Origin of the sequence: Providencia rettgeri (assembly GCF_023205015.1) — a bacterium.
Classification (GTDB): domain Bacteria; phylum Pseudomonadota; class Gammaproteobacteria; order Enterobacterales; family Enterobacteriaceae; genus Providencia; species Providencia rettgeri_E.
Genome location: NZ_CP096258.1, coordinates 2,652,888 through 2,710,558 on the forward strand (window position 1 = coordinate 2,652,888; position 57,671 = coordinate 2,710,558).

General features: G+C 41.2%; 42 protein-coding genes, 2 tRNA genes and 1 pseudogene (1 of these 45 only partly in view). 13 read left to right on the top strand and 32 right to left on the bottom strand.

Translation table 11 applies throughout. The annotated features are described in order from the left end of the window. The 5 genes in view from M0M83_RS12175 to M0M83_RS12195 are tightly spaced (at most 14 nt apart) and all read right to left on the bottom strand, a layout consistent with a single transcriptional unit that may run on beyond the window. Positions 1–488, bottom strand: partial view of an acetyl/propionyl/methylcrotonyl-CoA carboxylase subunit alpha gene (locus tag M0M83_RS12175; RefSeq protein ID WP_248466645.1) — the start only. The gene continues 1,252 nt to the left of window position 1, outside the view; the window shows 488 of its 1,740 coding nt (coding positions 1–488); the start codon lies at positions 486–488; the stop codon falls past the left edge of the window. Further along, complete coding sequence (locus M0M83_RS12180; RefSeq protein ID WP_248466646.1) at positions 475–2,079, bottom strand: urea amidolyase family protein; 1,605 nt, start codon at positions 2,077–2,079, stop codon at positions 475–477. Before M0M83_RS12180 ends, M0M83_RS12175 begins: the two co-directional genes overlap by 14 nt. A 9-nt stretch (positions 2,080–2,088) precedes the next feature. Further along, positions 2,089–2,895, bottom strand: coding sequence for a putative hydro-lyase (locus M0M83_RS12185; protein ID WP_248466647.1), 807 nt, complete (start codon positions 2,893–2,895; stop codon positions 2,089–2,091). Further along, on the bottom strand, positions 2,892–3,671 hold the full coding sequence (locus M0M83_RS12190) for a LamB/YcsF family protein (RefSeq protein ID WP_125891259.1): 780 nt from the start codon (positions 3,669–3,671) through the stop codon (positions 2,892–2,894). Before M0M83_RS12190 ends, M0M83_RS12185 begins: the two co-directional genes overlap by 4 nt. Before the next feature lie 14 nt (positions 3,672–3,685). Next, the gene (locus tag M0M83_RS12195; protein ID WP_125891260.1) at positions 3,686–4,927 is read right to left on the bottom strand and encodes an NRAMP family divalent metal transporter; all 1,242 of its coding nucleotides are present in this window, start codon (positions 4,925–4,927) and stop codon (positions 3,686–3,688) included. Between the two features lie 403 nt (positions 4,928–5,330). Between M0M83_RS12195 and M0M83_RS12200 the strand changes: the two genes are divergently transcribed. Together M0M83_RS12200 and gltP are read left to right on the top strand one after the other, a co-directional pair. Further along, a complete protein-coding gene (locus M0M83_RS12200) occupies positions 5,331–5,993 on the top strand; it encodes a GntR family transcriptional regulator (protein WP_125891261.1) in 663 nt (220 codons plus the stop codon). A gap of 534 nt (positions 5,994–6,527) precedes the next feature. Further along, entirely contained in the window at positions 6,528–7,835 is a 1,308-nt protein-coding gene (gene gltP / locus M0M83_RS12205; RefSeq protein ID WP_125891262.1) for a glutamate/aspartate:proton symporter GltP, read from the top strand. A gap of 537 nt (positions 7,836–8,372) precedes the next feature. On the opposite strand, the gene lpxL is transcribed toward gltP, so the two are convergent. The 4 genes from lpxL to M0M83_RS12225 form a co-directional block, all read right to left on the bottom strand. Next, positions 8,373–9,296, bottom strand: coding sequence for an LpxL/LpxP family Kdo(2)-lipid IV(A) lauroyl/palmitoleoyl acyltransferase (lpxL, locus tag M0M83_RS12210; RefSeq protein ID WP_125891263.1), 924 nt, complete (start codon positions 9,294–9,296; stop codon positions 8,373–8,375). Between the two features lie 569 nt (positions 9,297–9,865). Beyond that, on the bottom strand, positions 9,866–10,255 hold the full coding sequence (locus M0M83_RS12215) for a hypothetical protein (RefSeq protein ID WP_125891264.1): 390 nt from the start codon (positions 10,253–10,255) through the stop codon (positions 9,866–9,868). A gap of 159 nt (positions 10,256–10,414) precedes the next feature. Beyond that, positions 10,415–10,490, bottom strand: a tRNA-Thr gene (locus tag M0M83_RS12220). Between the two features lie 5 nt (positions 10,491–10,495). Next, a tRNA-Ser gene (locus tag M0M83_RS12225) sits at positions 10,496–10,583 on the bottom strand. A 212-nt stretch (positions 10,584–10,795) separates the two neighbouring features. Here M0M83_RS12225 and rcsD point away from each other — a divergent pair. Next, on the top strand, positions 10,796–13,495 hold the full coding sequence (gene rcsD, locus M0M83_RS12230; protein WP_125891265.1) for a phosphotransferase RcsD: 2,700 nt from the start codon (positions 10,796–10,798) through the stop codon (positions 13,493–13,495). Position 13,496: 1 nt separating this feature from the next. Continuing rightward, the gene (rcsB, locus tag M0M83_RS12235; protein WP_004259923.1) at positions 13,497–14,147 is read left to right on the top strand and encodes a response regulator transcription factor RcsB; all 651 of its coding nucleotides are present in this window, start codon (positions 13,497–13,499) and stop codon (positions 14,145–14,147) included. A gap of 78 nt (positions 14,148–14,225) precedes the next feature. Here the strand turns inward: rcsB and rcsC are convergent, their stop codons facing one another. Together rcsC and gyrA are read right to left on the bottom strand one after the other, a co-directional pair. Further along, positions 14,226–17,012 carry a two-component system sensor histidine kinase RcsC gene (gene rcsC, locus M0M83_RS12240; protein WP_248468452.1) on the bottom strand — a complete coding sequence of 929 codons (2,787 nt, stop codon included), beginning with the start codon at positions 17,010–17,012 and terminating at the stop codon, positions 14,226–14,228. Positions 17,013–17,226: 214 nt separating this feature from the next. Continuing rightward, complete coding sequence (gyrA, locus tag M0M83_RS12245; RefSeq protein ID WP_125891267.1) at positions 17,227–19,857, bottom strand: DNA topoisomerase (ATP-hydrolyzing) subunit A; 2,631 nt, start codon at positions 19,855–19,857, stop codon at positions 17,227–17,229. Positions 19,858–20,165: 308 nt separating this feature from the next. On the opposite strand from gyrA, the gene ubiG reads away from it, so the two are divergent. The 4 genes from ubiG (at position 20,166) to yfaE (ending at position 24,952) form a co-directional block, all read left to right on the top strand. Further along, positions 20,166–20,888 (top strand): bifunctional 2-polyprenyl-6-hydroxyphenol methylase/3-demethylubiquinol 3-O-methyltransferase UbiG, encoded by a 723-nt coding sequence (gene ubiG, locus M0M83_RS12250; RefSeq protein WP_125891268.1) that lies wholly within the window; start codon positions 20,166–20,168, stop codon positions 20,886–20,888. 358 nt (positions 20,889–21,246) lie between these two features. After that, entirely contained in the window at positions 21,247–23,538 is a 2,292-nt protein-coding gene (nrdA, locus tag M0M83_RS12255) for a class 1a ribonucleoside-diphosphate reductase subunit alpha (protein ID WP_125891269.1), read from the top strand. 11 nt (positions 23,539–23,549) lie between these two features. Further along, positions 23,550–24,686 carry a class Ia ribonucleoside-diphosphate reductase subunit beta gene (gene nrdB, locus M0M83_RS12260; RefSeq protein ID WP_004259897.1) on the top strand — a complete coding sequence of 379 codons (1,137 nt, stop codon included), beginning with the start codon at positions 23,550–23,552 and terminating at the stop codon, positions 24,684–24,686. A 2-nt stretch (positions 24,687–24,688) separates the two neighbouring features. Beyond that, complete coding sequence (yfaE, locus tag M0M83_RS12265; protein WP_125891270.1) at positions 24,689–24,952, top strand: class I ribonucleotide reductase maintenance protein YfaE; 264 nt, start codon at positions 24,689–24,691, stop codon at positions 24,950–24,952. Between the two features lie 71 nt (positions 24,953–25,023). Here yfaE and M0M83_RS12270 read toward each other — a convergent pair whose 3' ends face one another. Then, positions 25,024–26,364, bottom strand: a complete 1,341-nt coding sequence (locus M0M83_RS12270) for an anaerobic C4-dicarboxylate transporter (RefSeq protein ID WP_125891271.1) — start codon at positions 26,362–26,364, stop codon at positions 25,024–25,026. Between the two features lie 417 nt (positions 26,365–26,781). Here M0M83_RS12270 and tyrP point away from each other — a divergent pair, with 417 nt between their 5' ends. Together tyrP and M0M83_RS12280 are read left to right on the top strand one after the other, a co-directional pair. Then, on the top strand, positions 26,782–27,990 hold the full coding sequence (tyrP, locus tag M0M83_RS12275; protein ID WP_213912544.1) for a tyrosine transporter TyrP: 1,209 nt from the start codon (positions 26,782–26,784) through the stop codon (positions 27,988–27,990). Between the two features lie 228 nt (positions 27,991–28,218). Further along, a pseudogene (locus M0M83_RS12280) lies at positions 28,219–29,171 on the top strand (Rpn family recombination-promoting nuclease/putative transposase). Between the two features lie 103 nt (positions 29,172–29,274). On the opposite strand, the gene M0M83_RS12285 reads toward M0M83_RS12280, so the two are convergent. Next, entirely contained in the window at positions 29,275–29,817 is a 543-nt protein-coding gene (locus tag M0M83_RS12285) for a YfaZ family outer membrane protein (protein WP_213912542.1), read from the bottom strand. Positions 29,818–30,151: 334 nt separating this feature from the next. Between M0M83_RS12285 and M0M83_RS12290 the strand changes: the two genes are divergently transcribed. Beyond that, complete coding sequence (locus tag M0M83_RS12290; protein ID WP_185746869.1) at positions 30,152–31,591, top strand: catalase; 1,440 nt, start codon at positions 30,152–30,154, stop codon at positions 31,589–31,591. Between the two features lie 44 nt (positions 31,592–31,635). Here M0M83_RS12290 and menE read toward each other — a convergent pair whose 3' ends face one another. The 6 genes from menE to M0M83_RS12320 form a co-directional block, all read right to left on the bottom strand. After that, positions 31,636–33,045 (bottom strand): o-succinylbenzoate--CoA ligase, encoded by a 1,410-nt coding sequence (gene menE, locus M0M83_RS12295; RefSeq protein WP_213912541.1) that lies wholly within the window; start codon positions 33,043–33,045, stop codon positions 31,636–31,638. Continuing rightward, positions 33,033–34,004 carry an o-succinylbenzoate synthase gene (menC, locus tag M0M83_RS12300; RefSeq protein ID WP_213912540.1) on the bottom strand — a complete coding sequence of 324 codons (972 nt, stop codon included), beginning with the start codon at positions 34,002–34,004 and terminating at the stop codon, positions 33,033–33,035. Before menC ends, menE begins: the two co-directional genes overlap by 13 nt. Then, complete coding sequence (gene menB, locus M0M83_RS12305) at positions 34,004–34,861, bottom strand: 1,4-dihydroxy-2-naphthoyl-CoA synthase (protein WP_125891278.1); 858 nt, start codon at positions 34,859–34,861, stop codon at positions 34,004–34,006. Before menB ends, menC begins: the two co-directional genes overlap by 1 nt. A 21-nt stretch (positions 34,862–34,882) precedes the next feature. Beyond that, positions 34,883–35,638, bottom strand: coding sequence for a 2-succinyl-6-hydroxy-2,4-cyclohexadiene-1-carboxylate synthase (gene menH / locus M0M83_RS12310; RefSeq protein ID WP_125891279.1), 756 nt, complete (start codon positions 35,636–35,638; stop codon positions 34,883–34,885). Beyond that, a complete protein-coding gene (gene menD / locus M0M83_RS12315; RefSeq protein WP_125891280.1) occupies positions 35,638–37,311 on the bottom strand; it encodes a 2-succinyl-5-enolpyruvyl-6-hydroxy-3-cyclohexene-1-carboxylic-acid synthase in 1,674 nt (557 codons plus the stop codon). Before menD ends, menH begins: the two co-directional genes overlap by 1 nt. A 127-nt stretch (positions 37,312–37,438) precedes the next feature. Next, on the bottom strand, positions 37,439–38,764 hold the full coding sequence (locus M0M83_RS12320; RefSeq protein ID WP_125891281.1) for an isochorismate synthase: 1,326 nt from the start codon (positions 38,762–38,764) through the stop codon (positions 37,439–37,441). 740 nt (positions 38,765–39,504) lie between these two features. On the opposite strand from M0M83_RS12320, the gene M0M83_RS12325 reads away from it, so the two are divergent. Both M0M83_RS12325 and M0M83_RS12330 read left to right on the top strand, forming a co-directional pair. Beyond that, positions 39,505–40,713 (top strand): alpha-xenorhabdolysin family binary toxin subunit A, encoded by a 1,209-nt coding sequence (locus tag M0M83_RS12325; RefSeq protein WP_248466649.1) that lies wholly within the window; start codon positions 39,505–39,507, stop codon positions 40,711–40,713. Between the two features lie 11 nt (positions 40,714–40,724). Beyond that, positions 40,725–41,708 carry an alpha-xenorhabdolysin family binary toxin subunit B gene (locus M0M83_RS12330; RefSeq protein WP_125891283.1) on the top strand — a complete coding sequence of 328 codons (984 nt, stop codon included), beginning with the start codon at positions 40,725–40,727 and terminating at the stop codon, positions 41,706–41,708. Between the two features lie 57 nt (positions 41,709–41,765). On the opposite strand, the gene nuoN is transcribed toward M0M83_RS12330, so the two are convergent. From nuoN to M0M83_RS12395, 13 genes are all read right to left on the bottom strand, one after another. Then, positions 41,766–43,226, bottom strand: a complete 1,461-nt coding sequence (gene nuoN / locus M0M83_RS12335) for an NADH-quinone oxidoreductase subunit NuoN (RefSeq protein ID WP_213912536.1) — start codon at positions 43,224–43,226, stop codon at positions 41,766–41,768. Between the two features lie 6 nt (positions 43,227–43,232). Further along, the gene (gene nuoM, locus M0M83_RS12340) at positions 43,233–44,753 is read right to left on the bottom strand and encodes an NADH-quinone oxidoreductase subunit M (RefSeq protein ID WP_125891285.1); all 1,521 of its coding nucleotides are present in this window, start codon (positions 44,751–44,753) and stop codon (positions 43,233–43,235) included. Between the two features lie 19 nt (positions 44,754–44,772). Further along, entirely contained in the window at positions 44,773–46,614 is a 1,842-nt protein-coding gene (gene nuoL, locus M0M83_RS12345; RefSeq protein ID WP_004259845.1) for an NADH-quinone oxidoreductase subunit L, read from the bottom strand. Next, positions 46,611–46,913: an NADH-quinone oxidoreductase subunit NuoK gene (gene nuoK, locus M0M83_RS12350; protein ID WP_004921109.1), complete on the bottom strand. Its 303-nt coding sequence runs from the start codon at positions 46,911–46,913 to the stop codon at positions 46,611–46,613. The genes nuoL and nuoK overlap by 4 nt, the downstream gene beginning before the upstream one ends. Next, positions 46,910–47,452 carry an NADH-quinone oxidoreductase subunit J gene (gene nuoJ / locus M0M83_RS12355; protein ID WP_125891287.1) on the bottom strand — a complete coding sequence of 181 codons (543 nt, stop codon included), beginning with the start codon at positions 47,450–47,452 and terminating at the stop codon, positions 46,910–46,912. Before nuoJ ends, nuoK begins: the two co-directional genes overlap by 4 nt. Before the next feature lie 12 nt (positions 47,453–47,464). Beyond that, positions 47,465–48,007 carry an NADH-quinone oxidoreductase subunit NuoI gene (gene nuoI, locus M0M83_RS12360; protein ID WP_004259834.1) on the bottom strand — a complete coding sequence of 181 codons (543 nt, stop codon included), beginning with the start codon at positions 48,005–48,007 and terminating at the stop codon, positions 47,465–47,467. A 14-nt stretch (positions 48,008–48,021) separates the two neighbouring features. Continuing rightward, a complete protein-coding gene (gene nuoH / locus M0M83_RS12365) occupies positions 48,022–48,999 on the bottom strand; it encodes an NADH-quinone oxidoreductase subunit NuoH (protein ID WP_004912244.1) in 978 nt (325 codons plus the stop codon). Next, a complete protein-coding gene (gene nuoG / locus M0M83_RS12370; RefSeq protein ID WP_248466650.1) occupies positions 48,999–51,722 on the bottom strand; it encodes an NADH-quinone oxidoreductase subunit NuoG in 2,724 nt (907 codons plus the stop codon). The genes nuoH and nuoG overlap by 1 nt, the downstream gene beginning before the upstream one ends. 98 nt (positions 51,723–51,820) lie before the next feature. Then, positions 51,821–53,179: an NADH-quinone oxidoreductase subunit NuoF gene (nuoF, locus tag M0M83_RS12375; protein WP_213912534.1), complete on the bottom strand. Its 1,359-nt coding sequence runs from the start codon at positions 53,177–53,179 to the stop codon at positions 51,821–51,823. Beyond that, positions 53,176–53,724, bottom strand: coding sequence for an NADH-quinone oxidoreductase subunit NuoE (gene nuoE / locus M0M83_RS12380; protein ID WP_125891290.1), 549 nt, complete (start codon positions 53,722–53,724; stop codon positions 53,176–53,178). Before nuoE ends, nuoF begins: the two co-directional genes overlap by 4 nt. 2 nt (positions 53,725–53,726) lie before the next feature. Next, on the bottom strand, positions 53,727–55,529 hold the full coding sequence (gene nuoC, locus M0M83_RS12385; protein ID WP_423811117.1) for an NADH-quinone oxidoreductase subunit C/D: 1,803 nt from the start codon (positions 55,527–55,529) through the stop codon (positions 53,727–53,729). A 74-nt stretch (positions 55,530–55,603) separates the two neighbouring features. Continuing rightward, positions 55,604–56,278, bottom strand: a complete 675-nt coding sequence (locus M0M83_RS12390) for a NuoB/complex I 20 kDa subunit family protein (RefSeq protein WP_004912254.1) — start codon at positions 56,276–56,278, stop codon at positions 55,604–55,606. 18 nt (positions 56,279–56,296) lie between these two features. Further along, positions 56,297–56,740 (bottom strand): NADH-quinone oxidoreductase subunit A, encoded by a 444-nt coding sequence (locus tag M0M83_RS12395; protein ID WP_004259806.1) that lies wholly within the window; start codon positions 56,738–56,740, stop codon positions 56,297–56,299. Positions 56,741–57,671 lie beyond the last annotated feature (931 nt).

Sequence of the window (57,671 nt, forward strand, 5' to 3'; positions counted from 1 at the left end):
ATTGCAATAGGTAGGCCATGTTGATGTGCAAATTCGAGTACTTCCTGTGCATTCTTCACTGGGTCTTTTGTTCCGACCACTAACGGTGCGCCAACTTGCATTGCAATATGACGGGCTTGAACCTTATCGCCTAATACATCAATGCTGTTTGCACTCGGTCCAATCCAAATTAACCCTGCAGCCTCTACCGCACGCGCAAACTCAGCCCGTTCAGATAAAAAACCATACCCTGGGTGCACCATGGTTGAACCTGACTGTTGAGCGATACTAATCAGCTTTTCAATATTCAAATAACTTTCTGCTGGCGAATTTCCACCAAGCCCATAGGCTTCGTCCGCCATGTTGACGTGAAGAGCGTCAATATCGCTGTCCGCATAAACTGCAACAGATTGGAAACCATAATCACGACATGCACGGATAATACGAACGGCAATTTCGCCTCGATTAGCAATCAATACTTTATGTTTTTTGTTGTTATTCATTTTCATAAGCACAATGGCTCCCTTCTAATACTTTAAATTCACCGAGTGGATTAAAACGTATTTTGGCATTCACAGGAATTTGCCCCGCTAAACCCAAATGATATTCACATACCGCACCAATAACCGGATATCCCCCCGTTAGAGGGTGATCGTTGAGAAACAAAACAGGCTGGCCATTTGCGGGGACTTGAATTGCCCCAATGCAAGTTCCTTCGCTCGGTAACTCATGTAATTGTTCGCGCTCTAACGGTTTTTCACTAAATAGTCGTAAACCTATTCGGTTTGATGATGCGGTGACTTGCCATAATTGATCCGTTAGTTGCTCAACGGCTTGTTTTGTAAACCAATCTGTTCGAGGCCCTAATACCACATCCAAAACCACTACATCACTTTCTGCTGGGTACTCAAAAGCCGGCGCCTCATTTAATGAAACGGCTAATGGAGATGAATAGCCGTTAACCGTGAGTGTTTGGCCCGCCGTGATTGGAGTTGGGCCAACTTGCGCTAATGTATCAAACGAGCAGCTCGATAAAATAGGTTCTATATTGAAGCCACCTCGGACAGCGAAATAACTACGAACTCCTTTGCTCGGGCGGCTGAGTTTGATAGTGTCGCCCTTCGCTAAATGAATCGGTTGATAAGTGTCAACTTGATATAGCTGGTTTTCTGCTGTGATAACCTCAATGGCACAAGGCGCTCCAGTTACTGCAACAATGAGGTCCTTGTGAACTTGCGCCTTAAACCCACCTTGCGTTATCTCTAAAACGGCGGAATCTGATTTATTCCCTACAATACGGTTTGCACTACGTAATGCCGATTTATCCATACCGCCTGATTCAGAGATCCCCAAGGCCGATTGGCCTATACGCCCTAAATCTTGAAATAAAACCTGTAATCCTGTCGCTAAAACCGTCAAATCAGCGGCTGAATGCTCAGGTTTTGTTTCGATTTCCACTTTCGCTGGCAAGCTATAGCTAATTTGGCTTTTTGCGGCATCAACAAAGTTGACCCGCATGCCTGCTTGGACGAGCGCAGGTTCAGGTCGATTGATATCCCACATTAATAGTTCAGTCACACCAATTAACTGCCATCCCCCGGGGCTAGCTTGTGGGTAAACACTGCTAAACTCCCCAGCTAATGCAACAGAACCCGCAGGAATACGCACCCTTGGCGATTGGCGTCTTGGGACATTCAGATTAGCGCCTTTCGAAACCATGTAACCAAAACCCGGGGCAAAACCGCTAAATGCAACCTGAAATTCATTTTCTGTATGACGACGTATCACTTCCGCAGTGGATATTCCTAAATGTGCTGCAACATCGGGTAAATCCTCGCCAATGTAATGAACAGGGATCGTGACCAATTTACTGGCCTTGCCGACGAGCTTCGACACATCCCTAATAGATATCTTTTCAACTAAATCATTCACATCTGCTTTGATCGGGTTATAGCGAATTAAAATCGTCCTCGCTGCTGGCGTTATTTCGTCAATCCCATAAATTGGCATTTCTGTTAAGGAATCAGTCAATGCCATTGTTTGTTCAAGACTTTCCAACTCAACCATAAAAGCACTTAAATTGACGGGTAAAAATCTCAATTGGCACCTCTATATGTGATATGCGGCATCAGGTACATCCGTAATAAACATGTAACCCGGTGCGTGACTTAATGCAAAAGGAACTCCAGATTTCATTACCGCAGCTTGAGGTGTGACGCCACAAGCCCAAAAAACGGGAACTTCGCCCTCTTCAATGCGAACCGCATCACCGAAATCAGGTTGCATAATATCCGTAATACCTAGTTGTTCTGGCGCGCCAATATGAACAGGTGTGCCATGCACGGCAGGGAACCTACCCGTAATACTCACTGCGTCAGCCACACGATTTGCTGGTATGGGGCGCATTGAAACCACTAATTCGCCTTGTAAACGCCCTGCTGGGCGACAAAGGCGATTAGTCTTATACATCGGAACATTCGATTTATCCGTGATATGCCGTACATCAATACCTGCTTCTATCATTGGTGTTTCGAATGTAAAGCTGCAACCAATTAAAAAAGTGACTAAATCAGGATGTTGTTGATAGATTGTTGTCGCATCCGTAATTTCATCAATTAATTGTCCTTTTTCCCAAACACGGTAACGTGGAATGTCCGTGCGTAAATCGGCGCCTTCCGCTAAGACCGTTTGCCAGCTCCCCGCTTCACATACGTCTAGAACAGGGCAGCTCTTTGGATTGCGCTGAGCATACAATAAAAAATCAAATGCCCAGTCACGTGGTAATGCAATCATATTGGCTTGAGTCATGCCCGGGGCAAGGCCTGCTGTTGGTTTGTCATATCCTTCGCGGATGGCTTGTCGTGCAAGGCGAGCAGCTTCGATGGCCTGCAATGATGCCTTCATTAGCTGTGTCATTCATGGTCTCCTTTGTGGGCAAAACCATAAATTTCAATACCTTGTTGCTCTAAGATGACTCGCACCTGTTTTGCCATTTCAAGGGCCCCCGGGCTATCCCCATGAACACAAATCGACCCAGCATCAACAGGTGTAAATTTTCCATCAATTGACATCACACCGCCTTCCATAACCAGCTGTAACATACGGCCTGCGACTACCTGCGGGTCATGTAATACTGAGCCCGCTAGTTTTCGGGATACTAATGTGCCATCGCTGTTATATGCGCGATCAGCGAAGGCTTCGGCAACGACACTTAGCCCACTGTCTCGTGCCCACTCAATTATCGGGGCTCCAGCTAATGCAACTAATATCAGTCGTTTATCAATGGCTAATATCGCATCAATCACGGCCATTGCTTGGCGCTTATCATGAGCAATCGTGTTATACAGTGCACCATGAGGCTTAACATATAAAACTTGTGTCCCTGCTGCGGTTGCTAAGCCTTGTAATGCACCAATTTGATAAATCACGTCTGCGGTTAATTCATTCGATGCAATATCCATATTACGTCGACCAAAGCCGACTAAATCGGGATAGCCCACATGTGCACCAACAGCAACCCCATTTTCTTTTGCGGCTTTCAGAGTTTTTAATATCCCTTCTGGTGAACCCGCATGGAAGCCACAAGCGATATTCGCACTGCTAACAACAGGAAGAATGTCGCTATCATTGCCCATTTCCCATTGTCCAAAACTTTCCCCAAGGTCACTGTTTAAATCAATTTGCTTTTTCATGGTCACTCCTTGAGTTATTTCAGATAATTAAAGATGGCACCGACAGACATCACACCCATATACCAAGTGAGTGCACACGTCACAACACCAGACCATAGTAACCAACGCGGATAATGATAACCCGACATTAAATCTGAACGTTTCCAGCCAATATAAACAAATAAAGTTAAGCCAATAGGTAAAATTAACCCATTGAAACCACCAGCAAAAACAAGTAGTGCCGCGGGAGCAGTTCCCATGAATAAATAGACAACCAGAGAAACTGCAATGAATAAGATGGTTGCGACATTACGTTGTCTTTCTGTAATAGAAGACTTAAATGCCGTTAAGAAACTCATTGAGGTATACGCCGCACCAATTACACTGGTGAGTGCCGCAGCCCATAGGATTAAACCAAAGATACGTAAACCAAAATTACCTGCGGCAGCCTGAAATGCTTGAGATGCAGGGTTGGCCGCATGACCCGAAATATCAATAGTTACACCACTTGCGACGACGCCTAAGATAGCCAAGAATAAAATATACCGCATCAGCCCAACAACGAGGATGCCTTTTGTGGCAGCGCTAGAGACAATTTTAATATTTTCAATACCAACAGCGCCTTTATCTAATAAACGATGAGCACCTGCATAACAGATATATCCCCCGACAGTACCCCCAACAATGGTGGTTATCATGGCAAAATCAACTGTGTCAGGTAATACGCTTTGGCGTAATGCTTCCCCAACAGGAGGGTTTGATGCGATAGCGACAAATAAAGTTAAGCCGATCATCACGACACCTAAGCCAATAATTAACCGGTCAATAAACGTACTGGCCTTGCGAGAGGAAAATATATAAATTGCTAATAATGCGCTAATCAAGCCTCCCCATTTAGGATCTAAGCCGACTAAGGCATTAAGCCCTAACCCTGCACCTGCAATATTACCAATATTAAAAATTAACCCGCCAAAAATAACTAATATCGCTAATAAATAACCACTCCCAGGAATTGTGGCATTCGCAATTTCTGATGAGTGCATTTTAGTCAGGGTAACAACCCGCCATATGTTTTGCTGAACAATGAAGTCAATCACAATAGACGCTAAAATTCCGAAGGCAAAAGCAGCCCCTAATGTCACGGTAAAAGTCGCAGTTTGAGTGATAAACCCAGGCCCAATGGCTGAGGTTGCCATTAAAAAGATTGCGCTTATCAATGATGAACGACGGCTTTTCACATATTCAGCAGTAGTTGGTGCACTTTCTTGAGCTGCCATGTGCATACTCCTCTAATAGTTATTGTTTTAATTATTGATGTGGTTGTTGATGTCATAATCACTAAGGCAATTATCGTGCCATTGTTCTACCTGTTAACTATATTGTTAATTCATTTTTAATGAATTGTTGAACAATTAGTATTGAATGATGAATAAACAATCAATAGAAATCGTAATTGGTCGTTTAAAAATCAAGACGAGATCACTTTTTTAACAATTTTGGCTCACTGGCCATATCACTTACCCAGCAAATTGCACCAAATTGATGCAATAAATTTTAATTTCACTATTCTTGTGCAAATACAAGGAGGGAATGTGGTAAGGAGAAATGAAACTTGCTGCTATAATTTGAATATGTGAATATAACGGCTTATTGCCCCTGAGACTAAAATTCGCCTTTATTATGAAAAAACAACCTGTTGTCCAAACTTTATCTGTTTCTATTGCGGAAGTTATACGTCATAAGATAACCATTGGGGAAATAACACCAGGTCAACGCTTATCTGAAGCGGCATTAAGTGAAGAACTCGATATTTCTCGAAATACATTACGGGAAGTATTTCGCGTACTCACGCAGGAAGGTTTATTAACTTATGCCCCAAATAAGGGCGTATTTGTCTCAGTGCCAGACATGGCTGCTATTATCGATATTTATCAAGTTCGCCGACTTATTGAATGTGATGCACTAATGCATGCATATGCCTTACATCCATCAGTTCAAAAAATGAAAGATGCAGTTCAAGAAGCTCGAGAGCATGAAAAGACAGAGAACTGGGTGGGGGTAGGGACTGCAAATATGAAATTTCACACGGCCATTGTCGAATTATCTGACAGCGAACGCCTAATTAAATTATACCGTAATGTGTCTGCTGAATTACGGTTGGCCTTTGGCCACCTCAATGACCCTAAAATTTTATATGCACCCTATATTGATAAAAACTACTCTATTCTTAATTTATTAGATTCTGGCCAGAATATAGATGCGGCCAATATGTTACGTAGTTACTTAGATCTCTCTGAACGTACACTACTCGCAGCATTTAAACGAAAACAATCTGCTCTTTAAGTTGTTTGACGTTTTATTTTTTTGTTTAACTCGCCTACTCCTCACTAATTTCATTATATAAATTAGAATGAGAAATCATTTATTGAAATCCTTTAGTATCTCAATACTATCTATTAATCTAGCCAGATTTAATTTTAATTAAATCTAATACTTTAAATATAAAATCACATTCAATCGCTTATTCGATAAAAATAAAGTGTTGTTGTCTGTTTCTCATTTAATCCGCCTTTGTTTACAAAAACAAACAACATAAAAACCATATCATTAATATTTTTGGAATATTTATCAGGCTTACCTTTGGTAACATTTAGAAATTAAAAATCACTCAATCATTCACACTTAACCCCAAAATTTTACACACATCGCCATTTACCGCTTTATTTTTAACATTAGAAACATATTTACATCGATTACTCGTTGAAATTACTCAAATTTATCGAGTTAATAGTTGTGGTTTTACCGAATATTCGATATAAAATTTATGATAACAAAAAACAAACACATTAAAATTATTAATATAAATGAGATTTAATTATGACATTAAACCAAGTGACTAAAAAGAAGCCGTTTAAATTTGGCCTAGGATGGCAAATATTACTTGCTCTTATTTTAGGTGTTATTGCTGGGGCGCTTTTACATGATAATTCAGAGTATAAAGACTGGTTAATTTTAAATATTCTTTCCCCAGCCGGTAAAATATTTATTCAATTAATCAAAATGATTGTTGTTCCTATCGTTATATCAACGTTAATTGTTGGGATCGCAGGGGTTGGTAATACCAAGCAACTCGGTTCTCTCGGTTTTAAAACTATCCTTTATTTTGAAATTATTACTACAATTGCCATTATCGTTGGCATTTCTTTTGCCAATATATTCCAACCGGGTGTTGGTATCGATATGTCGCAATTAACACAAGTCGATATCTCACAATATGAAAAAACCACTCAAGAAGTTGAAAGCCACCCTTCAGGGATCATTAATACGATCTTAACTTTAGTACCAAGTAATATTTTCGCTGCTATGGCAAGTGGTGACATGCTGCCTGTCATCTTTTTTGCTGTATTATTTGGTTTGGGGCTTTCTTCTTTACCTTCTGAGAAAAAACAACCATTACTCAGTGTACTACAGACTTTCTCTGAAACCATGTTCCGTGTGACAAACATGATTATGATGTATGCTCCAATCGGGGTTTTTGCACTAATATCCGTTACCGTCGCTAACTTTGGTTTCTCATCTTTAGTGCCTTTGTTGAAACTTGTTATACTTGTCCATTGTGCAATTATATTTTTTGCTGTGGTTGTATTAGGATTAGTCGCCCGTTATTGTCGAATAAATATTTTCACTTTAATGATGATATTGAAAGATGAGTTATTACTCGCCTATTCAACAGCCAGCTCTGAAACTGTGCTTCCTCGTATTATGGATAAAATGGAAAAATATGGAGCGCCTAAATCCGTAACAAGCTTTGTTATTCCAATCGGTTATTCATTTAATTTAGATGGCTCAACATTGTACCAAAGTATTGCCGCTATTTTTATTGCCCAACTCTATGGTATCGAACTCTCTATTGGACAAGAACTTATCCTAGTATTTACGCTTATGATCACGTCTAAAGGTATTGCAGGGGTCCCTGGCGTTTCATTTGTTGTTCTTCTTGCCACACTCGGAAGTGTAGGGATCCCACTAGAAGGGCTTGCATTCATCGCAGGTGTAGACCGAATTTTAGATATGGCACGCACGGCACTTAATGTTGTAGGTAACGCCCTAGCCGCTCTTGTTATTGCCAAATGGGAACATAATTATGATGATAAAAAAGCTCGTGAATATGAAAAAAGTTTTTAGTTTATTCTAAAACAACTCTATAATAGAATCACTTTCGATTAATAACATTATTGAAAGTGATTCTATTTTACGCAAAAAATGACCTGTTATTTTTTATTTTTAAATACTCATTGTCTTAGTTATTTTTACTTATTATATGTAATGTATTTCACATTTTTTTAATATTTCATTAAGAAATTGGTATTTTATAGCCAGTGTTACTACACTATATAAGACTTTTAATTAGCCATTTTTTATTAGCTAAGCAGGAAACAATGAATCAAATAAGAAGATTTCTTTTGTTTTTAAAGGTGCTCCAACACCTAATGATAATTTTTATATTTTCATTATCATACTTTATGCTACACAGCTGGTTATAACGAGAAGCCTTACACTAAAAATAACATAATTCATTGATCAAACGAGGTAAACATCTGTTTATCTCGTTTTGTATTATATGCTAGAAAAAGCGATAAGATAAAAATGGTTATCAATAGAAAGCCTACAAGTTCTTTTTTACCCCTCTATGGTACCTGACATTATAAATAAATTATATGGCTAGTTATAGAGTGACGTTTCCCCTTCAGGCCTAGTTTTAAAACGTCTATGGGCCCAAAGGTACTGTTCAGGTGCTTTCAATATTTCGGTCTCTAAAACAGCGTTAATTATTGTTGCATCCTGTAACGCATTACAACTTGGGTATCCTATTATTTGTTTACCCAATACTAAATCATAATTCACCCCACTCTTGTTTCTCAATAATGTTACTGTGAGTGTCGGTGATTTAGATAATTGAGCAAGTATAGATGTCCCCTTTGATGTGGAGGTATTTTTAACAGAAAAGAATGGCGCAAATATCGTGCCTTTTCGTCCAAAATCTTGGTCAGGTGCAAACCAGATGGACTTGCCGCTTTTCAATTCTTGAACCATAAATTTTAAATTTTTACGGTCAATCATTCCTTTGCCAGAACGGCACCGCCCCTTTGTTTGAATATATTCCATCGCTTTATTATTATGAGGCCGATACATTGCATTAACTGGGAAACAGAGGCCCATAATCCGTCCACCTAACTCAAGTGACATAAAATGGACCCCAACGATAATTACACCTTTATTTTTCCCAATCGCATCTAAATAATTAGACATTCCTTTTACTTGAAATAATTTTTTAACTTTTTTATCGCTCCAGAACCAGGCTATCCCTGTCTCAAATAATGCGATACCTAAAGATTTTAGGTTGTCATTTACCAGAGTATCTATTTCATTTTTATTTTTATTTGGAAAACATAACTCTAAATTTTGTTTAATTATTGATACTCTTCTCTTAATAAAATACCGTGAATTACTACCTAGAAAAGCACCAAGCCACATTTGCCATTTATAAGGTAATTGAACTAATAAAAATAAGATAAAAACCCCCACCCATGTTACTAAGTACTTTGGATGGACCAATTTCCGTGAAAATGGGTTTTTGGCGTACATTATATCTCCCAATACTTCGCCTTTGCAGAATGCACGCTATTTTAGACAGTATTTAGTCTTTGAAATTCAACATGATTACTACAACAAGATGGGCTTTCGCCCACAACTATCTGAATATCCTTACAATGTATCTTCCATTTGAGGAGATAACAGTCGGATAACCTTTTCCAAGCAGTTAAGCAATATTTTAATTTTTAGTATGGCCAATAAATAGCACTGTGAAGTCCATTTTCCCTTCTTCAGAACTGTGTATCGGTTAAGCTAAAACGTAATCACTTCAACAGTAAAGAACAGACAAAATTATCACATATATCGCTTAATTAATCTCACTATTAATATGTACTTTTGTCATTTTGCGACTTTTTTTGCTGATTTTTGTCAATTTAATCGTTATTTCTTTATTGGCACTTTCAAGAGTGCCACCATAATCACCGATGGAAAGAAAAATTGATGTTCTTCTTCTGCATAATGATATCTAAAATATGTCCCACCAGCGACCCAAAATAGTTAAATGATAAGAATTACAGGTAATAGCCTGACCACCCCAAGAGCAGTCTAAATTAGGTTAATCAATCTGGTTTTCTACCATTTGCGTCAATCAACTTCCAGAACCCGTTATTGTATTGAAATGTCATTGTGAATTGATTATTAACCATCTCAGACCAGTAATCCAATATGATGGTGTCTTCTTCAATATAAATAACGCTTAAATGATGAGGGAAGTCAGGCTCATTAGTGCGACTATAAAAGTATCGTTGAACTTGGTTATCAAAGTCTGGAATCGCTCTACTAATTTCTACTATAAAGCCTTTTAAGTTATCAAAGTTAGCTATTTGCTCAGGCTCTAGTCCAATAACAATGTCGTGCTTTGGAGATACATTAACCTCATCACCACTGAGAATGACATCACCTAGCGTTGTAATAAAATCCTCGACCTGATACCTGTTGATTCTTTTCATCTCTTCACTCCCTCAATGAGTTTCAATAATGTTAGCTTAGCGGGGGGCAAATTCTATTTGTCATCTAGTTTATAAGAGGTGTAACCAGAAGATCAATTTACTACACAAAAACAAAAAGAAAAAACCCGCTACATCAATGAGATGTAGCGGGTTCTTATTTGGTGCCGGCTACCGGAGTCGAACTGGTGACCTACTGATTACAAGTCAGTTGCTCTACCAACTGAGCTAAGCCGGCGAATATGGCGGAGAGATAGAGATTCGAACTCTAGGATGGTTGCCCATCGGCGGTTTTCAAGACCGCTGCCTTCGACCGCTCGGCCATCTCTCCATGGGGCGCGATTATGGAGGAATCCCACCAACTTGTCTACCCCTGAAAGTAAAAAAATTGATTTTTTTACTTCGTTTGGCTAATCTTCACTCAATTGTTCTCTATTTTCCAATAAAAATGGTAATATCTGTGCAAAATCGGTGTCTATCCTTTCTCTAGGCGTATGATTTTTAACCTAATACTACTTTGCCGATGGGACGACTTGCCACAGTATGTACAAACAATCATTATTAAAACCGAGCACGCTTTTTCGTATCTTTGCCGCATTTATTCTGTTGCTAATTGTGATGCTCTGTTTATCACTCTTTAATTACTACCAAGCATTGGTTCAAAGCCGTCAAACCAGCTTAAACAGCATGGCCAGTCGGTTAGCATATCAAATCGAAGATTATCGTTATCAAGCGAGCCATATCTACAAAATTGCCAATGACAAATCTTCAGTCCCCCCTACCGATAACCTTGCTGTGACAGGTATCCGTCATGATATTTTTTGGCTAAGTAGTGCGAATCAATCCATTGATGCCATTGTATTTGGTAATAATAAGCAAAGTAATAATGTTTTAGCCTCTAAACTTGCAAATTATATGGAGATTGTGTGGGGAGCCCGTAACGAATATAACTCAATGTATTATCTCAATGGATTGGACAACACCTTAGTTTTAGTGACCACCCATTCAATTCTTAAACCTGAGCTCCGTTTTAAAGAAAGTTATCTCACATTAACAGCTGAAGAAAAGCGTGCTGATATGTTGACCCAATCAACATTATTAGATCGACGGGAAATAATTTCTAATATTCAAAAATACTCTCCCGATAACCTTTTCTACTATACTTATCGGCTAATGTTCAATTCACCGGGGCAGTTAACTAGCGTTATATCCTTTGATATTTCTATCAATTCACTGATCCCTCCAAGTTTAAATGGGAATTTTTTTACGATTAATGCGCGCCCTTCAAGTACGGGAAGCAATGAATCACATTCAACTTGGTCTGGGACCAACCTCATTTTCTCCCACCCTATTGATGGCACTGGATATCAGCTTTACTACCATGTTTCATTAAAAAGTATTATTTTTAATGTTATTAGTTATAACTTATGGCTAATGACAGGCATGCTTATCATGATCTTATTCGCTTTACTGATCATGATTTTTATTCGTAAGCGCCTTATTTCACCCAATACCAATATGTTGCAAGAGCTGAGTTTTAATGCCTCACTGACTAGCGACATTATCAGTCATATTTCATATGGCATTTTAGTTTATGACTTTAACACTAACAAAAAGATCCTGAGCAATGACATTGCTAACCAACTATTACCTTCGATGGATCTTGTTCACATTAAAGAAATGGCGATGGAACACCATGATGTGATTCAAGTTTCTATCGAGAATATTGTATATGAAGTTATACTTGTCGATAACATGTCAAAATCAAACACTGCGCTCTTTATTATTATGGACAAAGATAAAGAGGCGTTGACACAAAAACGCCAAGAACTTGCTAATCGCGAATACAAAAAAAATATTCACATGCGCAAGGTAGTATTTGAGAATATGTGCAGTGAAATATTACCCTCATTAATTAAAGTGGATAATCAATTAGCTAGATTAGCTGAAATAACCGATATAAATAACCGTGGATTTATTTTAAAAATTGAAAATCAGCTTTTCCTTATCAATCGTTGGTTTCAAAATATTAGCTTATTAAATCAGCTAGAGTCCCAAGCTGAACCTATAAAAACTGAGAATGTTTCTATCAGTAACTTAGTTAGCCAATTTTTGAAGCAAAATCTATCCCAGTGTAATAACAAAGGGTTATCGCTTTATTTTCATAATAACGTTAATCCAGATTCACTTATCGTGGCAAATCCAGATTATTTAACGCAGTTAATACAACTTATTTGGGATTATTCTATTGCTACAACCTCTTTTGGAAAAATTTCATTCACGCTATCTTATGACCCCAGTAAAAATGTAATCCTGTTGAGCATAAAAGACAGTGGAACGGGAGTCAGTAACCAAGAACTGAGTAATTTACAAAGCCCCTTTACTGGGCAAATATTGAACGCTTCTAACTTTACACGCTCTGGTATAACGTTTTATCTATGTAAGTTACTGGTCAAAAAAATGAATGGTGTTTTTTCTATTCGCTCAAGTGATGCAATCGGGACTCATTATGAAATTACGCTTCCAGCAGCCAAGGAGATGCTCATCAATGACTACCCCGCTTTATTGGAAGATATTTGTATTCGCTTAAATATACATAATGCGGATATCTCTCGGATTGTGAGGAACATACTCACAAATTATGGCGCGGAATATTTGGATTTAAGTGAGAGTTCTCCCCATACTAACTGGGATCTTTTGATAACTGATAATAATGAGGAATGTTTTGAAAATATTGTTAAAGTGAATGGCTCTCTATCTGGAATCAATCAATTACAACCTCATTACATTGAAGCTAACTATAATTTTGCTGATGAATTAATTGATGCTATCTCATTGCTGATCGAAAATGCAGGTGATGAACATGACCATTATGGTAATTTGATTTCACACCATGTTGATACTCAAGTGCTTTCACAGAGCTCGAATGAATCAATAGAAAATGCAATTGTAAGTTATCAATTATCACTAGCAAATAGTGGATATCGAGATTTGTTTATCACAACAGTACCGATAGATATTAATAAACTGTATAATAGTGAAAGTGTTGAGGATTTGACCGAATTGAAAAACACTGCACATCGTTTAAAAGGAGTTTTTGCTATGCTCGAATTTACTTATCTTCATACGCTTTGTGAAGATTTAGAGCGTTACATAGCAGATGAAAACGGATTGGAAATAAAAAATTGCATTAGCATGCTGGATAATTCAGTCAAAAAACTAATGCCAGAAGGTAACCAATAATATGAATAACCTAAATGTCATTGTTGCCGATGATCACCCTATCGTTCTTTTCGGCATCAGAAAATCACTTGAACAAATTGAATGGGTGAATATCGTAGGGGAATTTGAGGACTCAACTTCTTTGATTAATAACTTAGCACGTTTAAATGCAGATGTGCTAGTTACTGATTTATCAATGCCAGGTGATAAATATGGTGATGGTATAACTTTAATCAAATACATCAAACGGCATTATCCTGACCTATCAATTATTGTTCTTACAATGAATAATAATCCAGCCATTCTTAGCGCGATCTTAGAGTTGGATATTGAAGGGATTGTGCTCAAACAAGGTGCACCGGCTGATTTACCTAAAGCGTTAGCGGCTTTACAAAAAGGTAAAAAATTCACACCAGAAAGCGTGAGTAAACTGCTGGAAAAAGTCAATGCAAGCGGCTATGGTGACAAACGTTTATCACCAAAAGAAAGTGAAGTGCTACGTTTGTTTGCTGAAGGTTTCCTAGTCACTGAAATTGCCAAAAAACTTAACCGCAGTATAAAAACAATTAGTAGCCAGAAAAAATCAGCCATGCTGAAATTAGGCGTTGAAAATGATATAGCGCTACTGAATTACCTTTCTTCCGTCAGTATTGATAACTCGCCTTCAGAGTGATCTTATTTCAACTACAAGACTACACCAATAAAAACCCAGCTATGGGTTTTTATTTTTGCCTTTATTTTTCAGCCACTTTCAACAATAACGAGTCAAGGTCTCACGTAAAATTGCAATTGTTGTCGGTTTTGATAAACAATCATTCATTCCTGCATTAATACAACGTTGTTTTTCTTCTGCCATTGCATTAGCAGTTAATGCGATAATTGGTAAGTTAAACGTTAAACGCCGTAGCTCTTTTGCCAGCTGGTAACCATCCATATTAGGCATATTTACATCTGTTAAAATAATATCAACATGATGATTATCTAAATATTTTAATGCATCTAACCCATCTACTGCTGTGCCAGTAGTAAAACCGATAGTCGTTAATTGTTCACTCAATAATGCTCGGTTAATTGGGTGGTCATCAACAATCAATACATGACATTCACCTAACGTATGATCAGCGACCAACAGTTGATTTGTCATACTATTTTTTTGCGATTGTTCCATGGTTCTCATGATGGCTTTATCAATTAACATAGGTAATTTATCTAATTGATATGTATTATAAATCCATTGATTCTGTTTTATTTCCTGAAGCTCACCTGCATAACCACTTGATAACTGGATATGATGTTCGTAGATTATCCCCTCAACATGCTCATAATCGGTTATTAGTAAATTATATTTTTGTGTTTTATCAATTGTGCTATGGCTAACAACTGTAAATTGCTCATGACTTAACAAACGCAAGAGAAAGCTCATTAAAAATTCATTTCGACACAAAATAGCAATGCGATAACGTGCGCGATATTCTGGAATATTTTTCTTCGTATACTCTTGCCCATATAAAGGAATACGAATAGTAAATGAGCTACCAAGCCCAATTTGTGAGCTGACTTCAATATCACCATCCATGAGGTTAACCAGTTTTTCACAAATAGCTAAACCTAAACCGGTTCCTTTATGACCCAAATTATTTTGCTCATAAACTTGAAAAAATGGGTCAAATAATTGCATAACCACTGAATGGGTCATTCCAATCCCTGAATCACGGATTTCTATCTTTAAATAATTTTCATCTTTCCAAACATAAAGCAATACAAAACCGGATTCCGTAAACTTAATACTATTATTAACAATATTGGAAATCACTTGTTGTAGACGAACTGGATCATTCAAAATGAGATCAGGAATATCTGGTTCAATATAGGAATATAATGATATTTTTTTCTTAGTCACTAATGGCAAATAGTTCGCTAATACAAACGCAAAAACCTCTCGACAATTAAATAATTTACTTTCTATTTTCAATTGCTTAGATTCAATTTTTGAAAAGTCTAAAATATCACTAATAATCTGTAATAAAAGTGATGATGAATTATCCATAGTTGAAACTAAACGTGTTGCTTTCTCTGATAATTCATAACGTTGTAGTAACTCTATATTACCAATAATTCCATACAATGGCGTTCTTAATTCATGGCTAACAGTCGCCAAAAACATTGACTTAGCATGGTTAGCTTGTTCAGCTGCATCGGCCACATCTTGCAGCGATTTTTCCATTTGCACGCGAATGCTGATATCGACTAAAACACAAATAGCGACGTCTTCATTTTGATATCGTGAGTTTACAAAGCTAATTTGTAAGTGTGTACCATTGGTTGTCACTACATCAATATAGTTGCTCGTTTTCTGGCGAATAATTGTCAATATACGCTGTTTATCATCATCATTTAATAACCGAAAATAGTCATGAGCTAGTTCATTACTAAGAATATTACCGCCATCGGTTAATCTTAAGATGATGATACCCACAGGGGCTGATGCCACAATTTTATGGTTGAATTGTTCATGTTCCTCAAGCCGTATCGCAGTGTTCTCTGCGGGTTCGAGCATTTTCCTTTCAAGTAACCAAATTAAAAAGAAAATCAGTCCACCCGTAAAAATATTTAGGAGGATACCGTAAAAAATGGTGTTTTCTAAACTCGCTAATATTTCCGACGTCGCAATTGAGAAAATGACCGTAATTTGAGAAGGTGCTAACCTTTTTTTGAAGATTAATTTTGAGTAATCTGAGTTAAAACCGAAAAATGAAGGCTCAGAAATATTGAGCAGTGCTGAGTCCTTAGGGTTGATATCTATCGGCGAATATAAAACAGGCTGGTTATAATCATTAATAATCAATATTTCAATAGCTTTATTGCGGCGAATATTAAATTGATTCAAATTAATTGTACGTTCTAGCCCAATAAATGCGGGGAGCAGATTATCATGCTTAATTGCTTGAATTAAGTAAACCTGCCCATAATCCGGCTGAGCACCATGCATAATTGTAAATAATTTACGCTCTTTGCCTTGTAGCCTTAAACCTTGATAAGTTCGCACACTTTCGTAACTGACTTTTTTTAGTATTTCTATATCCGATATGGTAGAACGAATAGGATAATCCACCAGACAATAACTTTTCGAACCCACTAAAAAGACATGATTTAAAGCTTGAGGCGCTGCAATACTCTCTTTCCAAAAATAATTTAATTGTTCAAAAGCCTGCAAATAGTTTTCAGCTTTATCCCTAAAATGATCACAATCCGTATTCGGAGTTAATTTATAGAACGAGTAATTAGAGGCATTTGGCAACTCCATAAATTTACTCGTAAAAGTATTTTCCTCTGTCGATTCTTGCAGCTTTATTTGGTACAGATCAGTCATCGACTGAATAGAATTCAGAGTCGCTGCCGTTTGCTGAATATAGACTTGTAGGTTTTCATACCCAGAATAGAACTGCTGACGAAGATCAGATTTGTATTCATTAAATTGCGAATAAAGGAAAAATAAAGTGATAAAAACACCCATGCCCCACAACATCAAGCCGAGGATACGAAATAAATCCCGAGAAAGTCTAAGTGATGTTTTAAACGAGGGTAAATATCTCAAGCGCTTTCCTGTATATTCGATACTATGACCGCTAATTATACTCGATTACATGATAAAAAAGCGACAAACATGAAAAGTAATAAAATAAAGACATTTAAATTAGAAACTAAAACGGGCAGCTAGTTATGCTGCCCGTTCATTAAATTAAACGTTGTGATTACTCTTGATCGTCGATATTTGCATCATCAACACCATTTTCTTCCGTGTTTTCATTTGCATTCTCGTTATCAATGTTTTCATCATCAATGTTTTCATCATCATCCGTTTCAGCAACGCGCTGTAAACCAACAACTTTTTCATCTTCAGCCGTTCTAATCAAGGTAACACCTTGTGTATTACGGCCAACGACGCTCACTTCAGACACACGTGTACGCACTAATGTTCCTGCGTCTGTGATCATCATGATTTGGTCAGTTTCATCAACCTGAATGGCACCAACAACATTACCGTTACGCTCACTCACTTTAATGGAGATAACCCCTTGAGTTGCACGAGACTTAGTCGGGTACTCAGCTTCTTCAGTACGTTTACCGTATCCGTTCTCTGTCACTGTTAAGATGTGCCCTTCGCCACGTGGGATAATCAAAGAAACGACTTTGTCGTTATCCATTAATTTAATACCACGCACTCCTGTAGCGGTACGTCCCATTGGGCGAACAGCATCTTCAGCGAAGCGGACGACTTTACCTTGAGCGGAGAACAGCATAACTTCATTTGAGCCATCCGTTAAATCGACACCAATCAGCTCATCACCGTCATTCAAGTTAACCGCAATGATACCTGCGCTTCTTGGGCGGCTGAATTCTTGTAAAGGTGTTTTCTTAACGGTACCACTCGCGGTTGCCATAAAGACATTATAGCCCTCTTCGTACTCACGCACTGGCAAGATAGCGGTAATTCGCTCATCTTGTTCAAGTGGCAATAAGTTAACGATTGGACGACCACGAGCACCACGGCTAGCTTCTGGTAGTTGGTAAACTTTCATCCAATACAAGCGACCACGGCTTGAGAAGCACAAAATAGTGTCATGCGTATTGGCCACCAAAAGGCGATCAATAAAGTCTTCGTCTTTCGTTCGTGCTGCAGATTTACCTTTACCACCCCGGCGCTGTGCTTCGTAATCAGACAGAGGCTGATATTTCACATAACCTTGATGTGATAATGTTACCACCACATCTTCTTGGTTGATCAGGTCTTCAATATTGATATCTGCAGTATTTTCAGTAATTTCTGTACGACGAGGGTCATTATAAGTATCGCGAATAATTTCTAATTCTTCGCGGATGACTTCCATCAAACGTTCAGGACTACGCAAAATAAACAGTAATGCTTCAATTTGTACGAGAAGCTCACGGTACTCTTCCAGTAATTTTTCGTGCTCAAGACCCGTTAATTTTTGGAGACGTAAATCCAAAATAGCTTGGGCTTGTTGCTCAGTTAGGAAATATTGCCCTTCATGGACACCAAACTGAGGCTCTAACCACTCAGGACGAGCGGCATCATCTCCCGCACGCTCTAACATCGCAGCGACATTACCTAAATCCCAAGAACGTGCAATCAAACCAGCTTTCGCTTCTGCTGGTGTTGGTGCTTTACGGATCAGTTCAATAATTGGGTCAATATTAGCAAGGGCGATTGCCAGTGCTTCAAGGATATGAGCACGATCACGCGCTTTGCGTAATTCGAAAATCGTACGACGAGTGACGACTTCACGGCGGTGACGCACAAAAGCAGCAATGATATCTTTTAAATTCAGTATTTTTGGCTGCCCTTGATGTAGAGCCACCATATTGATACCAAAAGAAACTTGCAATTGAGTCAAGGAATATAAGTTGTTCAGTACAACTTCACCTACCGCATCGCGCTTGACTTCAATAACAATACGCATACCGTCTTTATCCGACTCGTCACGCAGTGCACTGATACCTTCAACACGCTTGTCTTTAACTAACTCAGCAATTTTTTCAATCAAGCGAGCTTTATTCACTTGATAAGGGATTTCGCTGACAATAATGGTTTCGCGACCATTTTTCTCATCGACTTCCACTTCAGCGCTTGCACGGATATAGACCTTGCCACGCCCTGTGCGATAGGCATCAATAATCCCACGACGGCCATTAATAATAGCTGCGGTTGGGAAGTCAGGCCCTGGAATGTGTTCCATTAAACCTTCAATACTGATGTCTTCATCTTCTATATAAGCAAGACAACCATTAATCACCTCCCCTAAATTGTGAGGAGGAATATTGGTTGCCATCCCAACCGCAATACCTGACGACCCATTCACCAACAGGTTTGGGATTTTCGTTGGCATAACTTCTGGAATATGCTCTGTTCCATCATAGTTTGGAACGAAATCAACGGTTTCTTTTTCAAGATCAGCAAGTAGTTCATGGGCAATTTTCGCCATACGGATTTCCGTATAACGCATTGCTGCTGCGGAGTCTCCGTCAACAGAACCGAAGTTTCCCTGACCATCAACCAGCATGTAACGCATTGAGAAAGGCTGAGCAAGACGAACGATTGTCTCGTAAACAGCGATATCACCATGTGGATGGTATTTACCGATGACGTCCCCAACAATACGGGCAGATTTTTTATAGGGTTTATTCCAATCATTTCCCAATACATTCATCGCATACAGTACTCTGCGGTGTACTGGCTTCAGTCCATCTCGAACATCTGGAAGTGCACGGCCGACAATAACGGACATTGCATAATCCAAATACGAACTTTTAAGCTCTTCTTCGATATTAACTGGTGTGATTTCTCTGGCAATCTCGCTCATGGAACCACTGTCCCTCATAACTTCGGATTCAAAGAGTAGAACTATACCACAATTCGCCAATTTAATAAAAATAAGAGACGGGTATTTGTCTTCCAAGCTATGTATAATAGCGGAAAATTAAGTTTATGTGTCCGAAACTTGATGGTTTATCAATTAATAACTGCAATAATTACATTGTTGTTTATATTTTAGTCATCAATGCTTATCGGGCTACTATTCCCCCTATTAAACGTAGTTTAAATACAGTTTAAATATAACTATCGTTAATAGGCTTTCGGGTAATAGGTTAAAAATAGGAGCTTCTTTGTATGAATGACACCCAAACCCCAACCTACCTTAACGTCGATAAGCAAGAAATCGAAAAATTCGAGTCCATTGCCTCACGCTGGTGGGACTTAGAAGGGGAGTTCGCCCCACTACACCGCATCAACCCATTGCGTTTAGGTTATATTATGCAGCGCGTAGACGGGGTTTTCGGTAAAAAAATTCTTGATGTTGGCTGTGGTGGTGGCATTTTGTCCGAAAGTATGGCGCGTGAAGGCGCGGAAGTGACTGGCCTTGATATGGGCGCAGAACCCTTAATGGTTGCTCGCTTGCATTCTCTTGAGTCTGGTGTTCCAGTTGAATACGTACAAGAAACCGTTGAGCAACACGCAGACAAGCACCCACAATCCTATGATGTTGTGACCTGCATGGAAATGCTTGAACATGTTCCTGACCCTCAATCTGTCGTTAGAGCTTGCGCTAAATTAGTGAAACCTGGCGGACATGTTATTTTTTCTACCATTAATCGCAATAAAAAGGCGTGGTTAATGGCGGTGGTTGCTGCTGAATATGTGATGAAAATGGTGCCAAAAGGTACCCATGATGCGAATAAATTTATTCGCCCTTCTGAATTGATTAGCTGGATTGATGGAACTCAATTAAAAGATCAGCACATCATAGGGTTACACTATAATCCGTTGACTGACAAGTTCTGGCTTGGCCCGAATGTGGATGTGAATTATATGCTCCATACCATTAGTGAATAACGATTTAGTCACTAAAAGAATAAATCACAAGCAGTACGTTTAAGAAAGCAGCAAACGATCGCATTTTACAAAATTTATTTTAGTCCTCATGTCGGAAGCATTTTTTTTATTAATGCCTTTTACCATGCAGCTTACCGACATGATCATTTTTCTTATCCAACCAGTTATCCACAAGATCCCGCTAATTTGTTCACTTGATAAAATCACACATTAACATTATCTTGTTATGGTATTCTAAACAAACTACTACATATAGTGGTACAACAAAACATAACACAACTAGTCTCATGGCATTACACCATGAGCTTTTTTATGTTTATTTTAAACTATTTGTAGTTCAACCAAGGTGTACTTGCTCATGAACCAGAGTCTGTTAGTCACAAAGCGTGATGGACATAAAGAACGCATTGATCTCGATAAAATCCACAAGGTAATCACCTGGGCTGCTGAAGGCCTAAGTAACGTATCCGTTTCTCAAGTGGAGTTACGTTCACAGATTCAGTTTTATGATGGGATCAGAACTTCTGACATTCACGAAACGATGATCAAAGCAGCAGCCGATTTAATTACGGGTGATACACCTGATTACCAATATCTCGCTGCTCGTCTTGCTATTTTTAACCTGCGCAAGAAAGCCTATGGTCAGTTTGAACCGCCTGCATTATACAAGCATGTTAAACACCTCGTTGAAATGGGGAAATATGACAAGCATTTGCTGGAAGACTACTCTGAAGCAGAGTTCGAGCAAATGGATAGCTTTATAGACCATTGGCGTGATATGAATTTTTCCTATGCTGCGGTAAAACAGCTTGAAGGGAAATATTTGGTTCAAAACCGCGTTACCGGTGAAATCTATGAAAGCGCACAGTTTTTATACATTTTAGTCGCTGCTTGCCTGTTTTCACACTACCCAAAAGAGACGCGTCTTGATTATATTCGCCGTTTCTATGACGCAGTTTCAACATTCAAAATTTCATTACCTACGCCGATTATGGCGGGGGTACGTACTCCAACACGTCAATTCAGTTCTTGTGTACTGATTGAGTGTGGCGATAGCTTAGATTCTATCAATGCAACCTCAAGCGCAATTGTGAAATATGTCTCACAACGTGCAGGAATTGGGGTAAATGCGGGTCGCATTCGTGCATTAGGCAGCCCAATTCGTGGCGGTGAAGCGTTCCATACGGGTTGTATTCCGTTCTATAAGCATTTCCAAACTGCGGTTAAGTCCTGCTCGCAAGGTGGTGTTCGTGGTGGTGCAGCAACTTTGTTCTACCCGATTTGGCACCTTGAAGTCGAAAGCTTATTGGTACTGAAAAATAACCGTGGGGTTGAAGGTAACCGTGTTCGCCATATGGATTACGGTGTGCAACTAAATAAGTTAATGTACGAACGTTTGATTAAAAACCAAGACATTACATTATTCAGCCCTTCCGACGTTCCAGGTCTTTATGACGCCTTTTTCGCAGATCAAGACGAATTTGAACGTTTATATGTGAAATATGAAAAAGATGAAAATATTCGCAAATCGAGTGTTAAAGCAGTTGAGCTATTTTCATTAATGATGCAAGAGCGTGCGTCTACTGGCCGTATTTATATCCAAAACGTTGACCACTGTAATACACATAGCCCATTTGACCCACAGGTTGCCCCTGTTCGTCAGTCGAATTTATGTTTAGAAATTGCACTGCCAACTAAGCCATTAAATAATATTAATGACGAAAACGGTGAAATTGCACTGTGTACGTTATCAGCGTTTAACTTAGGTGCGATTGATAGTCTTGATGAATTAGAAGAACTGGCAATATTAGCTGTTCGTGCACTTGATGCCCTGCTTGATTACCAAGATTACCCAATTATTGCGGCTAAACAAGGCTCAATGGGACGTCGTACACTCGGTATTGGTGTGATTAACTACGCTTATTATCTCGCTAAGCACGGCGTTCGCTATTCCGATGGTAGCGCGAATAACTTAACGCACAAAACATTTGAAGCTATTCAATATTATCTATTGAAAGCCTCGAATGAGTTAGCGAAAGAGCAAGGTGCGTGCCCATGGTTCAACGAAACAACCTATGCACAAGGCGTTTTACCTATCGATACTTATAAAAAAGAGCTCGATAAGTTAACGAATGAACCGTTACATTATGATTGGGAAGCGTTACGTCAAGAAATCAAACAACATGGTCTGCGTAACTCGACGCTGTCTGCATTGATGCCTTCAGAAACATCATCACAGATTTCTAACGCAACCAATGGTATTGAACCACCGCGTGGTTATATCAGTATTAAAGCCTCTAAAGATGGTATCTTGCGCCAAGTGGTGCCTGATTACGAAAATCTGAAAGGCGCTTATGAGCTGCTATGGCAAATGCCTTCAAATAGTGGCTATTTACAACTCGTTGGTATCATGCAGAAGTTTATCGACCAGTCGATTTCTGCTAACACAAACTATGACCCGACTCGTTTTGAGAGCGGCAAAGTGCCAATGAACCAATTGCTAAAAGATTTATTGCTCGCCTATAAGTTTGGTGTGAAAACACTTTACTACCATAACACCCGCGATGGCGCGGAAGATGTTCAAGGCGATCTGGAAGAAGTTGTTGAGTCAGCGGATTCCGATTGCGAAGGCGGCGCGTGTAAAATTTAATAGGAATTGTTATGTCACATACATACACAACGTTTTCACAGAAAAAGAATGACCAAATGCTGGAGCCGATGTTTTTCGGCCAACCCGTTAACGTGGCGCGTTATGATCAGCAAAAGTACCCTATTTTTGAAAAGTTGATTGAAAAACAACTGTCGTTTTTCTGGCGCCCTGAAGAAGTTGACGTGTCGCGCGACCGTATTGACTACAATGCGCTGCCAGATCACGAAAAACATATTTTTATCAGTAATCTGAAATACCAAACGCTGCTGGACTCTATTCAGGGCCGCAGCCCTAACGTGGCATTATTGCCACTGATTTCGATTCCTGAACTGGAAACTTGGGTTGAAACGTGGGCATTTTCTGAAACTATCCACTCACGTTCGTATACACATATTATTCGTAATATCGTGAATGACCCTGCTATTATTTTTGACGATATTGTTGAAAATGAAGAAATTTTAAAACGTGCTAAAGATATTTCAGGTTTTTACGATGATCTGATCGAAATGACCAACTACTATCATATGTTTGGTGAAGGCACGCATACTTGCAATGGCAAACAAGTTACTGTTTCTCTGCGTCAATTGAAGAAGCAACTGTACCTGTGCCTAATGAGCGTTAATGCGCTTGAAGCTATTCGCTTCTATGTTAGTTTTGCCTGTTCGTTTGCGTTTGCTGAACGCGAACTGATGGAAGGAAACGCGAAAATCATCAAGCTGATTGCGCGTGATGAAGCGTTGCACCTAACGGGTACTCAACACATGTTAAACCTGTTACGCTCAGGGCAAGATGACCCAGAAATGGCCGAAATCGCAGCAGAGTGCGAGCAAGAATGTTATGACTTGTTCGTTCAAGCCGCAGAGCAAGAAAAAGAGTGGGCTGACTACCTATTCAGTGAAGGCTCTATGATTGGTTTAAATAAAGATATTTTATGCCAATATGTTGAATATATTACGAATATTCGCATGCAAGCCGTCGGTCTAAAATTGCCATTTGAAACGCGTTCAAACCCAATTCCATGGATCAACGCATGGTTGGTGTCTGATAACGTACAAGTTGCGCCTCAAGAGGTTGAAGTCAGTTCTTATTTAGTCGGCCAAATTGACTCTCAAGTCGATACCGACGATTTGAGCGACTTCGAACTATAAGCATGGCTAGTCATAAAATCACCCTGCGGTTAACGCAGGGTGTTCAAATCCCCTTCCATACTGAAGTTCATTCGTGTTTGCTGGAAGCCTTAGAAGACAGCTGTATTCCTGTAGAATACCAATGCCGTGAAGGCTACTGCGGTTCATGCCGAGTGACATTATTGCAGGGGAAAGTAGGCTATAGACAAAAACCTATCGCATTTGTGCAGGACGGAGAAATCCTGCCTTGCTGCTGCCATCCGCTATCGGATATTGAAATCGGTTAATTTAAAATAGGTGATTGCACAGCGGCCTATCCGTTACTGTGCAATCACTTTTTATTTACTTAATTTATTGGTTATAAATAACCATATAAACCAGCGAATACCCAGCCAAACACACAAGATACACCCACCCCAATTAACCCCGGTAAAATGAAGCTGTGGTTGATAACAAATTTACCAATACGCGTTGTTCCAGAACGGTCAAACTGAATTGCCGCAAGGTCACTAGGGTAAGTTGGTAAAATGTAATATCCATAACACGCAGGTGCGGAAGCGATAATATAAGCCGGGTCAACACCAATGCCTAGTGCAATTGGTACTACAGCAGCCAAAGCAGCTGCTTGTGAGTTAACAAACTTAGAGACTAATAATAAGATAACGGCATAAGCCCAAGGGAAATCTTTCACTAAAGCACCCAATGTGCCTTTGATTTCATCCATGTGGGCACCGAACATGGTTTCCGCCATCCAAGCAATACCATATACGGCGACAATCGCTATCATCCCGGAACGGAATACTTCATTCTTTGAAATTTGCCCCGGATTAGTCTTACAAATAATGATTATCAGCGCACCCGCTAATAACATAAACATCTGAATGACTAAAACCATCGATAACGGCTTACCATTAACTAGAGGTCTTAGCTCTGAGAATGCACCAAGTAGTGCCACAACAGCGATAGAGGCTAAAAAAATCCACATCGCGACCCAGTTAATTTTTGGCAATTTTGTATTTAGCAGTGTCACACTGTCACCATAAACATAATCATGGTTTTCAGGCACTGAGATAAACTCTTGGAATACAGGGTCTTTATCGAGATCTTTACCTCTAAACCAACTGAAAATACCAATGGCAAGAATACCAATTAATGTTGACGGGATAGTAATTGCTAACAAATCAAGGAATTCAAGTGATTGGCCATTGATTGTAACACCGTTTAGCATTGCCACTAATGAAACAACGGCCACTGAAACTGGACTGGCGATAATCCCCATTTGTGCGCCAATACTACTCGCCGCCATCGGCCTTTCAGGACGAATATTATTTTTAATCGCCGCATCATAGATGATAGGTAAAATGGTATACACCACATGCCCTGTACCACACAAAATGGTTAAGATACAGGTCACAAAAGGTGCCACAATAGAAATGTACTTAGGGTTTTTCCGCAGTAGTCGTTCTGCAATTTGCAGCATGACATCCAAACCGCCTGATGCTTGTAGCGTCGCTGATGCGGCAACAACAGCAATGATAACAAGCATAACATCAACAGGCGGTTTTCCAGGCGGTAAACCAAATCCAAAAACTAAAATAACGAGACCAACACCACCTAGTAGCCCGAGTGCCATTCCCCCTTTTTTTGCCCCATAGAATAAGCAAACAAGGATAATGGCGAGTTGAATCATAAAGTCCATAGTTCCATCCTTTATATATATGTTTACATATATTATCGGGATGATTTTCAAGCATTAATTTGATTTATGATAACTTCAAAATCAATTTAGTTTTATTTTTTATGCTTTTATTTTGACCTCATCACATAATTTATATTAAGTAACTGACATACTATTCAGTTACCCACCACCTTCATAAAAATCAATCAATTATCACACCATTTTTAACAATTCACTCCATTTAAATTTACCTTTAGTTACTTTAAACCATCATTTTTTCTTTACTTTATTAACGTACTTATTGCCTTTCATTTCCTACCTACGTGATCAATTGTGTAAATAAAAGATTACACCCCCTGTAATTTACATTTGACAGCGAACTTGCGATCGCATAATCTGCATCACTTGTTAATTATTCAAATTCAATTAGAGGAACTTGTGAAGAATCGTACGCTTGGCAGTGTGTTAATCGTTGCAGGGACAACAATAGGTGCAGGGATGTTGGCAATGCCACTTGCCGCTGCGGGAGTCGGTTTCACAAGCATCGTTTTCTTGCTTGTTGGATTATGGATGTTAATGAGTTATACCTCATTACTATTAGTCGAGGTATATCAACATAACCCCGCAAATATGGGTTTAGGCTCTGTTGCTAAAAAATATCTTGGTCCTGTTGGACAGATAGTGACCGGACTGAGTATGCTGCTATTAATGTACGCGTTAACAACCGCTTATATCGGTGGCGCGGGCGTATTAATTTCAGATAGCCTATCCTCATGGTGGGGAATTAAAATTTCAACCGATACTGCTATTATTGCATTTACTATTATTGGCGGTTCAATTGTCTGTATTGGTACGCATTCAGTCGATTTTATTAATCGAATTTTGTTCACGGCAAAAACAATTTTTTTAGTGATTATGTTAGTTGTGATGATGCCGCATGCTGAAGCCGTGAACCTAAGCACGATGCCAATTGAAAAAGGCCTTATCCTAGCTGCCGTTCCCGTTATTTTTACTTCTTTTGGCTTTCATGGCAGCGTGCCTAGTTTAGTTAACTATATGAATGGGGATGTGCGCAAATTACGCATGATTTTCATTACCGGAAGTGCGATCCCTCTTGTTGCTTATATTCTATGGCAAGTTGCAACGTTGGGCTCTATTCCATCACATACATTTATGGGGATCCTCGCTCAGGAATCCGGCCTTAATGGGTTACTCACAGCCATTCGGGATGTTGTCGCTACGCCCCGAGTCAATATTGCCGTTAGCTTGTTTATGGATTTAGCGTTAGCCACATCCTTCTTAGGTGTTGCATTGGGTTTATTTGATTACCTCGCTGATTTATTCAAACGGAGCAATCATTTTATCGGTCGTGTTCAAACCGGTTTATTAACCTTTGTTCCACCATTATTAGCCGCCCTATTTTTCAGTAGTTTCGTACAAGCATTAACGTATGCCGCTGTTGCACTCTCGGTCTTAGCACTGATTATTCCTGCACTACTAACATTACGTGTGCGTAAATTAGAAACTCAAGGTGCGTATCAAGTTAAAGGCGGTACACCTATTTTAGCCCTAGTGTTGGTATGTGGTATCGCTGTAATTGCTATCCAATTTTCGATTGTTGCCGGTTTTTTACCAAACGTTGGTTAAATATCCTCCATATTACGTATATTACCAGCCTCCAAGCGTTGATTTATCAAGATTGGAGGCTTTACCCCCTTGAAAATTAAATTAATTATCTAAACTTAACCTATTATTCATCACACTTAAAAAACTTCGTTCCGTTATTTCGATATTTATCAGAAAATAATTCTGAAAAGACAACCTAGTCATTTTACCGTATCTTCGCCATATTGCGGTCTTCATGAGGCGAATTAGGTGAAGAAAAAACAAGTATCCAACATTCATGATGCGGCTTTTAAAGGCATCATGACGAATATCGAAAATGCACGAGATTTTTTTGATATCTATTTGCCTGCACAAATAAAATCATTGTGTGACTTCAATACGTTATCACTTACAAATGCCTCATTTATTGATGAGCAACTCCGCTCGCGATTATCAGATGTGTTATATTCAGTAGAAACAACACAAGGAAAAGGATACCTTTATCTTTTAGTTGAACACCAATCAACGCCTGATAAACTGATGGCATGGCGTCTGATGCATTATGCTTTTTTAGCCATGAATCAGCATATGCAACAAGGAAATAAGAAATTGCCCCTGTCGTCCCTATCCTTTTCTACCATGGCGGTCGTTCGCCTTATCCTTATAGCCAACTTTGGACTGACTGTTTCCCTTTCCCTGATATCGCTAATAATCTTTACACTCAACCATTTCCATTAGTCGATATAACTATCATAGATGATAATGAATTAGTTAATCATCGAAAGATTGCAATAATGGAATTAGCAATGAAACATAAGCACTTACGGGATGAATTTCAGCAGGTGCTCCCGCTCTTGGCGCAAGCACTCAATAAACACTATAATAACGATAATGACATCATTACTATTATCAATTATCTGTTCATTGCTTTGGATTCTGCTAATTTCGAACATATCATTCAAGCATTGAGCGAAAAAACAGAAAAACATAAGGGAGCTATTATGAATATCGCACTGCGTTTACAGAACAAAGGCAGAATCGAAGGTCGCCAAGAAGGCAGAGTGGAAGGCCGCCAAGAAGGCAGAGTGGAAGGCCGCCAAGAAGCCCAAATAACAATGGCACGCCACCTTCTTAAGAATGGTATTAGTCTGGATATTATCGTTGAATGCACTGGACTAAGCCGCGAAACACTCATGTCTTTAAGTAAAACTAAACAAGGTTAGTTTCTGGTGGATACCTCTTTGAGTTATTTCCTATTGAGCTAAAGGTATCACAGCCAGCTCCTAGCCATGTCACGACTAGGAACTGTAAATATATTACAACGAATTAGAAAGATAGCCCTGCACCAACATACCAACCATCGGCAAGCTTGTCGCTACTCTTACCATGCGTCCCTTTCATTTCGATCAAGCGATATCCTGCATCAATAGATAATGGCTTGAATACCGTATAGCGCGCACCAGCTTTAGCTTCGACATACGATTTGCTGCCTGAAGTCAGTTGCTCTGGAGCACCGTAAGCTTCACCGTAAATGTTCAGTGAAGGCAGTGCCTGCCAATTTAATCCACCACCTACAGCTAATGCAGAACCACTACTATTATGATCAGGTGATAAATATAACCCCTTACCACCAACGAATGCAGAGAAAGGCCCAACAGGTAAGCCAAATGTGGCACCAATACTTCCCGTTTGTCCATCATGATCACTGCGAGCCCAAGAACCATTAAATGCTAACCCTGCATTTTGGTTACCTAACCCTGCTGACAGCTCAGTATAATGTTCCCCCGCTTGTGCGCTGACTGAAACTGCATGTGCGGTTCCAACGAATAATGGTGACATCGCAGCTGCCAATAATAATAATTTACGCATTGTTTCATCCTCTTGATATTATTACCTATAGATATTACGCGAATCCTACCCTATTTTCAGCCAATCTTACTTAGATTTACGCTATAGCCTCTATAAAAGCTTGCTTTATTCATTACAAAATTTCACGCATAAAAACATTCAGTGCAAAAAAACACGATAAATACATGTTTTTCGCCTGTAATCACAGTAATTGGTTATATTTATTAGATAATTAATTCCATAATAACTATACTGAATTATAAGTTCATTATATTGAGTTTTTTATTTTCTTACAAAAGATTAACTTATTAGTTAGGTTTGTGTAGTCATTTAATCCAACCAAAGGAGCATTGTGATGAAAAAGAAAGGCCTTACTACCGCCTCGGGCGCACCGGTCGCCAATAATAATAATGTGATGACAGCTGGTAAACGTGGCCCAATGTTATTACAGGATGTTTGGTTTTTAGAAAAGCTTGCCCATTTTGACCGTGAAGTGATCCCTGAAAGACGCATGCATGCAAAAGGTTCTGGTGCTTTCGGTACGTTTACCGTAACCCATGATATTAGCCGCTATACGCGTGCAAAAATTTTCTCTGAAGTCGGCAAAAAAACAGAAATGTTTGCTCGTTTTTCTACCGTTGCAGGTGAACGTGGTGCTGCTGACGCAGAGCGTGATATTCGTGGTTTCGCATTAAAATTTTATACTGAAGAAGGTAACTGGGATATGGTGGGTAACAACACCCCAGTATTCTATTTCCGCGACCCATTAAAATTCCCTGATTTAAACCATGTAGTGAAACGTGACCCGCGCTCTAACCTGCGTACAATGGAACACAAATGGGCCTTTTTCTCTCAGTTGCCTGAATCTTTACACCAATTAACCATTGATGCGAGTGACCGTGGTATTCCACAAAGTTATCGTCATATGCATGGATTTGGTAGCCATACATACAGTTTCATTAACAGTAATAATGAACGTTTCTGGGTCAAATTCCATTTCCGTTGCCAACAAGGCATTGCGAATCTATCTGATGAACAAGCTGAGCTATTAGTTGGTAAAGATAGAGAAAGTTCACAGCGCGATCTGTTTGAATCAATTGAAAAAGGGGATTTCCCGCGCTGGAATTTGCAAGTACAAATTATGCCAGAGAAAGAAGCCTCTCAAGTTCCTTATAACCCATTTGACTTAACTAAAGTTTGGCCACATAAAGATTACCCATTAATTGATGTCGGATATTTTGAACTTAATCGTAATCCGGATAACTATTTTGCTGATGTAGAACAAGCCGCTTTTAGCCCTGCAAATGTGGTTCCAGGTATTGGTTTCTCACCGGATAGAATGCTACAAGGCCGTTTATTCTCCTATGGAGATGCTCATCGTTATCGCCTTGGTGTCAACCATCATCAAATCCCAGTGAATGCTCCTCGTTGCCCATTCCATAATTACCACCGTGATGGCGCAATGCGCGTTGACGGTAATAGCGGCAACCATGTGACCTATGAGCCAAATGAAGCCGGTTTATTCCAAGAACAACCGGACTTTAGCGAACCGCCATTATCTATTGAAGGTGCAGCTGACCATTGGGATCACCGTGAAGACCAAGACTATTTCAGCCAACCACGTGCATTATATGAGTTATTAGATGATGCAGAACACCAACGTATGTTTAAACGTATTGCCGGTGAACTTATTGACGCGACTGAAGCCACACAAGTGCGCCAAATCGAGTTATTTAAACAAGTTCATCCTGAATACGGTGCGGGTGTTGAAAAAGCGTTAAAAGCACTAAAATAGTGTAATTCATTACGTGGTGGGGATAACCCCGCCACTATTTCGCCCTATTCTTTTATTTTCGCTAATAACCATTTTTTTACTTGTTGCCTAGACACTTTTATTCCCCCTGCTTTCAATTCAGGGTCTAAATAATAAAATGCCATAGGATATTGGTATGGAGCGAGTTTATCTTTTAACCAATCCGCCAGCCGATTTAAATCCACTGACTCATCTGCCTCAATAACCGCGACAGGACGTTGCCCAAATTGCACATCATCAATAGGTATAATAAAACTTTGACTGACCGCTGGATGGCTATTAATCACCGCTTCGATATCTTCTGGTTGCACACATTCGCCGCCGCTGATAAATAAGTTATCTAAGCGCCCAAGAACTTGATACTCCCCATCAATATAAGCACCTTTATCATTGGTTTTGAACCAACCCTCTAATGTATTTAGTGGCTTTATTTCACCATTAAACCAATAACCAAGGGCTTGGCTATGCGACTTAATTTGGATCTCATCATCGACCAATCTAACCTGCTTGCCACTTAGCGGCAGGCCCACACCTTTTTTACCATTGGCGCGTTTAGCACAAACTGTAGAAGCCATTTCTGTCATGCCATAGCCGCTCCAACAAGCAATACCATGTTGTTGAGCAAGATCCGTTAACGTTGAAGGAATACTGGCTCCGCCCAATAAAACAGCTTTTAGCGTAAGCTCCACCACCCGTTTATCATTTAATAACCGCCATAACTGGGTTGGTACCAAAGAGGCATGAGTAACTTCATGTAATGCTTGAGCCAAAGGAAGATCTTTTACCGCAAGTGAGCCCCCTTTCAGAAGCCAACGCCAAACAATACCCTGACCAGAGACATGGAATAACGGCAACGACAGTAACCAGCAATCTTCTTGCTGGTAATTCATTAGATTAACAACACCTTCAGCACTATTTAAGTGCGCAGCAACACTGTGAACGGCAGCTTTAGGTAGGCCTGTTGACCCCGATGTTAAAATCAATGTGGCAGGCTGCTGAATAGCCTCTTGAAAAACAGTTAGAGCAACCTCTTCATCACCAATAAAATGATAATAGAGCTGATAATCTAAATTACGATAATTTGCTAATAGATTTGATTCATCAGTAAAATCAATTACCGCACTAATATTCAGATGAGGTAATAATTCTGCTAATAACCGTTCTGGGAGGCGAGGATTTAGTGGTAAAACACGAGCACCACACGCAATAAGAGCCAGTTGACTCAGCAATAACTCAACTGAATTTTTTCCACGCAGAACAATACACTGCCCCTGCTCTACACCTTGCATTGAAAAGTAAGTACTGAGGTCAGTAATTTGTTGGCTGACACTTTCCCAAGTCATACTTTGGGACTCTGTGACTAGAGCGATTGAGTTCGGACGAAGATTGGCCCAATGTTGCCAAGGCCAATCTTTAAATTGTGCTAACTCTGCCATACAAGCGTTAAATCATCTAACTGCTGAAGCGGAATATCACATTGTGGCCAAGGCCGTACCAATTGAGATTGAATAAGTGATACTGTGTCTAAGCCTGGAATGGTATTTGGGGTTAACCAGTGTGCTATACGAGCAAGTTGTGTTAAGCCAAAGCTACTTTCAATAGATGAGCTGATCACCGCTTGTAACCCTAAGCGATGGGCTTCTTCCGCCAAATAACGGCAATAAGACAAGCTGCCTGTCAGGGTCGGTTTAATCACAATCGCAGACACCCCTTCTTGTGCCTCTACCATAAAGCCTTCTTCACGTACACTTTCATCCCAAGCAATGCTAATGCCAGTTTCTGCTGCAAATTGCAGTGACTCTTCACGAGTTTTACACGGTTCTTCCAAAAAAGCGATTCGGTCACGGTAGTCAGGGTTAACATATTTAGCAAAACCGTCGGCTTTTGTTCGAGTCCAACTGCGATTTGCATCCAGACGCAATTTCAGTTCTGGAACAGCCTCTAGTAACAGATTAACCACCATACCATCACGAACTGCTTCATATAAACCGACTTTAACCTTAGCGACTTTCTCACCTTCCATTGCATCAAGGCTTAAGATTAAATCGTCAGGATCACCACTACATAAAGGTGCTTTGCGGTAATCCGCTTGTTCGGGAAGTTCCCCTGTTAGCTCCGCGATAGCACAACTACAGCCAAAAGCCACTGAGGGTAATAAACTATTAGAAATTTTGCCTTCTTTCACCCATTCATTCAGTCGTACAATAGTTTCGGCAGTGGCCTCTTCTAATGTTTCACGGCTAAATTCAGGTAGAGGCGAAATTTCTCCCCAACCTTCGTTATCCCCATCTTGTAAACAGACCAAAAGCCCATCACGCGTTTTTAACCGCTGATAACGAAGGATAACGCCTGCCTCCATCGGCAGGCTGAACGAATAAATCTTGGCTTTACGCATTATGGATTACGCTTATATTTAGAGAAATCAGGCGCACGTTTTTCATTAAAGGCGTTACGGCCTTCTTGCCCTTCGTCTGTCATATAGAACAACATAGTGGCATTACCAGCCAACTCTTGCAGACCTGCTTGTCCATCACAGTCCGCATTTAATGCTGCTTTTAAGCAACGCAGTGCCATCGGGCTATTTTCTAGCATTTCACGGCACCAGCGCACCGTTTCTTTTTCAAGATCTGCATATGGAACAACCGTGTTAACCAAGCCCATATCTAATGCTTCTTGTGCATTGTATTGGCGGCATAGGAACCAGATTTCACGCGCTTTCTTTTGCCCTACGATACGTGCCATATAAGATGCACCCCAGCCGCCATCAAATGAACCAACTTTTGGCCCAGTTTGGCCGAAGATTGCGTTATCAGCGGCAATAGTTAAGTCACACATCATATGTAATACATGGCCACCACCGATAGAAAAACCAGCGACCATCGCGACAACAGGTTTTGGACAAGTACGAATTTGGCGTTGGAAATCTAATACGTTTAAGTGGTGTGTACCACTTTCATCACGATATCCGCCGTAATCACCACGAATTTTTTGGTCACCACCGGCACAAAATGCTTTTTCACCTTCGCCCGTTAAAATAATAGTTCCAACTTGGTCATCATAGCGTGCATCAGATAGAGCTTGGATCATTTCTTTCACGGTTTGTGGACGAAAAGCATTGCGCACTTCAGGACGATTAATGGTGATTTTTGCAATCCCTTCGGGGGATTTGTGATAGCGAATGTCTTCAAACCCTGTCGAGCAATCTTGCCATTCGATAGGTGCGTATAATTGTTCTTCACTTGGATAAATCATTATCAGATCCCTTTAACCACTTTATGATAAAAAACGATGAAGTGCAGCCGCATAGCCCATAGGGTTTTCCCGATGTGCATTATGCCCTGCATTTTCAATCAGCGTTAACGGCAAAGTATATTGTTGCGAAACGCTTCGAAATTTTTGGTCTTTTTCGCCACAAAAATAGCGATAAGGACAGGTCAATTGACGCAATTTGTCCGCTAGAAAAGGTTGCTTTGCTAATGATGTATTTTCTAGCATAGCAGCAATACTCTGCGGATTATTTTGTCGACGTAATTGAATTAAACGTTGGCGCTGGAGCACCGACAAATCAGCAAATACCGTTTGTTGATACCAATCATCTAACACTTCGTCAATCGGCTCTGAACGAAAACGCTGGGCCCAAGCCGCATCATTAGCAGCGCGAGCAGTTCGTTCTTGTTCATTGGCTAACCCTACATTCCCACCTTCAATCACTAACCCTAATAGTCCGTTAGGTTGATAGTGACAGGCAAAATGCATCGCCAGCCGAGCGCCTAGTGAATAGCCAACCAAGTAATATTCATTAATTTGATGATACTGTAAAAGTGCGCTGAGTTGTTGATCAAAATCTGAAAAACCTAGGCAGGGTTCTGAATGAGAACCCCCATGTCCGGGTAAATCGACAGCTAACGATGGAAAAGCACCTGTTTGCTCAATCACCGGTAGCCAATCATCTGCACTGCCTAACAAACCATGCAACCAGATTATCCAAGGAGCGGATGAGGCAGAATGATGTCTCTGTGCGGATAACATTACAGATCCACAACTTCATTTAATAGTTGTTTTAAAGTACGCGCACCTGCATCACTTGCCACCTGTAATTCCACCAGCAAGGTGCCCTGTTGACGATGCCAAAATTGTTGTACGGTTTCTTTTAGTGTCCCCCAGTCTGTCGGAGCACAATATTGTAAGCCAAACATTTTCGCCGCTGGCTCGAAACTGACATTTTGCGGCATACAGTAATAATTTTGTCTTGCTTCATCTGGTGTAGGCAACATTGAGAAAATCTGCCCCCCATTATTATTCACAACAATAAGAACTGTCGGTGCGGAAGGTTCTCGCAATAGCGCCAAACTATTCAAATCATAGAGTGCAGAAATATCTCCAACGATAGCCAGTGTTGGCTGTGCGGTTGCTCGCTGAACGCCCGCCATGGTAGAAATCAAACCATCAATACCACTCGCACCTCGGTTACTATAAACAGGATAACCCAATGGAAGTTGGGCCAGTGCATCCACCAAACGGACAATTAAGCTATTACCGACAAATAATTGGCCTCGAAGAGGCAGCAGTTCAGGTAATTGGTGCGCCACCGCGGCTTCTGAAAACTGCTCATGCAAGTGTTGGCGCACGTGATGGTGCGTTTTTTGCGCTAAAGTCAGCAGCGATTCACACCACAAATTTCTCGGCTGTGCAGGATGGTTATCTAGCCAACCTTTAATTGAGCAAGTTAGCTTTCTTCCCATATGATTGGCTGGGTCTAACCGCTGAGGTATCGAATCGATAATCCAATACTCTTGCGGTTCACAATTAGCTTGCCATTGCAGTAACCGTTTTCCCGTTAAGCTTGAACCAAACTGAACGACTAATTCTGCCTGCTTTAAAATATGTTGAGTATCAGGGCGTTGAAGCCATAAATCGGCACAAGGGTATGGTTGTCCCGTTTGAGAGAGCACATCACCGATGACGGGCCATCCGAGTTCTTGAGCCCATTTGGCAACTAACTCACCTTCGCTCGCGGTCATTCGTCCCGCAATCACAATGCCTTTTTTCTGCCGCCAAAAATACCAATCTGCAACTAATGCAACAGAATGCGTTAATGGCTCGGTTAACCACGGATGATTTGAATTCCACCACTCTCCGAGTGTTTCCTGCCATGCATCTTCCCCGTCCATATCACCGTACAAGGGTTCGGCAAAGGGGCAGTTAATATGAAATGCACCATGGTGTAGTTGATTCATGCCATTATCAATCGCTGTTACCAACCACTTAGCTGAAATATCTTGTGTCGGCCTTGGTAACATTAATGCTTGAGTAGGATGGGAAGCAAAAATATGGGTTTGTCGAATAGCTTGATTAGCACCACAATCAATCAATTCAGGGGGTCTGTCAGCAGTAAGAAAAATAACTTTCTCACCAGTTAAACCCGCTTCAATCAAAGAAGGATAAAGGTTTGCGACTGCCGTACCAGAGGTCACAATCACCCCTACAGGCTCACGACTGGCTTTTGCTAAGCCTAGCGCTAAATGCCCTAAACCACGCTCATCAAAATGGGTATGGCAATGCAATTTCCCATGGCTAATGGCAGCAAGGGTCAATGGTGTCGAGCGCGAGCCCGGCGCAATACAGATATGTTTCATTCCGTGGCGAGATAGCGCTTCAATTATTACTTCAGCCCAACGGAGATTAAAAGCAGAATTCGACATAATATGCTCAGCAAATTATTAGTTATCAATTAGTTTAGACTGGCTGAAAGAAATTTCTTGATCTCAGAACAATTTTTGGTGAACTAATTGAAATAAAAAGAAAATAACCATTTTTATTTTATGGTTTTTAGTTATTTCCAAATAAAGACATTAGCCCAGCAGCTTTATTCTCAATTTCTATCCACTCTTGCTCTGGGTCTGAACCACTGACAATGCCAGCGCCTGAATATAATGAGACATGGGCTCCCTCTATCTGTGCACAACGTAGAGAGACTGCGAATTCACTTTTATTTAAGCTAATAAACCCGCCTGTTCCTGCATACCAACCACGAGAAAACGGTTCATTTTCTGCTAAAAATTGCCGTGCAACCTTTCGTGGCAAACCGCAGACCGCCGCTGTGGGTTGGAGACGCTGTAAACAATCGCTATCAGAAGGGCTAACTAATGTCGCAACAATTGAGCGGTAAAGGTGTTGAATTTTTCTCAAGCGGATCACTTTTGCCGACGATACATCAACCCCTGTCACTGCTCCTTGTAATTGTTGGCAAATATCATCAACAACCACTAAATTTTCATGTTGGTTCTTTTTATCTTCCATCAACCATTTAGCGTATTCCGCTGCGACCATGTCATCAGGGTCATTAGCGACGGTTCCTGCTAAAGCCTCAGAGTTCAGTTGTTCGTCTTGACGTAAATATAAACGTTCGGGTGTTGAGGAAATAAAACCTGAATGTGCGTTGAAGGCCATCATAAAATGGTAACAATGATGATTCACCTGCTGGCTTTGTGCTAAAAACTCAGCAACCGCAATTGGCTTAGACAGGGTGAGTTTTGTTTCCCTGGCCATAACCACTTTTTCCATTTTTCCTGACTTCATGTCATCAATAGCGCAATTTAATAAACGGCACCATTCATCATGCGTAGGAATATGTTCCTGTGCAGTAATATCGGCGTCCAGTGTCAATGTCTCTTGAGAAGCCGATTTTACTTGCTGTAAAAGATGGATAGCATTTAAGCGATCTTCTTCCCCTTCTATATTGACACTAACGCTAATTGTCGAACGCAACCGATGAATTTCAATTCGAGGCAAAAAACAAAAAGTTGCTTGGCGTTTTATCTCTTCAGGGATGCCATCTCCAACAGCATTCCAACCATTAAGCCCCCATAGGCGCATCTCTGGCATATTCGGATATTGTGATAAAAAAGCTTGTGCTGTATCTATCGAATCAAAGGACTTAACCATTCCAAGAGCGCTGCATTCTTCGGCTCCCGTCCGTTGATACCAGTAAAATTGAGGGTAGATTTCTTGTGCCGATAGCCATGAAAGACCAGGGAAAGTAGTTTGCGCATCTAACTGCCAGACAAAACGAGTATACGCTTTGGTGTTTAGTGTCAATGTAGACAAATGGTCCAAAATTTCAGTTATCAATCGATCAAATTTTTTATAGTTCACTTTAGATTCCCACTGCTACATCTCACAAATTCACTACGCGTTATTATATAGCGCAATACAAATTTTTAATACATTGATGACTAACAGTAAATGCTATGTCACTCATTCCGCGCTAAAAGCCGAACCCCGGCAATCAAAAAATTGTTTATAATATTTCACTATTTTAGTACTTAGAACCCAATTGACGATAGCCAAGAACAACTACGTCAAAACAAACCTGTTTACACACATAGTGACCTTCAGGCTATTGATAGTATAGCTTATTATATATATTGCACAGTATTCTATTCATTTAATTAATGTGAAATGTGATTTCATCCCTTTTATTCATTTTTATTTCCTAAACTGCTTGTTTTTCACCCAAAAAAATTCCATTTTGAAACGCAGTTATTGTTGTTCGTCAAGTCAATACGCTATGAAAAGCCTATTCATCCCAAAAGAAATCCATCTTGTATTTTAATTAACATGATATTTCTATTAAGCATTTTATTTAGCATAAAAATAAATGATTTATTAATAAATATAAACAACAATAATATTTTAAACATATACCAACCTCTTCAAGTGCTATTTTTTAGCTCTGTTTTTCATTTTTTAGTATAAAACTTTCAGTCATTTTCTAGTAGGTTAACAAATATGAAATTTATATTTTCATTTACAATAAATAGACAATTCAAGCATACAAGATTGCTAATGAAAATTAGCACACTGTCTTTAACTTAATTAACATGGAATTTAAAATGAACACAAAAGAAAATTACGACAGAATTATTGAAAAAGAACATATAGGCCATACAACTATAGCCTTATTAACGAATCAAGATGCACTTTCAACCCGTGAAGTCGGTATTTTCACATTAGAAGATTTAATGAGTATACGTCGGCACATTTACTTTTCCCTCTCTTTACCTTGGAAAAAAAAGGACATTCTAAAATGGTTTGGCATTACCTCATCAACCACTTTACCCATAGATACAGACGAATTAATTAATACTATCATCAACATTCGAGATCATGCCAACACCTGGGACAATGTCGAGCAACATGTTAAAGAACAATCTATTAACCTATCACTCGTTAGCCGAAACATAACTCAAACAGGTGGGCAAATTATTGAATATATAAACCACATGCCTATTTTGAGAAGAATATCAGATAGTTTGAATGACATTAATGAAAGTGAGTTAGACCAAATATTTTATCAAAATGATGACCAACAAATAGCTACCGAATTAATTAATATCTTACAATTAATTAAAGATGATATTAAGGACCAATCCATTAAGACAAGTAATATTAAAAACATTATTTCAGATTTTAGAGTGCATATTACAGGAGGGTACCTCTCTAATTATCAACATGTTGAATCTTTATTATTTAATATTAAAGGGTTATATACGCAACTTGAACCTACTAATAATGAAAATACAGACACCTATTTACAAGAATCACTGAAAATGAAAAAACAGGAGCTACAGCAACTAGAACTAGAGTATTCACACTTTGTGAAGCTAAGTTTCACAGGCTTAGCGGGTGGTATCATCGGCCTCATTATTACGGGCAGTATTTTCGGCTCTAAGGCTGAAAAAATTCGAGCAAGAAAAAACGAAATTTTAACAGAAATAACATCAATTAATGATCAAATCAACAAAGAAAATTTTGTCAAAAAAGTTATCTTTGACATTCAAATCAATCTCCACAAAATTGATGGTCTTTTTAAAGATGCCCGACTCGCTGTTGACCATTTAGACTATATGTGGCTCGTTCTTCTCACTGAAATAACTCAATCAATCGAGGTTTTCAAAAAAATTAATAATGCAGACAAACTTATTCAATTCATCACCCACTTTAAACGGGTGATTGCATCATGGCATACCATTCAAGAGTACTCAACACACTTAATAAAATTATTTGATGAAACACAACTAAGTAATACCCCTCCTCAATAAAAGGTACTAATATGCAAGATAAGCTAGACTTACCCATATTGCCCCCGATTGATATTTATCAATTAAGGAATATGTCAAATGAAATTTCCGCATTTAATAAAAATATAATACATTATGATTTTATCATCCACGGTAAAATACAAAAAATAGCAAGTAAAACCTTTAATATTAATGAGACTATCAGAAACTCGATACCAAAGCTAAAAATAAAATTGAATTACATTTTAAAAAGTGAATTAAATAATGAAAATACAAATATTCCAGAGGGATCTTTAGTCACAAGTTTTATTGAGGATTTAACTGACTTCAAATTAGAACTGGAAAGAATAATCACTAAATTCAGTTATACCACTGATTCTTTATCACTCATTCACCTAGAAGAAAGCAATCAACATAAATTACATCAATATACTGAGCAAAAAGAACTTCTCGTCACATCTAAAAACAATAAAACCTTAAAGATAAATGAAATCAACCAACAACACTCCGTTATTACCGCAGCAGAAGATATCATCTTAAAATCTAAAATCACGGATTTTTTAAAAAAACATTTATTAAACGATGAATTAATTGATTCAATTGATATGCCAATGAATAAAAAACAAATATTAAAATCAGCTGTTGCCTTTATTAAGAATTTATTATCAGTCATTGATGATGGTTTAGAGTTTGCACAGCTTGTCGAGGTCAGATTAGATTTAGGAAACCAAATTTTAGAGTTAAAAGAAGAGGTTAATCACATTGATAAAACGATATTTAAACTAGCCCAACTCATGTTATTAGCTGACCAAATAACAATCATAGACTCACAAAAACTGTCAATTATCACTCAGATAGGTTTAATTAAAGATTATTGGTCGGAATGGTGTCATTTCATTAATGAAAAATCGTCTGAAAAAACATTGAATATTCAAGAGGTCAATATGGCAAGTCAAGTACTTATGTCATTCTTAGATGACATGGAATATCAATATCAACGCCAGTTACCTGATTAAAAAAAACCGGCTACTCTAAAGTAACCGGTTTATTAACAATAGTATTTTTTGAAGCTATTAATTAAGTACAGCAAGCGCTGTTGATGTCATATCAATAAGGGGTTGTGGCCACACACCAAAGACGATAACCGCAATGGCGCATATAACAGCAACCACTGTCCCTAGCGTGGCTTTTTCAGGGCCTGTATAACGTTCTGCATGTTCTGCATCACGGCTATATAGGCTAGCCATAAAGCGTAGGTAGTAATATAAACCAATTGCACTACCAACAACGACAGCACCTGTTAACCACCATAACTCTGCATTCACCGCGGATGCAATCACATAGAATTTACCAATAAAGCCTAATGTAATTGGAATACCCGCTAGTGATAGCATCATCACCGTCATTACCGTTGCGAGAACAGGTTTATGCCAGAACAGCCCACGGAATGCACTGAAATCATCTTGGTCATCACCACGGTAAGGGCTTGAGATGATACTCACAACACCGAATGCCCCTAAACTCGCAAATAGATAACCCACTAAGTAGATTGCGATAGTGACTTGCGAAGCGACCGGATCGATACGAAGCGCAACCAGAGCAACCAATAAATATCCCATATGTGAGATAGATGAGTAACCCAGTAAACGTTTTGCACTTTTTTGCGTGATAGCCAGCAAGTTACCAAACAGAATAGAGGCTATCGCAATTACTGAAATGACAATCGACAATGTATTGCTATTGGTGATTGGTGCTTCCAGAAAGATACGTACTAATACGGCAAAGATAGCGATTTTACTGCCCGTTGCTAAAAAGGCTGACACTGGTGCAGGAGCACCTTGGTAAACATCAGGTGTCCACAGTTGGAATGGAAACAGTGACAGTTTAAAGCCAAAGCCTACAATGAGCATACCGAAACCAATCATCACCAATGGTGCGTGAATTTGGTTATCAGAAAGACTTTGACCAACCGCAGCAAAACTTAAACTACCCGATTCTGCATACAGTAACGCAATTCCAAATAACAGGAATGAAGACGCTGCTGCAGATAGCAGCATGTACTTGATCCCAGCTTCTAATGTGCGACTGCGCTCAAAGGTATAGGCAACTAAGCCAAACAGTGGCAATGAAATCAGTTCAATACCGATAAACATCGACGCCATATGGTTTGACATAGATAACAGCACACCACCCGCCACTGCAATAGCAACGAGCAAGTGGAACTCATCTCTATTATCACCAAAACCTTCTAACCAGTGGTAAGCAAAGATAGTCGTTCCGATACCCGCTATCAGGACTAATGCACTATAGAACAGCGCAAAGCCATCAACACGGATAAGCGAAGTCACATCCATTAGGTAGCCGTCGGCCACCCAAATGAGTGAAAGCAACGCAATAATAAAACCAGATACTGTCAGCGCGGCACTGGTCAGGTGATCGCGTCGCCACGCAATGGACAGCATCACAACCACTGCCGTCAACCCGACGATCATCAGTGGCAGTATTGCGATCAGTTCTTGAGGAGTTATTGTCATGGCGAATTACAGCCCTAATGTTGTAAGTGAAGCAGAATACAGGTTATGCAATGTTTCCATAGAACCCATTGATGTATCTAAAATGGGTTGTGGATAGAAGCCAATGATAACCAGTAAAGCAGCCAGAGCCAGCAGCACACCAAACTCACGCGCCGTTAACCCTTTCATTTCTTTTTCTGATTTTGGTGTGCCGTAGTAAGTTTGCTGCATCATCCATAGGGAATAGATTGAAGCAAATACCACACCAAATACCATAATGCAGGTGACTAACGTGAATTGGCTGAAGCTACCGAACAGGATCATGAATTCACCAATAAAGTTACCTGTACCTGGCATTCCTAACGTTGCCGCAGCAAAGAACAGGGACATTCCTGGTAACCATTTAATGCGTTTCCATAATCCACCCATCATACGCATATCACGGGTTTGTGTGCGTTCGTACAACTGACCACTAATAATAATCAGGGCTGCACCGGACAAACCGTTGGTGATCATCTGGACCACCGCACCTTGGTAAGCCAAGGTTGAACCCGCGTAAATAGCGACTGTCACAAACCCCATGTGGGATAAGCTACTGTACGCCGCCAGACGTTTAATATCCGTTTGTTTGAACGCCAACCATGCACCGTAAAAGATACTGATCACACCCAACGTCATCGCCACTGGCGTGAACTGGATAGAGGCTTCAGGGAACAGAGGCAAAGTAAAGCGTAACAGACCGTATGCTGCGGTTTTTAACATGATACCGGAGATATCTACAGAACCCGCTGTTGGCGATTGTTCCTGAGTATCTGCCATCCAACCATGGAATGGAACCAGTGGCATTTTAACGGCAAAGGCGATAAAGAAGCCTAACATCAACATAAACGCAACGTTGCTAGAGAGCTCTGCTCCCAGTAGTTGGTTATAGTCGAATGTTAATACACCTGAAGTATTGTAGTTTGCTAGTGCCAATCCAATGATGGAGACCAGCATGATCAAACCACTCGCTTGCGTATAGATGAAGAACTTAGTCGCAGCTTTGATATGTTGTCTGTTTTCTGACCCTTTGTGTCCCCAATTGGCAATCAGGAAGTACATTGGGATCAGCATCATCTCCCAGAAGAAGAAGAATAAGAACAGGTCAACCGCGGTAAAAATTCCCATCACCCCTGTGATAATCCACAGTAAGTTAAAGTGATACGCACCTTGGTTCTTCTGGTTTTCACTCCAAGAGCTCAGAATCGAGAAAGCCCCCATGATAGCCGTTAATACGACCATCAATAGTGATAAACCGTCAATTGCTAAATGAAAGTCAATTCCCAATGACGGGATCCACGGCATCAAGAAAACAGATTGCCATTGTGGAATACCTTGTGGATTAACAAGCGAGTAATTCCCTTGTAACCACAATTGCACGGAAAGTATCAATGTTATTCCCATCGTCGCCAGTGCAATCCAACGCGGTGCGCGATGACTGAACCGGTCAGCCTGCCAGCTTAGCAGGCCTCCGATGAAGGGAATGAGTATTAGCCAGGGTAATAGCATGGCGCAATGTGTCCCTTAATTAAACCAAAAGCAGCAGAGCAAGAATCAGCACTGCACCCAGCCCCAACGAGGCAACATACCAACGGATTTGGCCGTTTTCACTCACTGCAAGCCCTTTATTTGCCCAACGTGAAAGATGTGCAGGGATATTCATCAGAGAGTTAATCGGATCGCTTTCCAGTAGCCATGCAATACCTTTAAACGGTTTTACAAAGACTACGTCATACAGCCAGTCGAAGCCCCACGCTTGATACCACCATGCGCTGAAGAAACGACCCACTGCAGTTTTTGCGATAGCATCGACTATTGAACGTCTAAACAGGTAGAGGAATACCGCAATCAACAGACCTGCGATAGCAAACCCGCCAGAAATCGCTTCGAGTAAGACTTTACCGTCTTCACTGCCAGCCGCTTCTGCAGGGAATACCCCTTCGAGTGGTTGGTGAATTAATGCACCAACAAACGTTGCAAGGATAGCCAAAATACCCAGTGGTAATGTGTGAGTGATGCCTTTAACCTTATGCGCTTTGATTTTTGCTTCACCGTGGAACACGATGAAAATCATACGGAAGGTATAAATTGCGGTCATTAATGCACCGAGGATACCGGCCCACAACAATACAGTTTGTCCATCAAGCTGCGCACCCCACAAAATGGCATCTTTACTGTAGAAACCAGCAGTAAACAGTGGCAATGCTGCCAGTGCGCTTCCGCCAATCAACATCACTGCGTAGATAAATGGAATTTGCTTACGCAACCCACCCATTTTGAAGATATTTTGCTCGTGGTGGCATGCCAAAATAACCGAACCCGCTGACAGGAACAGCAACGCTTTAAAGAAAGCATGTGTCATCAGGTGGAAAATTGCAGCATCCCACGCCTGTACACCGAGTGCCAAGAACATATAACCGATTTGGCTCATGGTGGAATATGCAAGTACACGTTTGATATCCGTTTGAACCAGTGCAGCAAACCCAGCCAGTACCAATGTCACCGCGCCCACAACGCCAACTAAATGTAAAACTTCTGGCGCTAATAAGAACAGAACGTGGGTACGAGCCACTAAGTACACACCGGCCGTTACCATGGTTGCGGCGTGGATCAATGCTGAAACTGGCGTAGGACCCGCCATCGCATCTGCCAACCACGTTTGCAATGGTAACTGTGCTGATTTACCGACTGCGCCACCTAATAACATCAAGGTCGCCCAGTTGATCGCACTCGAACCTTCAGCAAATTTCTGAGGTGCTAGCACCGCCATTTCGCTGAAATTCAGTGTGCCCAGTTCATTCCACAGAATAAACATACCAATGGCGAGGAACACGTCACCGATACGCGTGACAAAGAACGCTTTCATTGCGGCTTTACCGTTTTCTGGATTGGTATAATAGAAACCAATCAACAGATAACTGCACAGCCCTACCCCTTCCCAGCCGAGATACATCAGCATCATGTTATCAGCGAGAACTAAAACCACCATGCTCGCAATAAACAGGTTAGTGTAAGCGAAGAAACGTGAGTAACCCTCCTCGCCACGCATATACCAAGACGCATAGACGTGAATAAGAAAGCCCACACCCGTTACCACACCTAACATGGTCAGTGACAGACCATCTAACATTAGGGTGAATGGGATATTAAAGGTACCGACAGACATCCAAGTCCAAAGTGGTTGGATGAAAACGCTACCTGCGTCTTGAGCTAAAAATTCATTGCCAGCATAGAATGCGACGATGGCCGCTAAGCCGACCGACCCCGCACCAATAATGGCCGAAACGTTTTCTGACCAGCGTCCACGGGAGAAGGCTAACAACACCGACCCCAGTAAAGGCAACAGAATAGTTAAATAGAGTAGGTTCATCCGCGCATCTCACTGACTTTATCAATATTCAGGTTCTGACGATGACGATGGAGTTGCAGTAACAACGCCAGTCCAATACTCGCCTCCGCTGCAGCCAGTGCAATTGCCAAAATATACATAATTTGGCCGTCTGGTTGCCCCCAGAAACTCCCTGCAACAACAAATGCCAGTGCAGTTGAGTTAATCATGATTTCCAGTCCGATCAGCATGAAAAGCAAGTTACGGCGAATAACAAGACAGCTAAGTCCCATTACAAATAAAATTGCCGCTAAAATCAGACCATGTTGAAGAGGTATCATTTTTGCTCCTCCGCATTACGGTCACTGACAAGATCAGCACCGTTTTCTTTACGGTCACGTCCAACGTGGAATGCGACGACTAAACCCGCTAGCAGTAGTAGTGATGCCAATTCGACAGCCAGAACATACGGCCCAAATAGGCTAATTCCCACTTCTTTCGCACCAATGATGGTTCCCTCAATGCCTTCTTGATAAGACAACGAGGTAATGCCGTAAACTAAGATAGCCAGTAAAACTGCAGATAACACCGCAGGGCCAATCCAGTTTTTTGGCGTCAACCAAGCGCGCTCTTGTTCTTGAACAGAACGCCCTAAATTGAGCATCATTACGACGAACACGAACAGAACCATAATGGCACCTGCATACACGATGATTTCCAACGCCCCAGCAAAATATGCACCTAGGGAGAAAAACACCATTGACAGAGCCAGCAGAGAAACAACCAGATACAACAGTGCATGCACCGGATTTGTATTCGTTATCACCCTTAAAGTTGCTAAAATGGCAACTAGACCGGCGATATAAAATGTAAATTCCATGAATATCGCTCCTTATGGCAACAGGTCTTTGACGTTAATCGGTTTCGCTTCGTTATCCGCTTCACCTTTGTCTTTACCTGCAATCGCCATACCCGATTTACGGTAAAAGTTATAATCAGGATATTTACCCGGACCTGAAATCAACAGGTCATTTTTCTCGTAAACCAGATCCTGACGTCTCCAATCGGCCATTTCAAAATCAGGTGTTAATTGGATTGCCGTCGTTGGGCAAGCCTCTTCACACAGACCACAGAAAATACAGCGCGAAAAGTTAACGCGGAAAAATTCAGGGTACCAACGGCCATCTTCATGCTCGGCTTTTTGCAGTGAAATACAACCCACTGGACAAGCAACCGCACACAAATTACACGCAACACAACGCTCTTCACCGTCAGGGTCGCGCGTTAACACGATACGCCCACGGTAACGGGGTGGCAGATAAACCGGCTCTTCTGGATACATTTGCGTTTCGCGTTTATCGAACGCATGGAGGCCGACCATCCAAATACTACGTACTTGGGTGGCGAAACCGACCAATAACTCTTTTAATGTCATGGTTCAATCACCCCTTACTGAGCGTTGTATAAAATCACTGCTGCAGTACCCAGCAGATTAAGCAGTGTCAACGGCAGGCAAATTTTCCAACCGAAAGACATCACTTGGTCATAACGTGGACGCGGTAAAGAGGCACGGATCAAGATAAACATCATCATGAAGAAGCCAGTTTTGATAGCAAACCACAAGAATGACGGCAGGAATGGACCATGCCAGCCACCAAAGAACAGCGTCACAATCAGGGCTGAAACCGTTACGATACCGATATACTCACCGACGAAGAACAGACCGAACTTCATCCCTGAGTATTCAACGTGGTAACCATCCGCAATCTCTTGCTCTGCTTCGGGTTGGTCAAACGGATGACGGTGACATACCGCAACGCCCGCTATCGCAAAGGTCACAAAACCAAAGAACTGAGGAATAATGTTCCACATGCCTTCTTGGGAGTTCACAATATCAATCAGGTTGAATGAACCTGCTTGTGCAACCACACCCATTAAAGAAAGCCCTAAGAACACTTCGTAACTCACGGTTTGTGCTGACGCACGCATCGCACCTAATAATGAGTATTTGTTGTTACTTGACCAACCGGCGAATAACACCGCATACACCGCCAGACCTGCCATCATCAGGAAGAATAAAATCCCGATATTCAGGTCTGCCACGTGCCAAGTCGGGCTGACAGGCACAATAGCGAACGCGAGGAATAATGAACAAAATGCAATAACGGGTGCTAGTGTAAAGATTTTCTTATCCGCAAATTGTGGGATCCAGTCTTCTTTAAACAGCATTTTGAACATATCCGCGATTAACTGGCCCATCCCAAATGGGCCAACGCGGTTTGGACCATAACGGTTCTGGAATAGACCGAGAATACGGCGTTCTCCCAGACTCATGTAGGCCCCACAAGTCACAACAACCAATAAAATGACGACAGATTTAAGGATGGAAATTAACACTTCCATCACTTCAGGCGAAATCCAATCCATCATGCTCCCCTCCGCAGATTATTGACTGACACGCCAGCCATTGAAGGTGCGATACCCGGCATCCCTAACGGTAATCCAATTTGACCTGTAGACAAGTGATTGCTGAGGCGTACAGTCAAGTTAAATGCTTGACCTGCATAGCTAAACTCAGCGTTAGTCCCCGCTGACAGGCCGAGTGACGCAGCATCTTGCGTGTTCAGCATGATATATGGCTCTGGCATACGCTCTTGGATCACCTCTGAACGCTGTGACATTTCATCACTGCCGAACAGGTGGTAATAAGGTGCGACAACCCACTGCGCTTCGCTGGCTTGATAAGCCGCTGGAATTTCAGTGAAGTAAGCCAATTTACCTTCTGTTGAATTGAACAAACGAATACCCGGGTCACCAAATAATAGATGTCCCCCCACTTCGGCTTGGAATTTGTTCCAGGCTTGCGGTGAGTTCCAACCCGGCGCCCATGCAAATGGAATTTGCTGGCGTGGCGCGGTTGGGCTGTTGTTCCCTTCCATTGAGAAAGCAAATGGAGAATCAATATCTTGCGGTTGACGAGGCTCATGGACAGATTGATTTGCTAGCATCGCTGTACGACCACTGTAACGATGTGGTTCACGCGCCAGCTTTTGACCACGAATACGGAAAGATGCTTTCGGAGCAGCATCAACCATACCTGAGAATTGTGGCATTGCGGCAACACAATCAGCGATAACGTGATCCAGTTGAGACCAATCTGCATCACGCTCTTGCGCTTCCGTTTGCAGTGAATGCATCCAGCGCCAGCTTTCGTTCATCACGATAGCTTTGTCGTAATACGTTGGGTCGAAAACTTGGAAGAAACGTTGCGCGCGACCTTCTTGGTTAATCAACGTACCGTCTGCTTCAGCAAAACTTGCTGCTGGCAGAACTAATGTTGCTTTATCCATGATGTCAGTTTGCTGATGATCCGCAACAATCAAGTGACTCAATTTCGCTAATGCACTATTGACGGCATCCACGCTGCTATGACGGTACAGGTCGTTTTCGATAACAACAGCCACATCAGCTTCATTCGCTTCAATACGAGCTAATGCGCTGTCTAGTGGTTGTGCGTTCATCATTGCCAGACCGAAGCTATTAGCATGAGACGCTAAGTAAGATAACCCAACATTCGCGCCTTTCGCTTTCAGTGCAAATGCCACGTTAGCGGCCGCTTGGATCATTGCCTCGCTTGCACTGTGGCTACCACTAATAATTAATGGTTTTTTCGCGCCCGCTAATGCCTGAGCAACGGTTTCCACTTTGGCTTTTAAGTCTGCCGGTAAATCATTCACCGCAGGGGCTTCGCCGTTTATCATATTGGCGATAGCAAAACCAAAACGCGCTTGGTCAGCAACTGGTGCACGGTAATTAAAGGCAGCCACATCGTCTAAGCGAGTATCATCAACGTTGGTGATAAACAGCGGGTATTTTGCATGTTGACCAATATTCATGATTGCCGCGATTTGCCAGTCAGCCACTTTCTGTGCTGCCGCCATTTCACGAGCTTTGCCTTTCACTGCTTGACGAACAGATAACGCCATACGTGCGCCTGTCTGAGTTAAATCTTCACCCAGTACCAGTACCGCATCATAGCCTTCCACTTCACGCAGTGTTGGGGTATAGATCCCCCCATTTTGCAGAATGTTTTGCATCAGTGCTAAACGGCTTTGCTCACCCGCAGAAATACCTGAGTAGAAGTTTTCTGCGCCGACTAACGCACGCAATGCATAGTTGCTTTCAACGCTAGCACGCGGCGAACCGATACCAATCATTTTTTTCGTTTGATTGATAATTTGCGCACCACTTTGCATCGCTTCGATAGCCGAAATCACGTTCTTAACGCCATTTTTATTGAGTACGGCTTGGCGAGGGCGGTCTTTACGGTTGACGTAACCATAACCAAAGCGACCACGGTCACACAGGAAATAGTGGTTTACCGAGCCGTTATAACGGTTTTCAATGCGACGGATTTCACCATAACGTTCACCTGGGCTGGTGTTACAACCGATACTGCACTGTTGACAGATACCCGGTGCAAATTGCATATCCCATTTACGGTTATAGCGCTCTGAATGGGTTTTATCGGTGAATACCCCAGTAGGACAAACTTCAACTAAGTTACCGGAGAATTCGCTTTCCAGCGTACCGTCTTCAGTACGACCGAAATACACATAATTATGTGCGCCATAAACCCCTAAATCCGTGCCATCTGCGTAATCTTTGTAGTAACGAACACAACGATAACACGCGATACAACGGTTCATTTCATGACTAATAAATGGACCGAGATCTTGGTTAATGTGAGTCCGTTTCGTAAAACGATATTTACGCATATTATGACCGGTCATCACCGTCATATCTTGTAGATGGCAGTTACCGCCTTCCTCACAGACTGGGCAGTCATGAGGGTGGTTGGTCATCAGCCATTCCACGACACTTTCACGGAATTGTTTGGCTTCTTCATCATCAATTGAGATGTAAGTCCCTTCCGTTGCGGGTGTCATACAAGACATTACTAGGCGACCGCGAGTGTCATCTGCGTTCTGATACTGCTTAACCGCACACTGGCGGCAAGCGCCAACGCTTCCCAGCGCCGGATGCCAGCAAAAATAAGGAATATCTAGCCCGAGAGAAAGACAGGCTTGTAACAGGTTTTCAGACCCGTTTACGTCATATTCTTTGCCGTCTACATATATTGTAGCCATAGTCAGCATGCTTCCCAAAGGCCCGCATAAAGCAGGCGTTAATCAAAAATACGTTCTTCGTGAAAAATCTCTTTAGCGGTTGCTCAATCGCTAAATAATTACCAGCGCTGCTTCAGCAGGTTGGGCTGGATACCCGCAATCTGCACAATGTTACGCAGATCTTTTTGCGAAATACCCGCTTCGAATTCATCACGGAAATATTTGATGGCACTTTGTAGCGGTTCGACCGCACCCGGTGCGTGAGCGCAGAAAGTTTTACCCGGCCCTAAGAAGCGACACAGCTGCTCTAGGGTTTCAATATCCCCCGGCTGCCCTTCGCCTTTTTCTAGCGCTTGTAAAATTTTAACACTCCATGGCAAACCATCGCGGCACGGTGTACACCAACCACAGGATTCACGGGCAAAGAAGGTTTCTAGGTTACGCACTAACGAAACCATGTTGATCTCATGATCAACCGCCATCGCCAATGCAGTCCCAAGACGGCTTCCTGCTTTGGCAATATTTTCGAAATCCATCGGTAAGTCGAGGTGGTCGTTGGTCAGGAAGTCTGTCCCTGCGCCACCCGGCTGCCATGCTTTTAATTTCAGGCCATCACGCATACCACCTGCGTAATCTTCCAGCACTTCACGTGCCGTGGTGCCAAATGGCAATTCCCACAGACCCGGGTTTTTCACTCGGCCAGAGAAGCCCATCAGTTTAGTACCCGCATCTTTACTCTTACCTGCGCTTAAATCGATATACCATTGGTCTCCGTGCTCTAAAATGGCTGGCACGTTACAGATGGTTTCAACGTTATTTACGCAAGTTGGTTTTCCCCAAGCACCTGATGTGGCAGGGAATGGTGGCTTAGAACGCGGGTTAGCACGGCGACCTTCTAAGGAGTTAATCAATGCAGTTTCTTCACCACAGATATAACGCCCAGCGCCGGTGTGAACAAACAGTTCAAAATCGAAACCCGAACCGAGGATATTTTTGCCTAATAGACCTGCCGCTTTGGCTTCTTCGATAGCGCGACGTAAATGCTGCGCCGCCTCAACGTATTCACCCCGTAAGAAGATATAACCACGGTAGGCTTTAAGTGCATAAGCACCTGTAACCATCCCTTCAACTAACAAGTGAGGGAGTTGTTCCATCAATAGGCGGTCTTTATAAGTACCCGGTTCCATTTCATCCGCATTACATAAAAAGTAACGCAGTTTCATGTTCTCGTCTTTTGGCATCAGGCTCCATTTCAGACCCGTTGAGAAGCCCGCACCGCCACGCCCTTTCAGGCCAGCGTCCTTCACAAGGTTCACAACTTCATCCGGTGCCATACTTTTGAGCGCACGCTCAAGACCTTTGTATCCGTTTTTACTGCGGTACTCATCTAACCAAACAGGCTGATTGTCATCACGCAAACGCCATGTTAGAGGATGAGTTTCGGCAGTACGGATCACTGGATTAACAGAATTTGTCATGGATACTGCTCCAGTAATTTTTGAATATTCTCAGGCTGCACGTAGCTGTGAGTGTCATCATCGATCATCATCGTTGGACCCTTGTCACAGTTACCCAAGCAACAGGTTGGCAGCAACGTAAAGCGGCCATCATCTGTTGTTTGACCCGGGCGAATATTAAGCTGTTTAATGATTTCAGCTTCTAAGCCCTGATAACCTGTAATATGGCAAACAACACTGTCGCAATAGCGAATAATGTGGCGACCCACTGGTTGGCGGAAGATTTGGCTATAGAATGTCGCCACCCCTTCAACATCACTGGCTGGGATACCTAAGACGTCAGCGATAGCATGGATCGCACCATCTTCAACCCAACCGCGGTTTTTTTGCACAATTTTCAGTGCTTCAATTGAGGCAGCACGTGCATCTTCGTAATGGTGTTTCTCACCTTCAATCTCTTCGCGCTCTTTCTCGGTTAAGACAAAGCCATGATTGACTTGCGGTTCAAACACATTCACGACATTGAGCTCGTTGTGCTTCTCATTTTCGTTATGTTCATTATGCATGGTTAGCGATCCACATCCGACATTACAAAATCGATACTACCCAGATAGACGATTAAGTCTGAAACTAAACTACCTCTGATAACCGCAGGAATTTGCTGCAAGTGAGCATAGCTCGGCGTACGAATACGCGTACGGTAGCTCATTGTGCTGCCATCACTGGTTAAGTAGTAGCTGTTGATACCTTTCGTCGCTTCAACCATCTGGAATGACTCATTTGCTGGCATCACCGGTCCCCAAGACACTTGCAAGAAGTGGTTGATCAGGGTTTCGATATGCTGCAACGTACGCTCTTTTGGTGGCGGAGTTGTCAGTGGATGGTCAGCTTTGAATGGGCCTTCTGGCATATTCTTGTAACATTGTTCAAGAATACGAATACTCTGGCGCATCTCTTCAACTTTGATCATCACACGGTCATAACAGTCACCGTTATGAGCGATAGGGATATCAAATTCAAAGTTTTCATAGCCTGAATATGGACGCCATTTACGCACGTCAAAATCAACGCCTGTCGCACGTAATCCAGCCCCTGTTACACCCCATGCCAACGCCTCTTCTTTTGAGTACATTGCTGTCCCAATAGAACGACCTTTTAAGATGGAGTTTTTCAGTGCGGAAGTGACATAAGACTCTAAACGTTTTGGCAGCCAGTCTAATAATTCACGCAGCAGTTTTTCCCAACCACGCGGTAAGTCGTGAGCGACACCACCGATACGGAACCATGCAGGGTGCATACGGAAACCAGTAATCGCTTCAATCACGTTGTAGACTTTTTGACGGTCAGTAAACGCAAAGAAGACCGGGGTCATCGCACCAACGTCTTGGATATACGTACTGATGTACAGTAAGTGGCTGTTGATACGGAATAACTCAGACAGCATGACACGGATCGTTTTGACGCGATCTGGCACTTCAATGCCTGCCAATTTTTCAACGGCTAACACATATGGCATTTCATTCACACAACCACCGAGGTACTCGATACGGTCAGTGTAAGGAATGTAGCTGTGCCACGACTGGCGTTCACCCATTTTTTCAGCACCACGGTGGTGGTAGCCGATATCCGGTACGCAGTCGATAATTTCTTCGCCATCCAATTGCAGTACGATACGGAACGCACCGTGAGAGGATGGGTGGTTTGGCCCCAAGTTCAGGAACATGAAATCTTCGTTTTCATTTCCGCGTGCCATGCCCCACTCTTCTGGTTTGAAAGTCAAGGCTTCCATTTCCAGATCTTGTTTCTGCTTAGTCAGCACAAAAGGGTCGAACTCAGTCGCACGCGCAGGGTAATCCTTACGCAGTGGATGACCTTCCCAGTTTGGTGACATTAAAAGGCGGCGTAGATTCGGGTGACCTTGGAACGTTATACCGAACATGTCCCACACTTCACGCTCATGCCAATTCGCATTCGGGAACAGTAAAACAATAGAAGGCACGTTTAAGTCTTTCTCATTAAGAGCGACTTTTAACATGATATCGCGGTTACGATCGATGGAGATGATGTGATAGAAAACACTAAAATCTGCTTCTGGCAGACCTTGACGGTGAATTCGTTGACGTTCATCTACCCCATGCAAGTCAAATAACATGACATACGGTTTCGGTAATTTCTTTAGAAAATCAATCACTTCCAGCAACTGCTCACGGCGAACCCAAACCACTGGCATACCAGTGCGAGTTGCTTGAACAGAAAAGGCATCCGGCCCAAATTGATTGCGCAGTTCCAGAAGCACAGGGTCGTTTAAGTGATCCTGTGTCTGCCATCCTGGCTGGTTACTACTCGCTTGCGCTATCTGATCTGTCATCATTCTTCACCATAACGCTTGATCAGGTTTATTATTTCGCAACAACATTGCTCTGTTACGCTGTATGGCTTTAAGCCTTAAATTTCGTCTGGTGTACGCAGGTTTGTCACTGCAATACGCTCACCATGCTTTCTTTCTCTTTCTGATTGCATATTGGCACGGTAAACCCCTTGGTCTCCAACGACCCAAGACAGCGGACGACGCTCTTTACCGATAGATTCTTGCAATAGAAGCAGAGCCTGCATATAGGCTTCTGGGCGTGGTGGGCAACCTGGGATATATACATCCACAGGAATAAATTTATCGACGCCTTGTACAACAGAATAAATGTCATACATGCCACCAGAGTTGGCACATGAACCCATGGAAATAACCCATTTTGGTTCAAGCATTTGGTCATACAGACGTTGAATAACAGGTGCCATTTTTGTGAAACAAGTACCTGCTACTACCATGAAATCGGCTTGACGAGGTGAAGCACGCAGTACTTCTGCACCAAAGCGGGCGACGTCATGAACAGCCGTGAACGAAGTCACCATTTCTACATAGCAACATGAAAGACCAAAGTTATATGGCCAGAGAGAGTTTTTGCGCCCCCAGTTAACCACATCGTGAAGTGCATGAGAAAGTTTCCCCATGTAAACACTGTTTTCAACTTGCTGCTCCAGTGGATCTGTTACGATTTCCTGGGTTTGCAGTGGGTAACGGTCGTTCTCACCGTTCGGATCTATGCGGGTGAGCGTATAATCCATTGTATAATGCCTCGCTTTTTACTGCGGATGACGATTGCTGATTTTAATAACTTCACTAGGATGCTTTACTTTTCCGCGGGAACGGACTGGAGTCCAATCCAATGCCCCAACGCGGACGAGATAAAACAGTCCCGCCAACAATACCAAAATAAAGATCGCGGCTTCGATGAAACCTACCCAACCGGCTTCGCGGATGGCAACTGACCATGCAAATAAGAACATGGCTTCAACATCGAAGATAACGAAAAACATGGCGACTAAGTAAAACTTAGCGGACATGCGGAGACGTGCACTACCGACCGAGTCGATACCTGACTCATAAGGAACGTGTTTTGTTCTGGCTTTGGCGCGGCTACCTAAAAAGTGACCCGCGACCAACATGAAAGCACAAAGACCGATAGTGCCGATAAGGAATATCGCAAACGCCCAGTTATGGGCTAACGCTAGGATTGATGTAGACATACTCGTTGCTTACTCATTACTTATGGTGTGTTAACTGCTCTTTTTTACATCACGGCAGTATTGCACCACAATTGCCCAGTTAATCGAGAAGAAAGACCAAAATTGATCACAAACTAAAATATCACCAAACTTAAATCAGTCTGTTGACTGCGTTTGGTTTGTCCTCTCTCATTACAATTTACCTTACTTAAATTAAGTAAAATAACCCGTATTTGTTACAAAAACTTCACACTACAAAAACAACGGAACAACAAAAAGTACCCATAATCTGCTAAAACGTGTCAGTGTAATGATACTCAAGTAAACACGCAAACTAGTTTAACTGATTATTCGTTTTTACTACACCATTATCTCAGGAAAAACCTGTCTTAACAGATGAAAAATTGCGCTTTTTATTTGATCTAACGCACACTTTTATTGAAAAAGTACTCAAATTGTTTACATAGCATTCAATTTAACTTTAAGTCTTCTTAACTCTTTTTAACGCATGACTTCAAGTAACTACCTGACATTCCAGTGCTATTTTATCTATTCAATAAAAAAACATTGTTAACAACATAACAAATCATTAACTAAACAATGAAATTCAGGTTATGCCAGCTACATCACAATTATTTCATGGTCTTTCTTATTTAACCATACTTATTAAGTGGTTAATTGTTTTTTTTATGACCAAATATCGATAAAAAATTGATAAATTTGAATTTGATAACCTATTAAAAATATCACTGAGGATTATTTAAACACCCGCAAGCACAAATTTCTCGATGCGATTTCCCAATATTGAAAATTTTGTTTCACTGTATGAGATAATCGTTTCAGTCATCGGCAGCGAGCCACGTTCATCTGCATCAAACCGCTTAACCTACTCGTGAGGGAGTCATTCATCCAATGAAAGCCATCTCAATCTCAGTAGCAGCTTATTTAGACT

What these genes read in the sequence shown, in the direction of transcription:
- gltP (WP_125891262.1), top strand. Translation starts at nt 6,528, where the DNA reads ATGACATTAAACCAAGTGACTAAAAAGAAGCCGTTTAAATTTGGCCTA.
- M0M83_RS12325 (WP_248466649.1), top strand. Translation starts at nt 39,505, where the DNA reads ATGAACACAAAAGAAAATTACGACAGAATTATTGAAAAAGAACATATA.
- M0M83_RS12215 (WP_125891264.1), bottom strand. Translation starts at nt 10,255, where the DNA reads ATGAAAAGAATCAACAGGTATCAGGTCGAGGATTTTATTACAACGCTA.
- nuoJ (WP_125891287.1), bottom strand. Translation starts at nt 47,452, where the DNA reads ATGGAATTTACATTTTATATCGCCGGTCTAGTTGCCATTTTAGCAACT.
- nuoK (WP_004921109.1), bottom strand. Translation starts at nt 46,913, where the DNA reads ATGATACCTCTTCAACATGGTCTGATTTTAGCGGCAATTTTATTTGTA.
- M0M83_RS12270 (WP_125891271.1), bottom strand. Translation starts at nt 26,364, where the DNA reads ATGGACTTTATGATTCAACTCGCCATTATCCTTGTTTGCTTATTCTAT.
- M0M83_RS12185 (WP_248466647.1), bottom strand. Translation starts at nt 2,895, where the DNA reads ATGACACAGCTAATGAAGGCATCATTGCAGGCCATCGAAGCTGCTCGC.
- M0M83_RS12330 (WP_125891283.1), top strand. Translation starts at nt 40,725, where the DNA reads ATGCAAGATAAGCTAGACTTACCCATATTGCCCCCGATTGATATTTAT.
- nrdA (WP_125891269.1), top strand. Translation starts at nt 21,247, where the DNA reads ATGAACCAGAGTCTGTTAGTCACAAAGCGTGATGGACATAAAGAACGC.
- M0M83_RS12390 (WP_004912254.1), bottom strand. Translation starts at nt 56,278, where the DNA reads ATGGATTATACGCTCACCCGCATAGATCCGAACGGTGAGAACGACCGT.
- menC (WP_213912540.1), bottom strand. Translation starts at nt 34,004, where the DNA reads ATGCGTAAAGCCAAGATTTATTCGTTCAGCCTGCCGATGGAGGCAGGC.
- nuoE (WP_125891290.1), bottom strand. Translation starts at nt 53,724, where the DNA reads ATGCATAATGAACATAACGAAAATGAGAAGCACAACGAGCTCAATGTC.
- rcsB (WP_004259923.1), top strand. Translation starts at nt 13,497, where the DNA reads ATGAATAACCTAAATGTCATTGTTGCCGATGATCACCCTATCGTTCTT.
- M0M83_RS12190 (WP_125891259.1), bottom strand. Translation starts at nt 3,671, where the DNA reads ATGAAAAAGCAAATTGATTTAAACAGTGACCTTGGGGAAAGTTTTGGA.
- M0M83_RS12395 (WP_004259806.1), bottom strand. Translation starts at nt 56,740, where the DNA reads ATGTCTACATCAATCCTAGCGTTAGCCCATAACTGGGCGTTTGCGATA.
- nuoG (WP_248466650.1), bottom strand. Translation starts at nt 51,722, where the DNA reads ATGGCTACAATATATGTAGACGGCAAAGAATATGACGTAAACGGGTCT.
- lpxL (WP_125891263.1), bottom strand. Translation starts at nt 9,296, where the DNA reads ATGTACGCCAAAAACCCATTTTCACGGAAATTGGTCCATCCAAAGTAC.
- menH (WP_125891279.1), bottom strand. Translation starts at nt 35,638, where the DNA reads ATGTTATCCGCACAGAGACATCATTCTGCCTCATCCGCTCCTTGGATA.
- M0M83_RS12290 (WP_185746869.1), top strand. Translation starts at nt 30,152, where the DNA reads ATGAAAAAGAAAGGCCTTACTACCGCCTCGGGCGCACCGGTCGCCAAT.
- M0M83_RS12195 (WP_125891260.1), bottom strand. Translation starts at nt 4,927, where the DNA reads ATGGCAGCTCAAGAAAGTGCACCAACTACTGCTGAATATGTGAAAAGC.
- nuoM (WP_125891285.1), bottom strand. Translation starts at nt 44,753, where the DNA reads ATGCTATTACCCTGGCTAATACTCATTCCCTTCATCGGAGGCCTGCTA.
- gyrA (WP_125891267.1), bottom strand. Translation starts at nt 19,857, where the DNA reads ATGAGCGAGATTGCCAGAGAAATCACACCAGTTAATATCGAAGAAGAG.
- yfaE (WP_125891270.1), top strand. Translation starts at nt 24,689, where the DNA reads ATGGCTAGTCATAAAATCACCCTGCGGTTAACGCAGGGTGTTCAAATC.
- menE (WP_213912541.1), bottom strand. Translation starts at nt 33,045, where the DNA reads ATGGCAGAGTTAGCACAATTTAAAGATTGGCCTTGGCAACATTGGGCC.
- menB (WP_125891278.1), bottom strand. Translation starts at nt 34,861, where the DNA reads ATGATTTATCCAAGTGAAGAACAATTATACGCACCTATCGAATGGCAA.
- nuoN (WP_213912536.1), bottom strand. Translation starts at nt 43,226, where the DNA reads ATGACAATAACTCCTCAAGAACTGATCGCAATACTGCCACTGATGATC.
- nuoI (WP_004259834.1), bottom strand. Translation starts at nt 48,007, where the DNA reads ATGACATTAAAAGAGTTATTGGTCGGTTTCGCCACCCAAGTACGTAGT.
- ubiG (WP_125891268.1), top strand. Translation starts at nt 20,166, where the DNA reads ATGAATGACACCCAAACCCCAACCTACCTTAACGTCGATAAGCAAGAA.
- nuoC (WP_423811117.1), bottom strand. Translation starts at nt 55,529, where the DNA reads ATGATGACAGATCAGATAGCGCAAGCGAGTAGTAACCAGCCAGGATGG.
- nuoL (WP_004259845.1), bottom strand. Translation starts at nt 46,614, where the DNA reads ATGAACCTACTCTATTTAACTATTCTGTTGCCTTTACTGGGGTCGGTG.
- M0M83_RS12285 (WP_213912542.1), bottom strand. Translation starts at nt 29,817, where the DNA reads ATGCGTAAATTATTATTATTGGCAGCTGCGATGTCACCATTATTCGTT.
- rcsD (WP_125891265.1), top strand. Translation starts at nt 10,796, where the DNA reads ATGTACAAACAATCATTATTAAAACCGAGCACGCTTTTTCGTATCTTT.
- nrdB (WP_004259897.1), top strand. Translation starts at nt 23,550, where the DNA reads ATGTCACATACATACACAACGTTTTCACAGAAAAAGAATGACCAAATG.
- nuoF (WP_213912534.1), bottom strand. Translation starts at nt 53,179, where the DNA reads ATGACAAATTCTGTTAATCCAGTGATCCGTACTGCCGAAACTCATCCT.
- nuoH (WP_004912244.1), bottom strand. Translation starts at nt 48,999, where the DNA reads ATGGATTGGATTTCGCCTGAAGTGATGGAAGTGTTAATTTCCATCCTT.
- menD (WP_125891280.1), bottom strand. Translation starts at nt 37,311, where the DNA reads ATGTCGAATTCTGCTTTTAATCTCCGTTGGGCTGAAGTAATAATTGAA.
- M0M83_RS12200 (WP_125891261.1), top strand. Translation starts at nt 5,331, where the DNA reads ATGAAAAAACAACCTGTTGTCCAAACTTTATCTGTTTCTATTGCGGAA.